Origin of the sequence: Streptomyces sp. URMC 127 (assembly GCF_051386535.1) — a bacterium.
Classification (GTDB): domain Bacteria; phylum Actinomycetota; class Actinomycetes; order Streptomycetales; family Streptomycetaceae; genus Streptomyces.
In genome coordinates, this window is record NZ_JBPQTW010000027.1 from 1 (window position 1) to 54159 (window position 54159).

Below are 54159 nucleotides of genomic sequence, written 5' to 3' on the forward strand. Positions count from 1 at the left end.
CTCCGGAACCGCCCCCGGCCCCGGCCCCCCACACGTAGGCGCGAACACGGGTGACGCCCTTCGGCACCGTCCACTTGCCCGTGTGCGGTACGGCAAACCTGCGCCAGCCCGAAGGCGCCGCCGAGGCCGCCGGGCCGGCCAGCAACGGCGCCACCACCAGACCGGCGGCAGCAGCAGAAACCACCACTCTCGCCGTCCATCGGTACGTGTCCGTCGCCTTTGACTTGTCTCTGAGCACTCGGTGTCTCCTCCACCGTTGAGTGGTGATCGGGAGGTGGGCGGGGAACCTTACGAGCCGTTGTCGTTGTCGGCCCCGTTGAGGCCCTGGTTGCCCTGCACGGTCGTGCACGTGGCGGTGTCGATGACGCTGCCGAGGAGCTTGTTGCCCTGCTGGGGCACGTCGTTGGCGGGGTTGCCGTTGGTGTGCGCGGGCAGGGTGTCGGAGCACTCGATCGTTTCGGCCGACGCCACCCCCGTACCGATGCATCCGACCGCGCCCATCAGGGCAACCGTGCAAGTGGCCAGAGCGGCAGCACGCGAGATCTTCTTCATGCCGTGAACCTCCGTGAGGTCACCACACCTGGTACGTCCAGGCAGAGGTAAACGGCACAACCACATCCCTCCTCGATCAGATGCGGTCGCTTACCTGAAGAGGTGATCAGCAGCTTTTCCGTGACGCTCCGCAGAGGCGGGCGTGCTCATGCACGGCTCCTTCGGGCGTTGCGGGCCGCCACGCGGCAGATGTCCACCCAGCGCGTGACCTCTTCGGGCGGCACCGCTTCCCACTTCGACGGCTCGTCCTCGAACGCCGTCGCGGCGAGGAAGGTGTCCGGGACGTCGGGGATCTCCGCGCACGCCTTGCAGAGTCCCTCCCCCAACGTGGTGCTCACGTCCACATCACCGCAGCTGACGCACGCCTCGACGCCCCACTTCACGATGTCTCGCCGTACCGAGTGGTCGTTGTACGCGGCCAGAAACCTCAAGGGAACCGGAGGCATCTTCTTCTCCAATCGATTGCGTACGAACCCGGCCGGGCTGTGGATCTGCGGCGGCAGCCCGGCCGTCACCGCGGCCGTCAGCTGTTCGGGGGTCGCGTCGTAGGTCAGCCACTGGGCGGCGAGCGGTTCGAGCGCCTCGCACTCTGCGGCGGAGAGAGTCAAACGGGGGTCGGCGTAGCGCAGCCGCGCCAGGGCCTGGTACGCGCGGGACGGCAACGGCCGTGGTTCAGTCCGTACGGGTGTGGACGTGGGTTCAGGTGCGGGTGCGGGTGCGGGCGCAGCCTCTGCGGGTGCGGCCTCTGCGGGTGCGGGTGCAGGTGCAGGTGCGGGTTCGAGGGCGGGTGCAGGTGCGGGTTCGGGTGCAGGTTCGGGTGCGAAATCCGGTTCGGTGATCGGTTCCGGCGTCGCTTCCCGTTCCGGCTCGGCGTCCGGTTCCGGTGCCGCTTCCTGTTCCGGCGCCGCTTCCGGTTCCGGCTCCGGGCTGGCCTCAGGGCGGGTCTCGGTGCGGGACTTGGACCCCTTGCCCACCTGCTCCTCCCACCACGCCTGCGAACGCGCCGTCCGCGAGAAGAACGTCAGCGTCACCCAGCGCTGGCCCGCCTTGGTCATCGCGGTGGCCTGGCGCAGGAAAACGTGCCCTGCCTCGCGCAGGTGCCGGATCGCCGTCCTGCACGCCTGCTGCCCGTAGTCCGGCAGCACCTTGGCCAGCGTCTTCACGTCCATCGCCGCGCCCTCGGGCAGCCGGTCGATGAACGCGGCGATCGACGCCTCACGCTTGGGCAGATGTACGAAGTCGTGCGCTCCCGGCGGGGCCTGGTCCGGCGCGCTGTGCTTTCCGAAGCCGGGGTTCGCCATGGGGTGTGACGGGGCGGGGAGGAGAGCACTAGAGTTGGCAGCAGCCACGGATCGAGTCTCTTTCGATCTTGTAGGTCAGACCCCGGTCCGGTGTTGGTAGCACCGGCCGGGGTTGTTTCTTGCTGCGCACGCTAAGCGGTCCCCACCGTCCGTCGCAAGCGGATCACGCATGGTGAGCTTGCTTGTGGTAATGGGGACTTGGGAGAGCACTTGGGTGGGTGGGTGGGAGAAAACCTCCCCACCGCCCATTCCTTGAAAACAGCGCTCGGGTCTCGGAGCTCGGGTCCTCCCGGCGCTCGGAGCTTGAGCTCCGAGCGCCGACGCACAGGGTGCGGCGTCGCGTCAGCTGTCGCCCTTGCGTTCGCCCAGCGTGATCTCCGCCGTGGACTGCTTGCCGTCGCGGGTGTAGGTCACCTTCACCTTGTCGCCCGGCTTGTGGGTCCAGATCTCGCTGATGAGGGTGGGGCCGCTGTCGATGGCGGTGTCGTCGAGCTTGGTGATGACGTCACCCGGCTTGAGGCCGGCCTTGTCCGCCGGACCGCCCGGGGTCACGGCCGGGCTGTTGTTGTCGCCGGTGGGAGCGATCCGGGCGCCGCTGCCCGCGTCCTTCATGTTCACCGACGCGGAGATGACCGGGTAGACCGGCTGGCCGGTCCGGATGAGCTGGTCGGCGACGTTCCGCGCCTGGTTGATCGGGATGGCGAAGCCGAGTCCGATGCTGCCGGCCTGCTGCTGGGCGCCGCCGAAGCCGCCGCCGTTGTTCGCGGACTGGATGGCCGAGTTGATGCCGATGACCGCGCCCTGGGAGTTGAGCAGCGGCCCGCCGGAGTTGCCCGGGTTGATCGACGCGTCCGTCTGCAGGGCGCTCATGTACGAGGCCTTGCCCATGCCACCGCCGTCGCTGGAGGCCACCGGCCGCTTCTTGGCGCTGACGATGCCCGTCGTGACCGTGCCCGACAGGCCGAACGGCGCACCGATGGCGATCGTCGCATCGCCGACGGCCGTCTTGTCCGAATTCCCGAGCGGGAGCGGGTTGAGCTTCGCGCCCGACGGGTTCTTCAGCTTTATGACCGCGACGTCGTAGCCCTGCGCCCGGCCCACGACCTCGGCGTCGTACTGCTTGCCGTCCGAGAACGTGGCCATCAGCTTGCCGCCGCCCTGGGCGGCGGACGCCACGACGTGGTTGTTGGTGAGGATGTGGCCCTGCTTGTCGTAGACGAAGCCGGTGCCCGTACCGCCCTCGCCGCCGCCGCTCTGCGCCTCGATCGTGACGACGCTCGGCAGCGCCTTGCCCGCGATGTCGGCCACGGAGCCGGGCGTACGGCTCTCCGTCTTGGGGTCGCTGGACGAGGAGACCGTCGTCGAGCTGTTGCCGTCGTCCCGGTTGGCCGCCCAGTAGCCGATGCCGCCGCCGATGCCGCCCGCGAGGAGCGTCGCCGCCAGGGCCATCGCCACGATGCCGCCGGCGCGCTTGCGCGCCGGCGGGTACGCGTCCGGGCCGCCGGCCCACACGCCGGTCGGACCCACCGGGGCGCCGCCGGCCGGTGCGCCGTACGGGTACGGCTGGGGCTGCGGCTGGCCCTGCGGGGGCGCGGGGGGCATCGGGTGCTGGTGCTGCTGGGTCTGCCCGTCGTACCAGCCGCCGGGGTGACCCTGCGGAGCCTGCGCGCCGGTCTGGCCCTGCGCGCCCTGTACGCCGGGCTGACCCTGCATGCCATGCGTGCCTGCCTGGTCCTGGACGCCCTGCTCGCCATGCACCCCCTGCACGCCGGTCTGCACAGCACCTGCCTGGGCGTGATCCGGCTGAGGCGGGGCCGCGGGCTGCTGCACCGGAGCGTGCGCCGGGGCGGCGGGCGCAGCCGGGGCAGCGGGCGCACCGGCGGGAGCGGCTGCACCGGCGGGAGCGGCTTCACCGGCAGGAGCAGCAGACGGCTCCGCGGCGAGCGGCTCCGCAGCCGGCGGTGCGGGCGGTGCCGCCGGAGCGGGCGGTGCTGCCGGTGCGGGCGTCACCGCCTGTACGTCCTGGCCCCGCTCCCGCTCACCGGCGACCGGCTGCTCGGCCTCCGCCGGGGCCGCCCCGCCGCCCTTCTCCATCGAGATGCCCGACGAAGCGTCCGACGAGCCGCCCGGAACATCCGGAACGCCCTCCGCAGGCGCGACGGCAGCGCCCTCGTTCTCGGTGCTCACAGCTTTCTCCTCATCAGGTGCATCAGGTTCATCAGGTCCATCACGTGCAGGTGCACATCAGTTCGGTGTGGTGGAGTCCACCCAGCCCCACGACCAGCTTTTCCCACCACGCGTCAGACCACCGTAAGCGGACCCTGTGACCCGCGGCAGCAGACCTTTACTCCGGGCAGCCCCGGCAAAAGGGACCGCATGCGTGAGGGCACCGGGCGATGGCACGATAACGCGGTGACCTATGCGCACCAGGCCCGGGACCTCGGCCCCGGGCGCCGCCCGCCCGCCGTCGTCGCCCACCGCGGGGCGTCCGAGGACGCGCCGGAGCACACCCTGGCCGCGTACCGCAAGGCGATCGAGGACGGCGCCGACGCCCTGGAGTGCGACGTGCGGCTCACCGCCGACGGTCACCTCGTCTGCGTGCACGACCGGCGCGTCAACCGCACCTCCAACGGCCGCGGCGCCGTCTCCGCGCTGGAGCTCGCCGACCTCGCCACTCTCGACTTCGGCTCCTGGAAGGCGGACGTCTCGGCCACGGAGGCCCCGGACACGGAAGCCCCGGACCTCGACGCGACGTCCGTGCTCACCCTGGAGCGCCTGCTGGAGCTCGTCGCCGACGCGGGGCGCCGCGTGGAACTCGCCATCGAGACCAAGCACCCAACCCGCTGGGCCGGTCAGGTGGAGCAGAAGCTGCTGGAACTGCTGGGCCGCTTCGGCCTCGCCGATCCCCCGGCCGACGCCCCTTCGCCCGTGCGGGTCATGAGCTTCTCCGCCCGCTCCCTGCACCGCGTCCAGCTCGGCGCACCCACGCTGCCGACCGTCTATCTGATGCAGTTCGTGTCGCCGCGCCACCGCGACGGGCGTCTGCCCGCGGGCGTCCGCATCGCCGGCCCGAGCATTCGCATCATCCGCAAGGACCCCGGCTACGTGTCCCGGCTGCACCGTGCGGGCAACGAGGTGCACGTCTGGACGGTGAACGAGCCCGAGGACGTCGAGCTCTGCGTCCGCCTCGGCGTCGACGCCCTGATCACGAACCGGCCCAAGCGCGTGCTCACACAGCTCGGCCGCCGCGCGTAGGCCGGGACCCTGCACCCGGGTTCCAGTTCCCTATGCGGATTCCGTATCCGCATTACGGGGCCGGCTTCGTCCCCTGACAGGGAGTGCACCGGCGCGTTCGGTACGTGTTCGAGTCGCCCGAGTGCTCCCGGCGGGTGCGGGATGGCCGGTTTCCGGTCCAGTCCACTGGGGCATCCATCCCCTGACGTGGGGCAAAGGAGGTCTCGGGGGTGGCGTTGGTGGTGGCACAGGAGGTGCCCACGTCGTCGATCATGGCCGTACCCCATGGTCCAACCGGTGTGGGCCAGGCAAGACACCGGATGCGCAAGGACCTGCGCATCATCGGGGTACCGGATTCGGTCATCGACGATGCCGTACTGATCCTCTCGGAGCTGCTCAGCAATGCGTACCGGCACGGACGCCCGCTGAGCGCCGCGGGAGGCATCCGCAGAGACGAGGACGAGGGGGAGACCGACGGGGGGATACGTGCCGCATGGAGGGTGGACGCCCACGGCCGGCTCACGGTCGAGGTGACGGACGGCGGGGGCCCGACCCGGCCCGTTCCGGCCACGCCTTCGGTGACCGCCCGCGGAGGCCGCGGGCTCAACATCATCAGTGCGCTCTCCCAGGACTGGGGGGTCCGCGACGCGTCGGGTGAGGTGACGGTATGGGCCGCACTCTCGGCCCGTGACAGCTTCGCTACGCGCGTTGCGGCGGAACCGGCCCCAGGCCCGGGCACAGTGCCGGGCGCAATGCCGGGCGCAGGCGCCGAACTGGCATTCGCAGACATCGACGAGCTGACATAACGGCGGCGTGACGCGCGTAGATCCCGCGCAAGACGGAAGACGCAAGACGGCAAGGGACTGCGCCCGCGTACCGCACCGCCCCGACCTCTGCAGAGCCACGAGCACGGATCACGTACGTACGAATCCGCACGGCCGGTGGGCCCCGTTCCCCGGAGCCTCTTCTCTCCGCGGGCAAGCGGCACCCCACCACCGGCCTTCCGGCCCGCTTCCCTTCCCGGTTCCGTTCCGCCTTCCGCTCCACCCTCTCCCGACGCCCCGCGCGCGTGCCCGTTCCGGCCGCCGCGGCGAGCGCTAGGCTCGCGCCCGTACGAGCTGTACAAGCTGCACAAGCTGTACGAGCCGTACGCAACGAAGCCGTACGCATCTGCTGCACCGATCGGGAGACACGCACGCCATGGCCAAGAAGCGCCGCCCCCAGACCAAGGCCGCAACGCCGCAGGCCGTCGACGGTCCGATCCCCGTCGTCGGCGCCCGTGAGTCCTGCCCGTGCGGTTCGGGCCGGCGCTACAAGGCCTGTCACGGCCGCGCGGCCGCGCACGCGTCCACCGAGCTCGTCCAGCGGCCCTTCGAGGGGCTGCCCGGCGAGGCCGACTGGGTCGCGCTGCGCGAGCTGGTGCCCGCCGCGACGGTCGAGCTCACCCTCAAGGACGGCCTGCCGGAGGGCGTCCCGTCGGTGACGCTGGCCACCGTGCTGCCGATGGCCTGGCCCGCGCTGCGCCGCGACAACGGCGCCGTGCTGCTGGGCCTGCAGAACGACACCGCCTCCGGCGACCTCAGCCGCGACCTCGCCGACACCCTCCGGCGCGCCCTGGCCGCCGAGCCGGGCACCCCGGTGACCGCCGGCCGCGCTGCCCCCGACGGGCCGCGCCTGCAGGACCTGCTGGACCCGGCGGGCCCGTTCGAGCCGAACGTCCACACGGGCTTCGAGTTCTGGGTCGAGAACGCCGAGAACGCCACCGGCGAGGTCGCCGCCTCCCTGGACCGGGCCAACGCCGCGGCCATCCCGACCGTCCGCCTCTCGGGCGTCGAGGCCGCGTACTGGTGCGAGACCCCGGAGAAGAATCACCTCCGCTGGGTGATGACCCACCCCGAGGAGCAGCTTCTGGACGCTCTGGCCCGGCTGCACGCCGCGGACACGTCCTCGCTCGGGGAAGGCACCCGTCTGGTCGGGTCGTTCCGGGCCCACGGGCTGACCGTGCCCGTGTGGGACCTGCCGAGCTCGATGCGCGCGGAGGACACCGAGAAGCCGGCCGCCGCCTTCGCGGAGCGGCTGGCCACGGCCCTCGCCGACACCTCTCCCCTCACGGCCGACGAGCGCCGGGCGCGGAGCGGTCTCACCAGCCGTCAGATCACCCTGAACTGACGCCGGTCCGTCGGCGCGGACGGTCGGCGGTGCCGTGACGTGGTGCGGAGCGTTGCCTTCCAGGCAGCGGAGTGGTTGATTCCGGGGCCTACTTAGGCGCCATTTACGTGACTCCTGTCACAACTCCCGCTGTCAGCCCGGAAATACGCGTCCGGAAATCCACGATCGAATTTGCGAACGGCCAATCTCTTGTTACCGTTCTAGGAGCCCGGTCGCTGGTGCATCCCCCGTCGCCAGCGACCGGGCGTTTCCATGCCCGGAAACGCCCGGACAGCCCGGCCCCGCGCCCAGCGCCACGCCCGGCCCCCGTGTCCCCGCGCCTGCGCCGCCATCAGCCCCGCTCCTCCGCCGAGTTGCTGCTGCCCGAGCGCAGCAGCAGCCTCCCACCGTCGCCGCCGTCCCCCGCGCCCTCCGAGGCGATCTCCGCAACGGCCGTGTACGGGTCCTCCCCGCGCGCCGCCGCACGCGCCGCCTCCGCGCCCCGGACCGTCCGCGCGCGGGGCGTCTCGCACTCGTCAGGGTCGTCCGAGGCGGTCGTACGGCAGTGCACCTGCACGGTGCGGCCGTCGGGGGCCATGAGGGTCAGAACGGCCCTCAGAGGGGCGCCCGTCGCGTTGCGGTAGTACGTACGGGCCCAGGTCTCGTTCCCCTGTTCCAGGACGCACGTCTGGGCCTCCACGCCTTCCGGCGAGGTGAGTTCGGGGCCGCAGCGCGCGGACGCCCGGCCCTGCGCGGGCCCGGCCAGCGGCGGCGAGGCCGCCGGCCAGCCGCCGGCCCCGGCCTCCGCACCCCGCCCCTGATCCTTGCCCAGACCCTTCCCGAGCCCCTTCCCGAAGTCCTTCCCCAGGTCCTTCCCGAAGTCCTTGCTCAGGTCACGGCCGAGCTCCGGTCCGCTGCCGCTTCCGGTGCCTGCAACCTCGTCCGGATGCCCGGCGGCAGCCTTGCCGGGACCCAGGCGCAGTCCGCTGTCGGCACCCGGCCGCTTCCCCGTGCCCTCCTCCCGGGCCGCCTCGGGGCCCCGAAGGCCCGCGGGGCCGGCCGTGGCGGCCGCCAGCGGCAGCACGACGGCCAGCGCCACCGCACTCGCGAGCGCGACCATACGGAGGTTGGCTCCCCGCGCATCAGCCCTCGTGTCGGCCCGCGCACCAGCCCTGGTATCGCTCCGCGCATCAGCCCTCGTGTCGGCCCGCGCATCAGCGGACTCCGCGGGCACCTTCGACCCGCCGGGCGCTCCAGGCACACTGGGCACACTGGGCACACCGGACGCAGACGCACGCTCCATGGGGACCACCTGAGACTCGCCGCGCGGACGCTGACCGCATCGCGGGGACGGCTGGGACGGCTCGGACCACCCCGCCCCGCGGAACGCCCCGGCCTGATCGACGGGACCCGGCCGGCACCATCCGGTCCAGGTCCTCACCCGAACATAGCGGTCAGAACAGGGCTGTCCCGGGGGCCGCGCGGTGGAATCCCGCAGAACTCGGACGGGCTTACACCCGTACGAGTGAGAGCGCGTGCGTCTCCCGTCCGTACGCGCTCTCCGTGTGCTCGTCGTGCTCCCGGTGCGGCGGCGGGCCGTCGTGCCCGTCGTGCCCATGTACCCGTGGCTGCTTGCCGTGCCCGTCTCCCGCGGCAGCGCGCGGATTCCCCGTGAGGGCAGCCGCCGGTGTCAACCGGTGTCAGCCGGTGTCAGCCGGTGTCAGAACGCGAGCCGGCTGCCGCCGCCCGACGTCCCCGTGCCGGCGGTCTCCTCGACGAGCACGTCGACCAGAGCGGACACGTCCGGCAGCCACGGCTGCGCGGACCCGGGCGTACGTTCCTTACGCTCGCCGCGCCCCGCTCGATCAGCGCGGAACGTACGGATTCCGCCACCGAAGGCGCCCTTGACAGATTCGGCGGCACTACCCCCGCCGCCGGCCGGTCCCACCGGCTGCGGTGCGCGCTCCCAGCGCACCCGGCCCGCCCCCGTGGGCGACGGCGGGAGGGCCACGAAACCGCCGTCCCCGTGGAAGAGCAGCGAACCGGGCACCCAGTCCTGGCGGTGGAGCAGCTCGCCGAGGACCTCCAGGGAGTAGGGGGCAACGAGCAGGGCCCAGCGGGCGGGGGTGGCGACCACGGGCCCGAGGCGGATGCCCGCGCGGTCGAACGCTGCGAGAGCGCGGGCGCCGGCCACCGCGGGCAGGCTCACGGCGCACGGCGCGCGCCCGCCCGTGGCGAGCACCACCGGTGCGTCGGGACGGTTGGTCCACCACCAGCGGACCATCCTGGCGTCCGTGGTGGCCGCCAGCAGGCCCGGGTCGAAGGGGTGGGCGCCGGGAGCCGCGCAGTCGGGCTGCGGGCAGTTGCACCGGCGTACGCGCCCGCCGTCGGCCCGCAGGCCCACGCCGGGCAGCACGGGCCAATGCCATTCGGTGGCATAGGCCAGGGCCGCGGAGAGGACCGCGGACCGGTCGCCTCGCCTGAGCGAGAGCTTGCGTCGCCTTCCGAGGATCTCGCGCATGAGCGCTCGTTCCTTTCCGTAAACGCCGAAGGTCGGTGACCCCGGCCGGTGGCAGGGGCCGTGTCGCGCTGAGGGACTGCTGACTGCTGGTGCTGGACTGCGTACGTGCATGCACTGCTGAACCGAGCTGCGTACGGAGCGGGCCGTACGGGTAGTGCGATGGAGCGGAGCCGTACCGTGGAACCGAACGGCCGTACCCAACGGCCGTACCGAACGGGCCTACCGGCCGTGCCGCGAATACCCTTCGGGCACCGCGGGACTGCCTGCTGGAACTGCACCTGAACTGCTTCCGGGCCGCGTCCGGACTCCATGGCACTACGGCCCGACATGGCGCGCCGCTCAACACGCCGTGGCTCTCACCAAGCCGGCACACCACGTGGTGGATCACAAGTCACTGCTTGTACAACGCAGCGCATCACGCCACGGGCCGAGCGTGAAACATGGCGGGGGGTGGCGCGCGTATGGCGCTTCGTGCTGAGCCTGTCGCCCCTCGCCGGCGGCATGGGTCTCCCCATCGCCCTCGGGTGCGGGCGCGGCCGTCGCCGGTTAAGACGCTCGGGCCCGCCGCCGGGTTCCGGGGCGGCCCCAACTGCCCCTGCCCTTCTCCGTGTACGTACCCACCGGGGTGGATATGACGCGCTGTCGAGCAACGTCAGTCGACCGCAAATCCATGGCCTTGGGACCATTTTCCGGCCAAGTTTGAAACCCCATAGACACCACCAATCCCACCGGTTCAATGCTGGACATCTCCTTGCCGGGGCGTGTACATGTGGAGCACCGATAGCGCGCAACGCGACAGGGGGTTTGCGATGCTATTCATGAGAAAACACAGGTCAACACGGTGGTCAAGAGGGAGCGGCGAAGTGCCGCGGGCCCTGGTGCGCACGGCCGCCCCGAGCACGGCACCACCGACCGCTCCGGGTAGCCGGCCATGACCACCCCCCACCTCCCGAAAGTGGCCGGAATCAATCCTCCGGTCCCGCCCCCCGCGCAGACTCCTGCCTCCGCATCCGCAGCTTCCTCCGCAGACCCCCTCTCCCCGGCCGCTTCCGGTGCGCCCGGCGCGGGAGCACCGGCCGCTCCTGCCGGCCCGTCCGGCGCCGACTCTTCCTCCCCTCCCTCCGGCTCGTCGGGCTCCTCGGGTTCCCCGGGCTCTTCCGGTGCCACCCTCCTGCCCGGCCCCTTCCTCCCCCCGCCCAGCGCCGTCGTCCAGGACCGCCTCGCGGGCTGGATCTCCGATCTCACCGCGCTCCAGGAGCTCACCGAGCGGCTCACTCGTACCGCCTGCCTGGACGACGCCCTGCGCGAGGCGCTGCGGGCGGGCGCGGAGCTCGTGGGCGCCCGCCGTGGCCTGGTCACCCTGCACCCGGCCACGGGCCCCGGGCGCGACCACCCCGTCACGGTCGGGTTCGGACTGGACCACGCGGACCTCGGCCACATCGAGACCATCCCGCAGACCGTCCGGGAGGCCACCCCGGAGGCCGTTCCGGAGACCACCCCCGAGGCCGGCCCGGCGACCACCCCGGATGCCGGCCGCTCCGCCGGCCCCGGCCCCGCCGACCCGGGCTCTCCCGTGACCGCGCGCCGCGGCCGCCGCGCCACCCCGCCGCCGGCCCCGGAGGCCGCTCGCCCGCAGACCGCTCGCCCGGAGGCCGCCCGCCCGCAGGCCGTGCACGGCGCCGACCGGTCGCTGACCTCTTACGGCCGCCTGTTCGACGACCTCCCTCCGACCGGTTCCCGCAGCGGCACCGCGCACCCCGACATCGCCGCGGACGAGGGCCTCGACCCCCGCCACCGCGAGGTCGCCGCCCGCCTCGGCTACGGCGCGAGCTACGCCGTACCGCTGGAAACCGAGCACGCGGGCCGCATCGGCGCCGCCGTCTGGCTCTACGACGAGCCGTCCGAGCCCACCGAACGGCAGCGCAGGCTCGTCGGCCTCTACCGCGACCACGCCACCGAGCACCTCGCCCGCCAGCTCGAACTGGCGGAGGCCCGGCGGACCGTGGCGACCCTCCGCGAGGAGCTGCTGCCGAGCCGGCTGCCGCGGACGCCGGGCGTCCGGCTGGCCGTCCGGCACCGCACCGGGCCCCTCGGCGGCGGCGACTGGTACGACGCGCTGCCGCTGCCCGAGGGCGCGCTCGGCCTGGCCGTGGGCGGAGTGAGTGGTTCCGGCCCGGGCGCCGTGGCTGCCATGGGGCGGCTGCGGGCCTCCCTCCGGGCGTACGCCGTCATGGAAGGAGAAGATCCGGTCGCGGTCCTCTCCGACCTCGAACTCCTGCTGCGGCTGACCGAGCCGTCCCGCGCCGCCACCGCGATCTTCGCCTACTGCGAGCCGCCCGACCGCAAGGTCATCCTGGCGGGGGCGGGCCACTGCCCGCCGCTGATCATCGGCGATCACCGCGTCGAGTTCGTCGAGACCTCGCTGTCCGCGCCGCTCGGGATGCTGGCCTGCTGGGAAGCGCCCAGCGTGGAGATCGAACCCGCGCCCGGAGAAACGCTCCTCTTCTACAGCGACGGCCTGCTGCACCGCACCGGCCAGCCGATGGACCGCGCCTTCGCCCGGCTGCGCACGGCCGCCGCCGGCGTGCCGAAGGCGGCGCGCAGGGACCCGGACGCGGTCGTGGAGCACGTGCTGCGCACGGTGCTGCCGCAAACGAATGGACGGGACGAAGAGGGCGAAGAGGACGAAGGAGACAGAGGCGAGGACGTCGTCCTGCTCGCGGCCCACTTCGAATGACCTGCTTCGCTCTTTCCTCAGATTTTCCCCACAGTTTCCTCGTATTTCGGCCGCACATACGCCGCACATACGATGGAAAGCGCCCCGTCCGAGGAGGAAGAGCAGTGACCGAGCAGCAGCCCGCGCCCGAGAACCCCGAAGGCGACGAGCCGATCAAGCAGCGGAAGAACGGCCTCTACCCGGCCGTCTCCGACGAGCTGGCCGCCAACATGAAGACCGGCTGGGCCGACACCGAGCTGCACGACCTGCAGCCCGTCGAGCAGGCCCCGCACACGGCCCGCCGCCGCGCCGCGCTCTCCGCGCGCTTCCCCGGTGAGCGCCTGGTGATCCCGGCCGGAAACCTGAAGACCCGCTCGAACGACACCGAGTACGCCTTCCGGGCCTCCACGGAGTACGTGTACCTCACCGGTGACCAGAGCCAGGACGGCGTCCTCGTCCTGGAGCCCACCGGCGCCGAGGGCCACCGGGCGACGATCCACCTCCTGCCCCGCTCCAACCGCGAGAACGGCGAGTTCTGGCTCGACGGCCAGGGCGAGCTGTGGGTCGGCCGCCGCCACAGCCTCACCGAGGCCGAGCGGCTGCTGGGCCTGCCCGCCGAAGACGTCCGCGAGCTCGCCGGTGTCCTGCGCGGGGCGACCGGCCCGGTGCGCGTGGTCCGCGGCCACGACGCCGGCATCGAGGAGGCCCTGGCCGACAAGGTCACCGCCGAGCGCGACGAGGAGCTGCGCGTCTTCATCAGCGAGCAGCGGCTCGTGAAGGACGCCTTCGAGATCGGCGAGCTGCAGAAGGCCGTCGACTCCACGGTGCGCGGCTTCGAGGACGTCGTGAAGGTCCTCGACAAGGCCGAGGCCACCTCCGAGCGCTACATCGAGGGCACGTTCTTCCTGCGCGCCCGGGTCGAGGGCAACGACGTCGGCTACGGCTCGATCTGCGCCGCCGGCCCGCACGCCACGACCCTGCACTGGGTGCGCAACGACGGTGCGGTCCGCTCCGGCGAGCTGCTGCTGCTCGACGCGGGCGTGGAGACGAACAGCCTCTACACGGCCGACGTCACCCGCACGCTGCCGATCAACGGCACGTACACCGAGCTCCAGCGCAAGATCTACGACGCGGTGTACGAGGCCCAGGAGGCCGGCATCGCGGCGGTGAAGCCGGGCGCCAAGTACCGCGACTTCCACGACGCCGCCCAGCGCGTCCTCGCCGAGAAGCTCGTCGAGTGGGGCCTGACCGAGGGCCCGGTGGAGCGCGTCCTGGAGCTGGGCCTGCAGCGCCGCTGGACGCTCCACGGCACCGGCCACATGCTGGGCCTGGACGTCCACGACTGCGCGGTCGCCCGCACCGAGACGTACGTGGACGGCGTCCTGGAGCCGGGCATGGTGCTCACCGTGGAGCCCGGCCTGTACTTCCAGGCGGACGACACCACCGTGCCCGAGGAGTACCGCGGCATCGGCGTCCGTATCGAGGACGACATCCTGGTGACCGAGGACGGCAACCGGAACCTGTCCGCCGCGCTGCCGCGGGCGGCGTCGGACGTCGAGGCGTGGATGGCGTCCCTGAAGAGCTGACGCCGTCACTTTGAGTGAGCGAGTGAGTGAGTGAGTGAGCCGTGGCCCTGTTTTCTGCGGGGCTGCGGCTCACTGCATTCGTACGGCCTGCATTCGTACGGCCTGCATTCGTACGGCCTGCATTCGTACGCCTGCGTTCGTACGGCGCTTCCTGCAGTGGTGGGCCGGGGCTCCCCGAGCGCATCATGGCCACTAGGAAGGTGCACCCGGGGGACGCCAGAGAGGTGTGAGGAGCCATGGGCAAGTTCATGGACGTCCATCACGGCATGCAGGGCATCACGGCTGATCAGCTCAGGGAAGCGCACCGCAGGGACCTGGCCATCGAGGCGGAGGAGGGCGTGCACTTCGAGCAGGCGTGGGCGGACCCGAAGTCGGGCACGGTCTACTGCCTGTCGGACGCACCGTCCGCGGACGCGGTCAAGCGCGTCCACGCCCAGGCCGGCCACCCGGTCACGGAGGTCCACGAAGTGTCGCTGTCGATCTGAAGGGCGATGCCCGTCCGAACCGTCGCTGCCGGTTTCCTGACGGGGCTCTCGACGGGGCTCACGAGGCGCGGAGCAGCGCCGCGTCCTCTCTCCACTTGAGGATCTTGTCGAACGTGACGACGGCGCCCTGCCGGCCCGGGCGGTTGCGGACGCGGACGTGGTCGGTGAGCGACTCGATCAGGAAGAGGCCCCTGCCGTGCTCGTCCTCGGCGGGGGCCAGGGGCCTGGGCGGCTGCGGAAGCCTGCTGCGGCGTTCGCGCGAGCGGGGCTGCTCCGGGAAGCCGGGGCCCGAGTCGGTGACCTCGATCCGGCAGGTGTCGCCGTCGATGAACGCCGTGACGAGATAGCCGGTCGAGGAATCGCCGCCGTGTTCGACGGCATTCGCACACGCCTCGCTCAGCGCGAGCGAAAGATCATACGAGATGTCCGGGTCGACCCCGGCGGTCTCCATGGCGCCTACCAGCAACCGTCGCGCGAGCGGGACGCTCGCGGCCTCGCGCCGCAGATGGAGTGACCACCAAATGCTCATGCTCAGCCTCCTGGCCGCGGCTCGACATACCGATACGTATAGCCAGCACTGACGCCCCGTAAGCCTCCCGAGTGTGTGAGACCGCTCATTCGGACGACGCGCCCGGTGGATGCATCGGTGTATGGCGGCGTACGGAAGTGCGCCGGTGCGCCCCTTCCGGGTGGAGATCGAGCGCCCCCTGCTGTAGGGGAGTCCCGGGCCCGGTGGGATGATGGCGCAGCCATGTCTCACCCCGTCGGGCGTGTCGGCGCCGATCTGCGACTGATCCGGGCCGCGGTGTTCACCGCGGTCTGCGTTCTGCTGTCCGCGGGCGGGCATGTGCTGGCCTCCTGCGCGCGGGTGCCGCTGTGGAGCCTCGCGGCCGGATTCCTGGCCGTCCTCGCCGTGGCCGTGCCGCTGGCGGGGCGGGAGCGCTCGCTGCCGTCGATCGCGGCCGGCCTGGCCGCCGGCCAGCTCGCGCTGCACACGCTCTTCGCCGCCGGTCAGCAGAGCGCCGGCATGGCACCGCGGCAAACGGCCTCCGAGGGCCGGATGATCGACTTCGCTTCGAAGCTGATCTGCAACCAGCCGCAGATGATGTCCGCCTCCGCCGCCCGCCGGGTCATCACGGACGCCGGTCTCGACCCGGCCGTCCACCCCCTGCAGCAGGGCGCCACGGCCGCCGGCCCCGTCCCGGGGACGCACGGCGGCACGGCCTCCGGGTCGCTGCTCGACGCGCTGCCCCTCTCGCTCCCGATGCTCCTCGGCCACCTGCTCGCGGCGCTGGCCGCGGGCTGGCTGCTGCGCCGCGGCGAAGTGGCGCTGTGGCGGGTGATCGCGCTCTCGGAGCAGTCGGCGCGCGAGGTCGCGGAGACCGTGCTCGTCCAGGCCCTGCGGATCGCCTTTGCGCTCGTCGGCGCCCTGCACGAGCTGTGCGCCGGCAGACCCGCGGCCGCCCTTCCGCGCACGGACGCGGCCGAGGAGCGCCCCGCGGCGGAACCGGCGCTCCAGCACTCCGTGATCAGGCGGGGCCCGCCGGCCCTCGCGCTCGCGGCCTGACGACGCACCACCGCCGTATCTCCGGCGTTCCGACGCCCCGACGCTTCCCCGTTCCGACGCTTCGACATCCCTTTCCCGAGCCGTCGCGCGCCCAGTTCCCCTGAGCGTGCTCGCGTACGGCCGTGGGCCGTGCCTGTCCGCAGTGCGACAGAGCGGGCAGGGAGGCATCCCGGGCAGGAGGGCGGTCGCACCGTCGTCGTCACCACCGCACGCGTGCCACCCCTCCCCTTCCCGTCGCCTTCCGATCACCCCTGATCGAGTGATCGAGTCCGACCACTTTCGATCCCTCCTGCCTCTGGAGCGTCCCCATGCACGCCAAGTCCGCCCGCCCGCGCCACCGCCTCCCCCTCATCGGCGCCGTCGCCGCCGGCACCGTCCTGCTGCTCGCCGGCCCCGCCGCCGCGCACGTCTCCGTGGCGCCCGGCACCGCCGAGAAGGGCGGCTACAGCACCATCGCCTTCAAGGTGCCCAACGAGAAGGACAACGCCTCGACCGTGAAGCTGGAGGTCACCCTCGACCCCAAGCACCCGCTCGCCTCGGTGATGCCCCAGCCGGTCCCCGGCTGGGAGGTGAAGGTCGAGAAGGCCAAGCTGGAAAAGCCGCTGCAGATGCACGGCAAGACCATCGACGAGGCCGTCAGCAAGATCACCTGGTCCGGCGGCAAGATCGAGCCCGGCCAGTTCCAGCAGTTCCCGCTGTCCGTCGGGAAGCTGCCCGACGACGCCGACGAGCTGGTCTTCAAGGCGCTCCAGACCTACTCCGACGACGACGTCGTCCGCTGGATCGACCCGTCCAAGCCGGGCGGCGCCGAGGCCGAGCACCCGGCTCCCACGCTGAAGCTCGTCGCCAAGGGCGCCGCCGCCGGCAAGGGCGACGACCACGACGCGAAGACCAGCGGCAAGACCGGCGGCAAGGGCGCCGACGACAAGGCCGCGAACGCGTCCGCCGCGTCGGACAAGAGCGACGGCGGCAGTGACACCACCGCCCGCGTCCTCGGCGTCGCCGGCATCGTCATCGGCGCGGCGGGCGTCGCCTTCGGCCTGCTCGCCGGACGCCGCCGCACGGCCGCCTGACACTCGCCGGTTCACGACGAGCGGTTCATGCCGACCGGCCGGGGCGCCGGCCCGCCACGGGTGTCGCCCGCGCCCCGCCCCGCACCACCGACCCACCCCCTGGAGAAGAGCTCCATGCGCACCAGAATCCTGGGCGCGGCCCTGGCCACGGCCGCCGCGCTCACGCTGACCGCCTGCGGCGGCGGCTCGGACGACGGCGGCGACAAGCCCCTCGCCGACGTCTCCGCCGCGCCCAAGAAGTCCGCGATCACCCTGGACAGTCCGAAGACCAAGCCGGACCTGGTCCTGACCGACACGAACGACAAGAAGTACGAGCTGGTCAACGAGACCAAGGGCCGGCCGCTCCTGCTCTACTTCGGCTACACCTACTGCCCCGACGTCTGCTCCACCGTCGTCGCCGACATCGCCGCGGCCGAGAAGACCCTGCCGAAGGAGGAGCAGGAGAAGCTTCAGGTCGTCTTCGTCACCACCGACCCCGAGCGCGACACGCCCAAGCGGATGCGCGAGTGGCTGGACGCCCAGGGCGGCCAGGACATAGTCGGCCTCACCGGCGACTTCGCCACCATCCAGGCGGCGGCGAAGGGGATCGGCATCTTCGTGGAGAAGCCGAAGAAGGAGAAGGACGGCTCCATCACCGTCAGCCACGGGGCCGAGGTCGTCGCCTTCTCGCCGAAGGACGACAGCGGTCACTGGATCTACACGACCGAAACCACCAAGGACCAGTACTCCAAGGATCTCCCGAAGATCATCAAGGGGGAGAACCCGTAATGCGCAAGACCACCGCCGCCACCGCCGCCACCCTGCCGCTCGTCCTCGCCGGAGGGCTCCTGCTGCTCACCGGCTGCCAGTCCGAGAAGGACGCCCTGAGCTCCGGCAAGCCCGAGCTGTCCGTCAGCGGCGCCTACCTGCCGCAGCCCGCGATGACCGACATGGCCGCGGCCTACCTCACCGTCACCAACGACGGCGCCAAGGCCGACCGGCTCACCAAGGTCACCAGCCCTCTCTCCGGTGACATCACCATGCACACCACCGAGGGCTCGCAGATGAAGCACGCGACCTCGCTCGACGTGCCGGCCAAGGGCGAGCTGAAGCTCACCCGCGGCGGTACGCACCTGATGCTCGGCAAGCTCGACCACAAGCCGGATGTCGGCGAGAAGGTCGAGTTCACGCTGCACTTCGCCACCGCCGGGCCGGTCAAGGTCCGGGTGCCCGTGGAGTCCACGACGTTCCGTCCCAAGGACTGACGAGCCGGCGAAGGACTGACGTGCGATGAAGACCCTGACCGCCGGGCGGCTGCTGCCGGTCCTCGGCACGCTGCTCGCCGCGCTGGTGTGCGCGCTGGGGCCCGGCGCGGCCGGCGCCTCGGCGCACGCCGCGCTGACCTCGACGGACCCGGCCTCCGGCTCCGTGGTGCCGGCCGCGCCCCGGCAGGTGAAGCTCGCCTTCTCCGAGGGCGTCCTGCTGAGCGCGGACTCGGTGCGGGTCCTCGACCCGCAGGGCAAGCGCGTGGACGAGGGCAAGCCCGCCCACGTCGACGGCAAGTCGAACACGGCCGCCGTCGGTCTCGCCGGCGGGATCGCCGACGGCACCTACACCATCGCCTGGCAGGCCGTCTCCGCGGACAGCCACCCGGTGGCCGGGGCCTTCACCTTCTCCATCGGCGCGCCGTCGAAGACGGCGGCCAAAGTGACGGCGGCCGAGCCCGACCCGGTCGTCGACGCGCTCTACACGACCGGGCGGTACGCGGCCTACGCGGGCTACCTCCTGCTCGTCGGCGGCTGCGTGTTCGCCGGCGTGTGCCGGTCCTCCCGGTCCGTGCAGCGGATCGCGGTCGGCGGCTGGATCACCCTCTTCGGCGCGACGTCGGCGCTCCTGCTGCTGCGCGGCCCCTATACCGGCGGCAAGGGTCTCGGCTCCTCCTTCGACCTCACTCTCCTCGGTGACGTGCTGGCCACGAAACCGGGTGCGGCGCTGCTTTCGCGTCTGCTGCTGCTGAGCGCCGCGGCGGTGTTCCTGGCCGTGCTGTTCGGTTCGTACGCCCGCGAGGACGGCGACCGCACGAGCATCGAGCGCCGCGACGTCGCCTACGGGCTCGCGATCGGCGGCACCGTCGTCGCCGTCGGGCTCGCGGCGACCTGGGCGATGGCCGAGCACGCCTCGGCGGGCCTCCAGCCGTGGCTGGCCATGCCGGTCGACGTCCTGCACCTGCTGGGCGTCGCCGTGTGGCTCGGCGGCCTCGCCGCGCTGCTCGCCGCGCTGTGGTCGGGCGAGCCCGTACGCCGTGCGGAGGTGCAGCGCTTCTCCCGGCTCGCCTTCACCGCGGTGTGCGTGCTGGTGGCGACGGGGCTCTACCAGTCCTGGCGGCAGGTCGGCTCGTGGGGCGCGCTCACCGGTACGGAGTACGGCCGGTGGCTCCTCCTCAAGATCGCTCTCGTGGCGGGCATGGTCCTCCTCGCCTCCTTCTCACGGCGCTGGACGGGCCGCCTGACCGACGGGCGCCCGGCGGCGAAGAAGCCGCTCCCGGTGGCCAAGGCGGTCCGGGCCGCGGCCACCCCCGAGCGGGCCGCCCAGCTCGCACGCCAGCGGGAGGCCCTGGAGAAGGCCGCCGGGCGCCGGCAGCGCGACGCCGACGAGCCGCGCAGCGGCCTGCGCCGCGCCGTCCTGGCCGAGGCCGGGGTCGCCGTCGTCCTGCTGGCCGTCACCACCCTGCTCACCGGCACCCAGCCGGGCCGGGCCGAGACCGAACAGCGCCGGACGGCCGCATCCGGCGGAGCCCGCACCACCGCTCCGGCCGCCTCCGGCCCGGCCGAGGTCCGCGTCCCGTACGACACGGGTGGCGCGAACGGGCGAGGCACGGCCCTCATACGTATCGATCCGGCCCGCTCGGGCAACAACTCCCTCGACGTCTCCGTGACCGACCCGGCCGGGAAGGCCGTGGACGTACCGGAGCTGGAGGTGTCCTTCACCGAGAAGCAGAAGAACATCGGCCCGCTGCGCACGGCCCTCGCACGCGAGTCCGCCGGCCGCTGGCGGGCCACCGGCTTCCAGTTGCCCATGGCCGGCACGTGGCAGCTCACCCTGACCGTACGGACCTCCGACATCGACCAGATCACGGAGATCAGGAACGTGAAGATCAACTGATGGCTGAACGATCCCAGGATTCCCAGGAGACACACCAGGACGCTGAGCAGCCCGCGAAGGCGGCCGGCGTCAGCCGCCGCCGGCTGCTCGGCACGGCCGGCGCCGCGGGCGCGGCCGGGCTCGTCGCGGGCGGCGCGGCCGGGGCCTTCGCGGCCGGGACCGTCCGCAAGGAGCCGGCCCCGCTGGACGGCGTCGGCTCCGCGAGCAGACCCTTTTACGGGCCGCACCAGGCCGGGATCGCCGATCCCGCGCAGGCGTGCGGCCACCTCGTGGCCTTCGACCTCGCGCCGGGGGCCGACCGCAAGGCGGCCGCCGCCCTGCTGCGCCGCTGGTCGGCCACCGCGGCCGACATGACGGCCGGCAGGACGCCCAAGGGCGACGACTCCGGGGTGGCGCTCGACGCGGGCCCCTCCTCGCTGACCGTCACCTTCGGCTTCGGACGGACGTTCTTCGACCGGACGGACCTCACCTCCAAGCGGCCCGCCGCGCTGGAGCCGCTGCCCGACTTCACCGCCGACGCGCTCGACCCCAAGCGCAGCAACGGCGACCTGTGGGTGCAGATCGGCGCCGACGACCCGCTCGTCGCCTTCCACGCGCTGCGGCTGCTCCAGCAGCAGGCCGGGAAGACGGCACGGCTGCGCTGGCAGATGAACGGCTTCAACCGGACTCCGGGCGCGACCTCCCGGCCGATGACCGGCCGGAACCTGATGGGCCAGATCGACGGCACGAACAACCCCAAGCCCTCGGACCCGAGCTTCGCGACGAAGATCTACGTGCCGCAGGACCGCAGCGGCGCGGACGAGTGGATGGCGGGCGGCTCGTACGCCGTGGTGCGGCGCATCCGCATGCTGCTCGACACCTGGGACCACCTCTCCCTGGAGCGCCAGGAGAAGGTGATCGGGCGCCGCAAGTCGGACGGGGCTCCGCTGTCCGGCGGCACGGAGACGACCCGGCCGGACCTCAACAAGGTCCGTGAGGACGGGTCGCTGGCGATCGCCGGTGACGCGCACATCCGCGTGGCGTCGCCGGCGTCGAACCGCGGGGCGTCGATGCTGCGGCGGGCGTTCTCCTACCATGACGGCTTCCTCGACGACGGGGCTCCGGACGCGGGTCTGCTGTTCGTCGCCTGGCAGGCGGACCCGATGAAGGGGTTCGTGCCGGTGCAGCGGAAGCTGGACCGCGGGGACGGTCTCTCCCGCTTCCTGCGGCACGAGGCGAGCGGCCTCTTCGCGGTGCCGGGCGGCTGCGAGCCGGGCGAGTACGTGGGGCAGCGGCTGCTGGAGGGCTGACGGCCCGCCCTCGGGCGCTCGGTATCGTGGCGAGCCACCGGACGATCGAGGAGCCAGCGTGATGTCGGCCAGCCGCTACACCTATCTGGGCCCCGAGGGCACCTTCACCGAGGCCGCCCTGCGGACGCTGCCGGAGGCGGCGACGCGGGAGCTGGTGCCCATGGTGTCCGTGCCCGCCGCGCTGGACGCCGTGCGCAGCGGTGAGGCGGCGGCCGCCCTCGTGCCGATCGAGAACTCGGTGGAGGGCGGTGTCACCGCCACCCTCGACCAGCTCACCACGGGCTCCCCGCTGATGATCTATCGCGAGGTGCTGCTGCAGATCACGTTCGCGCTGCTCGTGCGGCCGGGGACGCGGCTGTCGGACATCAAGACCGTGACCGGTCACCCCGTGGCTCAGCCGCAGGTGCGCAAGTGGCTCGCCGCCCACCTGCCGGACGCGCTGTGGGAGTCGGCGGCCTCCAACGCCGACGGCGCGCGCTTGGTGCAGGAGGGGCGCTTCGACGCCGCCTTCGCCGGGGAGTTCGCGGCGGCGACGTACGGTCTGGAGCCGCTGGTCACCGACATCCACGACGCGCAGAACGCGCAGACCCGCTTCGTGCTGGTGGGCCGCCCGGCCCGGCCGGCGGCGCGGACGGGCGCGGACAAGACGTCGGTCGTGGTGTGGCTGCGCGAGGACCACCCGGGCGCCCTGCTGGAGCTGCTGCAGGAGTTCGCGACGCGGGGGGTGAACCTGATGCTCATCCAGTCGCGGCCGACGGGCGAGGGCATCGGCAACTACTGCTTCGCGATCGATGCGGAGGGGCACATCGCCGACCGGCGCGTCGGCGAGGCGCTGATGGGCCTGAACCGGATCTGCCCGCAGGTGCGGTTCCTCGGCTCCTATCCGCGGGCGGGCGTGACGCCGGCGGAGGTGGGGCCCGCGCGCTACGGCACCTCGGACGAGGAGTTCGTCACGGCGGCGGACTGGCTGGCGCGCTGCCTGGACGGCCGCGCCTAAGACGATCATGGTTTCGCTGTCCATCGGGGCTTCGTTGTCCACGCTCCGACGGTAGCCCTCGGAGCCGACATCCCCAGAGTTATCCACAGGGGGGTCCCGCCCTGGGGATAAGTCGACAGAGCGAGGCGGGTGTACGGACCTGCGAATCGGTCAAGGTCGACAAATCGCTCTAGCCACAGGGTCGTCATCCACAGCACCTAGGTCCACCCGATCGGGCTGCATCGCCGCCATTCGTCAGCGGAATGTCTGCGAATAACCCTTTGGAGCGAGGCAATACCACCCGAATGAGTGGCCGCGCGAGGTTTGACAACGAATACACGGCGGAGGGCAGAAGCGGACGGAACGTTCGATTCCGGTGTCCACAGATTTCGCGCACAGCCTGTGGACAAAGAAAGCGGAGGGATCACCTCCTGTGGACAAGGCGCGCCCCAACTCCCGCCGCCCGCAAGCCGGTCAGCAGCGATCGCTGCCGCTATGCCCGTTTTTCAGCAAAAGCGCACCCATTCCCACCGCCACCCCTCCCGGGGGTTTTCCGGCGCTTCGCGATCAGCCGGGCCACTGATTATGCACAGCCTTTTCCGATCGCCCAAAATAGGGCAAATCGCCACCAAGAGGAATATGCCGTCGAGTGATCGCGTGCGCAACGGTAGCCTGGAGGGGTGATTGACCTTCGCCTGCTTCGTGAGGACCCCGACCGTGTGCGCGCCTCCCAGCGCGCCCGTGGAGAGGATGTCGACGTCGTCGACGCGCTTCTCTCCGCCGACGAACGGCGCAGGTCGTCCAGCGTCCGCTTCGACGAACTCCGCTCCGAGCAGAAGGCGCTCGGCAAGCTCATCCCCAAGGCCGCCGGCGACGAGAAGGCCGCGCTGCTGAAGAAGGCCGGCGAGCTGTCCGCCGCCGTCAAGGCCGCCGACGCCGAGCAGGACGAGGCCGCCGCCGAGGCGCAGCGCCTGCTGCTGCAGATCGGCAATCTGGTCCACCCCGACGTGCCGCTCGGCGGCGAGGACGACTTCGTCGTCCTGGACACCGTGGGCACCCCTCGCGACTTCGCCGCCGAGGGCTTCGAGCCCAAGGACCACCTGGAGCTCGGCCAGCTGCTCGGCGCCATCGACGTCGAGCGCGGCGCCAAGGTCTCCGGCTCGCGCTTCTACTACCTGACGGGTGTCGGCGCGCTGCTGGAGCTCGCGCTCGTCAACGCCGCCATCGCCCAGGCCACGGCCGCGGGCTTCACCCCGATGCTCACGCCCGCGCTGGTCAAGCCGCGCGCCATGGAGGGCACGGGCTTCCTCGGCCAGGCCGCCCAGGACGTCTACCACCTGGAGAAGGACGACTTCTACCTGGTGGGCACGTCCGAGGTGCCGCTCGCGGCGTACCACATGGACGAGATCCTCGACGCCGACCAGCTGCCGCTGCGCTACGCCGGCTTCTCGCCGTGCTTCCGCCGCGAGGCCGGCACGTACGGCAAGGACACCCGCGGCATCTTCCGCGTCCACCAGTTCGACAAGGTCGAGATGTTCTCGTACGTCGCGCCGGAGGAGGCCGAGGCCGAGCACGCGCGCCTGCTGGAGTGGGAGAAGCAGTGGCTGACCAGCCTTGAGCTGCCCTTCCAGGTGATCGACACGGCCACCGGTGACCTCGGCGCCTCGGCCTCCCGCAAGTTCGACTGCGAGGCCTGGATCCCGACCCAGGGCAAGTACCGCGAGCTGACGTCCACCTCCAACTGCGACGAGTTCCAGGCCCGCCGCCTGTCCGTCCGGATGCGCGACGGCAAGACCGTCAAGCCGCTGGCGACGCTCAACGGCACCCTGTGCGCGGTGCCGCGCACGATCGTGGCGCTGCTGGAGAACCACCAGCAGGCCGACGGCTCGGTGCGCGTCCCCGAGGTGCTCCGCCCCTACCTGGGCGGGCGCGAGGTGCTCGAGCCGGTCGCCAAGTGAGCCCCGCCGCGGCCGAGCTGCCGTACCGCCTCGTCGCGACCGACCTCGACGGCACCCTGCTGCGCTCCGACGAGAGCGTCTCGGAGCGCACGCGTGCAGCCCTGAAGCTGGCCACGGAGGCGGGCGCCGCGCACATCGTCGTCACGGGGCGGGCCGTCCCGTGGACGCGGCACATCCTGCAGGACCTGGACTACCAGGGCCTGGCGGTGTGCGCCCAGGGCGCGCAGGTCTACCACGCGGGCGAGCGCCGGCTGCTGACGTCGGTGACGCTGGACCGCCGGATCGCCGGACTGGCCGTCGCCAAGATCGAGGCCGAGACCGGCCCGCTGCACCTCGCCGCGGGCCGTGACGGCCTCGACGGCGAGGTGCTGGTCACCCCGGGCTACCGCGTCCAGGAGGGCCCGCTCCCGGTCGTCGTGAGCCACGACCGGGACGAGCTCCTGGCCGAGCCCCTCAACAAGCTCTACCTGCAGCATTCCGAGCTCGGGGACGACGCCCTGGCCGCCGCAGCCCGCGCGGCCGCGGGCGACCTGGTCGGGGTGACGATGGCGGGGGAGGGCATCGTGGAGCTGCTGCCGCTGGGCCTGAGCAAGGCGACGGGGCTGTCCCTGGCCGCGCGCCGGCTCGGGATGAAGGCCGCCGACACGATCGCCTTCGGCGACATGCCCAACGACATACCGATGTTCGGCTGGGCGGCCCGCGGCGTGGCCATGGCCAACGCCCACACGGAGCTGCGGGCCGTCGCCGACGAGGTCACCGCCTCGAACGAGGACGACGGAATCGCCGTGGTCCTGGAGCGTCTGTACGGCTGAGGCCGCTCCGGCCCGCCCGGCCGGATGCGCCTCCCACGGCACTCACCGCCCGCCGCAGGGCTTCGGGAACGCTCCTGAAGTCCCACGGCGGGCGGCCGTGCGTGAGCTGCCGGAAGCCCAGGCCGATCGCCGCCGCCACCGCGTGCCCCACGTCGGTGAAGGTGCCGCCGGTGACCAGCGGGACGGCGAAGAAGAGCACCACACCGGCGAGGTAGACCCACCGCCAGGGCCGCGGCATCCGGTACGTGAGGAGCCCGGCGGCCGCCGCGAGCCCGTACGAGACGCCTATGTCGACCACTCTCCTCATCGACCGCGGCAATGAGTGCTCCTCTATCGACAGCAGCACGACCTCCTGGCTGATGAGCGTCGCCGCGACGTGCGCGAAGCCCACGGTGAACAGCCAGCGGGCGGTGCCGGTCCAGCGCTCGACGTTCGCGTGCAGGAGCTCGAAGAGCGCCGCGTAGAGCAGGAACGACGAGGGGTTCTCGATCCAGAAGCCGCTGATCAGGAGCGACTGCAGCGGATGCTTGGTGAGCTGGTGGATGTTGCTGCTGTTGCGGTGCAGCAGGAACGTCTGCAGGTCCTGGCTCGCCGCCGCGATCACGAGGCTGGTGATGCCGATGACGAGCAGCCAGATGTGCGTCCCGGGCGAGGACGCGACCCACGAGCGCACCCCGTCCCGCACCAGGGAAGCGGCGCGGGCGGCGACGGCCGGCCTGTGGCCGGGCGTGCCGGAGCCGGGGCGCTCGTCCCGTCCACGCACCCTTCGACGGTAGCCGCCCGGTCCCGGGGACGCGGAGTTGTAGGATGACTGGGCAATCGGGTGAATCATCGCGGCCGAGGCCGGGACCGGAGGACGAATGGCACTGCGGGCAGCGGGACGGCAGTCCCTCGTGGACACCGTCGTGGAACAGTTGCGCGCCCAGGTCACGGCCGGCGAGTGGGAGATCGGCAGCCGGATCCCGACCGAGCACGCGCTCGCCGAACAGCTCCAGGTCGGCCGGAACACGGTCCGCGAGGCCGTCCGCGTCCTCGTGCACGCCGGAATGCTGCGCTCCAGGCAGGGCGAGGGCACCTTCGTGGTCTCCATGGCCGACCCGGCCGAGATCATGCGCGGCGTGCAGCGCGCGGGAGTGCGCGACGTGCTGGAGCTGCGCATCGCGCTGGAAGCCGAGGCCGCCCGGCTCGCGGCCCTGCGCCACGAGCCCGCCGACCTGGAGCGGATGCGGGCCGCCCTGGACGCCCAGACGGCCTTCGAGGACTCCGAGGGCCAGCCGGACTCCGGCAGCCTGGAGCTCTACGCCGATCACGACGTCGAGTTCCACCGCGCGGTCGTGGAGGCCGCGCACAACAGCGCGCTGACCGCGACCTACGCCTGGTTCAGCAGCTCCGTCCGCGAGGCGCTGGTCACCGCGCTCGGCGACCGCGACATGCCGCGCATCATCCACGGCGACCACCACGCCCTCATGGAGGCCATCGCCTCCGGCGACCCCGAGGCCGCCGCACGGGCCGCCAGGGCGCTCCTGGAGCGCCCCAAGCAGGCCGTGGAGAACCTCCTCGGCGAGGGCTGACCTCCGTTCACCCTCACCCCCTTACGCACGTCCCTGGAAAGGCACCCCATGTCGGAAACGAGGCCGGACACACTCGACCCCCTGATAGACGCGGAAACGGACCTCGCCCCCGCGCCGCCCGTGGCCGCCGCCCGCCGCACCCTGCGCGCCCACCCGGCGCTCCTCATGACGGGCATCGTCCTCGCCTCGCTCAACATGCGGGCCGCCCTCGCGGGCGTCTCCCCCCTGATGGGCGAGATCAGCGACCACTTCCACCTGGCGGCGGCGGCAGGCAGCCTCGTCACCACGATTCCGCTGATCTTCATGGGCCTGGGCTCGATCGTCGCGCCGAAGCTCGCCCGCCGCTGGGGCACGGAGGCCGTCCTGTGCGGCGCTCTCCTGCTGCTGTGCGGCGGCATCCTGCTGCGCGTCGCTCCCCCGGTCGTGGCCCTGTTCGCCGGCTGCGCGCTCGTCGGCACGGCCATCGCCCTGCTGAACGTCCTGATGCCCGGGCTCGTCAAGCGGGACTTCCCGGACCGTGCCGCGAGCATGACCGCGCTGTACTCGACGACGCTGATCCTCGGCGCCACCGGCTCCGCCGCCCTGTCCGTGCCGCTGGAGGACGCCCTGGGCGGCTGGCGGGGCTCCCTGGCCTCCTGGGCGCTGCTCGCCGCCGTGGCGGCCGTCGTCTGGATCCCGCAGGCCGTCATCGCGCGCCGCGGCACCCGGCACGGCCAGGCGGCCGCCGCCCCCGTGCGGACGGGGCAGGACGGCGCGAAGCTGACCCGCTCGCCGCTCGCCTGGCAGGTCACGCTGATGATGGGCACCCAGTCGCTGGTCGCGTACGTGTGCATCGCCTGGATGCCGACCGTCTTCACCGACCACGGGATGAGCAAGAGCGAGGCCGGCATGGTCTACGCGTTCTACACCCTGGTGCAGATGGCCGGTTCGTTCGTGGTGCCCATGGTGGCCGGGCGGATGCGCGACCAGCGGGCGATCGGCGCCGGTGTTGTCGTCCTCATGGCCGCCGGTGTGACCGGCCTGCTCACCGCCCCCGTGGAGGGCGCATGGGTCTGGGCGACGCTGATGGGCGTGGCGCAGGGCGGTCTGCTGGGCCTCGCCCTGACACTGATGGTGCTGCGCACGCGGGACGCCCACACGGCGTCCCGGCTGTCGGGCATGGCGCAGACGTGGGGCTATCTGCTCGCCTCCGTCGGCCCGTTCGCGATCGGCGCGGTCCATCAGGCGACGGACAGCTGGACGCTTCCGATCGCCCTGCTGCTCGTCGCGTGCGCGGCGCTGCTGCTCCTCGCGATGGGCGCCGGGCGCGATCGGAAGATCTGAGACGTTGGGCGGGCAGGAGGCCTCCCGGGGCCCCTGCCCACCCGTCGTGAGGAGACCGCTGCCCATGCACGCCGCTCACCGCATCACCGTCCCTGCCGAACTCGCCGGATTCCACGAGGATTTCGACGGGGAGGAGGGCCGCTCCTGGGTCGCCGCCCTGCCGGAGCTGGCCGGCCGGTTCCTCGACCGCTGGGGCCTGCGTCTCGACGGTCCGGCCTCGCACGGCATGGTCGCCCTCGTCCTGCCCGTGCGGCGCGAGGACGGCTCCCCGGCAGCGCTCAAGCTCCAGCCCGTCACGGACGAGAGCGTCGGTGAGCCGGCCGCTCTGCGGGCCTGGGGCGGCGATGGTGCGGTCGCGCTCCTGGACCACGACGAGGCGACCGGCACGATGCTGCTGGAGCGGCTGGACGCAAACCGTTCACTCTTGTCCGTACGCGACGCCGAAGCATCCCTGCAGACGCTCTCCGAGCTGCTGGCCCGGCTGCTGACGGCTCCCGTGCCCGCCGGGCTGCGGTCCCTCGCGGATGTCGCCGGGGCCATGCTGGCGGACGTGCCGGCGGCCCTGCCGGAACTGCGGGACGCCGCGGAGCGCCGGCTGGTGGAGACGTGCGCGGAAGCCGTACGGGAGGTCATCGGCGAGCCCGGCCGTCAGCTGCTGCACTGGGACCTCCACTACGACAACGTCCTCGCTCCCGAGCCGGGCTCCGCACGCGAGCCGTGGCTCGCCATCGACCCCAAGCCGCTGATGGGTGACGCCGGTTTCGAACTGCTGCCCGCGCTGCGCGACCGCTGGGACGACATCACCGCGACCGGGGATGTGGAACGGGCCGTGCTGCGGCGATTCGACCTGATGACCGAGGTGCTGGGGCTGGACCGGCAGCGAGCCGCCCGCTGGACGCTGGGCCGGGTGCTGCAGAACGCCCTGTGGGACGTCGAGGACGGCGAGGACGGGCTTGCGCCCGAGCAGGTGGAGATCGCCCGGGCGCTGCAGCGGCACGTCATACGAGGCTGAGGCCCGCCGAACGGGCCCTGCGGAACGGGCCCGGCGGAATGAGGTTCACTCCTCCCCGGCGAGCGTCAGCGAGCGCAGCTTCCGGCCCGCGAACCACGTCGCTGCCGCCGTCACGCCGGCGAGCAGGACGAGGGCCAGCGGCAGCCCCACGTCCGACGTGACGGCGCCGTCCGCGCCGATGCGCTGGGCGAGGGCGAGCGACCACTGCTGGACGCTCAGGGTGCGCGCGCCGGGGACGAGGCTGCCGAAGAGCGACTCCCACACCAGGGCGTAGACCAGGCCGGCCACGACGGCGTGCCGGGTGACGGTGCCCAGCAGCAGGAAGACCGCGCTGTAGGCGATGGAGGCGACGGCCGCCGCGGCGGCATAGGCGACCGCGATCTGCTGGCTGTTGCCGTTGAGGATGAAGCCCGCGAGAAGCGTGGGAACGGCCGAGAAGACGACGGTGACGGCGATGGCGACGATCAGTTTGGTGATGATGATCGTGGGCCGCTTGACCGGCTTGGACAGGAGGTAGACGACCGAGCCGTCGTCGATCTCCGGGCCGATCGCGCCGGTGCCCGCGACGACGCCGATGAGCGGCACCATCGTGGCGAGCGCGAAGCCGCCCAGGACACTGCCCGCCGTGCCGTCGTCCGCGCCGACGAGCACGCGGACGACGACCGAGACGCCGAGCAGCAGGGCGGGCAGCCCGAAGAGGATGAAGGCGCGGCGGCGGCCCAGGAGGCCCCGGTAGGTGAGCCGCGCGACGGTGGCGTTGAACATGGCGCTGGGCTCCTTTCAGGCCGCGACGAGGTAGGAGAAGACCGATTCCAGGGACTCGTCCGAGGGCGAGACCGTGAGGAGCCGGATGCCGTGCTCCCGGGCGACCCGGGGCAGCAGGGCGGTGAAGCGGCCGAAGTCGACGGCCTGGATGCGCAGGGCGCCTTCCTGGACGTCCACTTCGATGCCCGCAGTCGACGGGTCCGCGATCAGGGCGGCGGCCAGGGCGCGGTCGTCGCTGGAGCGGACGAGGTAGCGGTGCGGGCGGTCCGTCATCAGCCGGCGGATCTTGCGGAAGTCGCCGGAGGCGGCGTGCCGGCCGGCGACGACGACCTCGATGTGGGTGGCGAGCTGCTCGACCTCCTCCAGGATGTGCGAGGAGAAGAGCACGGTGCGGCCCTCGGCGCCCATCCTGCGGAGCAGGTCCATCAGCTGCATGCGCTGGCGCGGGTCCATGCCGTTGAAGGGCTCGTCCAGGAGGAGCACGGAGGGCTCGTGGACGAGCGCGGAGGCCATCTTCACGCGCTGGCGCATGCCCTTGCTGTACGTGCTGATCGCGCGGTCCTGGGCGTACTCCATCTCGACGGTGGCGAGCGCTCGCCGGGCCTCGGCCTCGCCCAGCCCGTGCAGTTCGGCGTTGGCGCGGACGAACTCGGCTCCGGTGAGGAAGTCGTACATCGCCTCCCGCTCGGGGACGATGCCGACGTGCCGGTAGATCTGCTCGTTGCGCCAGATGGGGGCGCCGTCGAGGGTGACGGTGCCGGTCGAGGGGGCGAGGAAGCCGCCCATCATGTTGATGAGGGTGGACTTCCCCGCGCCGTTGGGGCCGAGGAGGCCGGTGACGCCCGGGCCGACGGTCATGGAGACGTCGTTCACGGCGACGACGTTGCCGAACCAGCGGGAGACGTTGTCGATGCGGATCGAGGTCACAGCCCGGCCTTTCGGTAGCGGCGCATCAGCAGCCCGTACGAGCCGGCGATCACGGTGAGGAGCACGAGCAGGTAGACGAAGCCCGCGGCGGTGCTGGGACCGTGCCCGTCGGGGAAGGCGGAGCTCGCGGAGAGGAACGCCGTCTGCACGCCGTCGATGAGGGTGATGGGCGAGAAGAGGCCCATCCAGCCGATCGCGTCGACGCTGTCGCGCTGCAGGGCGATGCCCTGGACGGTGCTCACCACGCCGTAGGAGATGGTCAGCACGGCGATGACCGCGGCGACGCCGAAGCCGCGGCGCGGGGTGAGCGCGGCGACCACCAGGCCGATGCCGGCGAAGAGCAGGGAGAGCAGGGCCACGGAGACCAGTCCTTGTGCGAACCCCTTCGTCTGGTCGGCGAAGTCGAGCTTGGCCAGCAGGGCGCCGACGTACAGGATCAGCAGGGGCGTTGCGGTGAGGATGAACAGGGCGGAGACCATCGCGGCGAACTTCGCCGTCACGTAGTCGACGCGCTCGATGGGCCGTGAGAAGTACAGGGGCACGGTCCTGAAGCGCAGGTCGCGCGAGACGGACTGGGGTGCCTGCGCGGCGAGGAAGAGGCCGATGACGACCTGCATGATGATCGCGTAGCGCGTGTACTCCACCGGCAGCTTGCTGAGCTTGGCGGACACCGCGACGGCCACCATGATGGCGGCGGGCAGGCACATCACGCCGAACAGGATCATCGGCAGCACCTTGGACTTCGCCGAGCGGCCGAGGCCGTACGCGCCGCGCAGGCTCTGCGAGAAGAGCGAACGGCGGGCGTAGGAGCGGCCGAGGCGGGCGCCGGAGTAGTTGCGGTAGCCGATGTTGTGGATGACGTCCTGCGCGGGTGCGGAGGCGGTCTCAGGCGGCATGGGTGCTGCCCCTTTCGTGTGCGCTCTGGAAGACCTCCGCGATGCGGTGGCGGCGCTGTTCCATGCGGACGAGGCCGAGCCCGAGGCCGGCGACCGCGTCGCGCACGAGGTCGTAGACGTCGTCGCCGGTGACGTCCACGAGGAGAACGTGGCCGGAGCCGGCCGCCGCGTACTCGGCGGAGCGGCCGGCGGACTGGACGGTGAGGCCCGCCGTGGTGAGCGCGGCGGCGAGGGCCGCCGTGCCGTCCGGGTGGGCGTCGGAGTCGGTGACCTCGATCGCGAGGGAAGCCGTGGCCTGGGTGAAGTCGCTGGTGGAGGAGGAGCGCAGCAGCTTGCCGCCGTCGATGACGACGACGTGGTCGCAGGTGCGCTCCAGCTCGCCGAGCAGGTGTGACGTGACCAGCACCGAGATGCCGAAGTCGGTGTGGATGCGGCGGATCAGGCCGAGCATCTCGTCGCGGCCGACGGGGTCGAGGCCGTTGGTGGGCTCGTCCAGCAGCACCAGCCGGGGGTCGTGGACGAGGGCCTGGGCCAGCTTGACCCGCTGCTTCATGCCCGTCGAATAGCCGCCCATGGGGCGGTACCGCTCCTCGTAGAGGCCGACGTGCCGCAGGGTGTCGGCGGTGCGCTCGCGGGCGGCGGTGACGGGCAGGCCGGACATCCGCGCCATGTGGACGACGAACTCGGTGGCCGACACGTCGGGCGGCAGGCAGTCGTGCTCGGGCATGTAGCCGACGCGCTCGCGGATGGCGGCGCCCTCGGTCGCGACGTCGAGGCCGAGCACGGTGGCGCGGCCCTCGGTCGCGGGGGACAGCCCGAGAAGAATCTTGATCAGCGTGGACTTGCCGGCTCCGTTGGCGCCCACCAGGCCGGTCACGCCCGGCGTGATGTCGACGGACAGCCGGTCAAGAGCGGTCACCCGGGGGAACCGCTTGCTGAGGCTTTCGGTAGCGATCACAGTCACACCTTCGACGGTAGTGGCGCGCGCCACAGCAGACGTCAGACCGGATGACTGCTTCCGTGTACTCCTCAGGTCTGATGCACCCGTAGGGGAATCGGCCCGGAGGGCGGGGCGGGAAGGGCGGCCGGGAGCGACCGGGTAACGAGCGGACCGTTTTCCACAGGCGGTGCACGGCTCTTGACGCAGCCGCCGGTCATTGTCACATTCATCACTGTCAAGTTACGGACGCGTACCGGAACCGGCATACGGGACGGACGGACGAATGGCCATGACCTCAGCGGTGCCCCGGGGATCCGCGCCCCGGGAACGGAACGGCGAGTTGCAGGGCTTCAGGGAGGTCCAGCGCCTGGCGTACGACTGTGCGGAGGCCGTCGCCGCCCAGCTCAGACCCGGTGTCACCGAGCGCGAGGCGGCGCGGATGCAGCGGGAGTGGCTGCACGGGCGCGGCGTGCGGGACTGGTTCCACCTGCCGTTCGCCTGGTTCGGCGACCGCACGGCCTTCGCGGGCTTCCGGGTGCCCCTGCAGTTCTTCCCCACCGGCCGGCAGCTGGAGCCGGGAATGCCCTTCATCCTCGACATGGCACCGGTCCACCGCGGCTTCACGGCCGACATCGGCTACTCCGGCTGCCTCGGCCCCGACCCGCTGCACGACCGCATGCTCGACGACCTGGGCGAGCACCGGGAGCTGGTCCTGCGCGGGGTCCGCGAGCGCCGCTCCCTGCGCGAGATCTACGAGGACGTGGACCGGCTCATGGCCCGCCAGGGTTACGCGAACCGGCACCGCGCCTATCCGTTCGGCGTGATTGCGCACAAGGTGGGCCGCGTTCCGGAGCGCCGCTGGTCACCGCACGTCTTCGGGTTCGGCACCCGGGCCCTCAGGGGGCTCGCCTCGGACGCCCTGCACGGGCACCGCGAGGGCTGGTCCCCCCTGTGGAGTCCCTACCGGTTCTCCGACCACCCGCCCAGGCCCGGTCTGTGGGCGGTCGAGCCGCACCTCGGCTTCCGGGGGACGGGCGTGAAGTTCGAGGAGCTCCTCGTGGTCACCGACTCCCGGGATCCCGAGGAGAGCGCGTTCTGGCTGGACGACGATCTGCCGCATGTGCGGCGCAGGCAGGAGGAGAGGGCCGCATGAGCGAGCACGCCGGGAAGGGCGCCGGGCCGGAGGGCGCGCGCGAGCGCCGGATCCGTACGGGCGGGATCGAGTTGTGCGTGGCCGAGCTGGGCGACGCCTCCCTGCCGACCGTAGTTCTGGTGCACGGCTACCCGGACAGCAAGGAGGTCTGGTCGGAGGTCGCGGAGCGGCTGAGCGACCGCTTCCACGTCGTGCTGTACGACGTGCGCGGCTGCGGCCGGTCCACGGCGCCCAAGCCGCTGCGGGGAGGCTTCACCCTGGAGAAGCTCACCGACGACTTCCTGGCCGTCGCCGACGCGGTGAGCCCGGACGCTCCGGTGCACCTCGTCGGGCACGACTGGGGGTCGGTGCAGGGGTGGGAGTTCGCCACCGTCGCGCGCACCGAGGGGCGCATCGCCTCCTTCACGTCGATCTCCGGCCCCTCCCTCGACCACCTTGCGATGTGGTTCCGCAAGCGGGCCGCCCGTCCCACGCCACGGCGGCTGGCCCAGCTGCTGGGTCAGGGAGCCCGGTCCTGGTACGTGTACCTGCTGCACACCCCCGGGCTGCCGGAGGCGGCCTGGCGCGGCCCGCTGGGCAAACAGTGGCCCAGGATGCTCGCGCGGGCGGAGAAGCTGCCGGTCTCCGGATATCCGACGGAGTCACTGCCGGCGGACGCCGCGCACGGCGCCTGGCTCTATCGCGACAACGTCCTCGCCCGGCTGCGCCGCCCGCGCACCGATGCCTACGCCCACGTGCCCGTCCAGCTCATCACCCCGACCGGGGACGCCTATCTCTCCGAGCGGCTGTACGACGACCTGGAGCAGTGGGCACCCGGCCTGGTGCGCCGCAACCTCGCCGCCAAGCACTGGGTGCCGCGCACCCGGCCCGATCAGGTCGCGGCGTGGATCGCCGAGTTCGCCACGGCCCGGCAGGAAGGGGCGCGGCCGCGCGAGGCGGCGTCCGCCCACCCCTACGCCCGCTGGTTCGCCGGCCGGCTGGTGCTCGTGACGGGCGCGGCCAGCGGCATCGGCAGGGCCACGGCGTTCGCCTTCGCGGAGGCGGGCGCGCGGGTCGTGGCCGTGGACCGCGACCCGGAGGGTGCGGCACGCACGGCCGACATGGCCCGGCTGATCGGCGCCCCCGAGGCCTGGGGCGAGTGCACGGACGTCTCGGACGAGCAGGCGATGGAGAAGCTGGCCGCCAAGGTCGCCGCCGAGTACGGCGTGGTCGACGTGCTGGTCAACAACGCCGGCATCGGCGTCGCCGGGTCCTTCATGGACACCACCGCGGAGGACTGGCGCAGGACCCTCGACGTCAACCTGTGGGGCGTGATCCACGGGTGCCGTCTTTTCGGCAGGCAGATGGCCGAGCGCGGCCAGGGCGGCCACATCGTCAACACCGCCTCCGCGGCCGCCTTCCAGCCCTCCCGGGTCCTCCCCGCCTACAGCACCTCCAAGGCGGCGGTCCTGATGCTCAGCGAGTGCCTGCGCGCGGAGCTGGCCGGGCAGGGGATCGGCGTCTCCGCGATCTGCCCCGGCATCGTCAGCACCCCGATCACCAGTGCCACGCGCTTCGCCGGCGTCTCCGAGGAGGAGCAGCGGCGGCGGCGTGCCGAGGCGAGCCGGGCCTACGGCCGGCGGAACTACCCGCCGGAGAAGGTCGCCGAGGCGGTCCTGCGGGCCGTGGTGCACAACCAGGCGGTCGTGCCCGTCACGCCCGAGGCCCACGGCCTCCGCTTCATGTCCCGCTTCGCACCGTGGGCGCAGCGCGCCCTCGCCCGGATCGAGCCGCCGCTGCCGCGGCCGGCGGAGAAGAAGACGGCGGAGAAGAAGACGGCGGAGGAGAAGACGGCGGAGGAGAAGCAGAAATGACCGACGGCCACCGCGGCGGGTACGTGATAGCTCCGCGCCGCGTCTCCTTCGACTGGGACGCCACGCCGCTGCACTGGATACCGGACGAGCCCACCGCCACGCACGTCATCAACGTCCTGCACCTGCTGCTGCCCGCCGGGGAGCGGTGGTTCGTCAAGGTGTTCAAGGAGGCCCTGCCGCTGGTGCAGGATCCCGTGTTGCTGAGGGACGTCAAGGGGTTCATGGGCCAGGAGGCCACGCACAGCGTGCAGCACGCCTATGTGCTCGGCCACCTGGCCGCCCAGAACCTGGACACCACCCCGTACACCCGCCACGTCGACTACCTCTTCGACGTCCTGCTGGGCGAGAAGCCGCCGTTCGGTCTTCCGGTGACACCGCGAGAGTGGCTGCGCTTCCGCCTCTCGCTGATCGCCGCCATCGAGCAGTTCACAGCCGTCCTGGGCAACTGGGTGCTGGAGGCGGAGGGCCTGGACCGGGCCGGGCCGGACCCGGTGATGCTGGACCTGCTGCGCTGGCACGGCGCCGAGGAGGTCGAACACCGCTCCGTCGCCTTCGACATGTACGAGCACTGCGGCGGCGAGGACCCCGGGCGCTATGCGCGCCGCGTCCTCGGCATGGCCGTCACGGCACCCGTGCTGTTCTACCTCTGGGGCCGGGGCGCCCGCTTCCTGATCCGCAACGACCCCCGGCTCGCGGGACGGATGCGCTACTCGATGCGCGAGCACAACCGGGCCGTGGCCAAAGGTCTGCTGCCGAGCTGGCGCGAGCTGGGCTCGGCCGTCCCGCGCTATCTGCGGCGGTCGTACCATCCCTCGAAGGAGGGGTCGCTGCGCAGGGCCGTGGACTATCTGGCGACCTCACCCGCGGCACGGACCGCGGCGGGCGCGATAGGCCGCGCGGCCCTCTCGTAAGGAGCGACACACTTGACCGAGCAGCCCGGTCCCCCCGGCCGGCGCGGCGACGCCCGCCGTCCCGGCCACGACCGCGAATACCGCATCGAGGACCTCGCCCACCGCAGCGGCGCCACGGTCCGCACGATCCGCGCCTACCAGGACCGGGGGCTGCTCCCCAAGCCGGAGCGGCGCGGGCGCGCCAACGTCTACCGGGACACCCACCTGGCGCGCCTGCACCGGATCGCCGGGCTCCTCGACCGCGGCTACACCCTAGCCAGCATCAAGGAGCTGCTGGACGCGTGGGACACCGGCCGCGGCCTGGGCGGCGTCCTCGGGCTGGTCGCCGAGGTGACCGGGCCGTGGTCGGACGAGGAGGCGGGGCGGATCACCCGCGCGGAGCTCGGCGAGCGCTTCGGCGGCGTCCAGGACGACGACGCCGTCGAGGAGGCGGTGCAGCTCGGCGTCCTCGTGCCCGTGCCGGACTCGCCCGGGGAGTTCCTCGTGCCGAGCCCGCAGGAGCTGGCCGTCGCCGCGGAGCTGCACGCCGCCGGGGTCCCCCTGCCGGCCATCACCGGCCACCTGCGCGAGCTGCGCGCGCAGGTCGAGCACATAGCGGGCCGGTTCCTGGACTTCACCACCGAATACGTCTTCCGGCAGTACCTCGGCCACCCGCCCAGCGACGAGGAGGCCACCGAGGCCGCGGCGCTGGTGCGCCGGCTGCGGCCGCTGGCCCAGCAGACCGTCGACGCCGAACTCGCCCGTGCGATGCGTGCGATGGCCACCCGCCACCTCCGCCGGCACCTGGACGCGGAGGCCGCCGGCGCCGAGGCCGCGGAGGAGGCCGGCCCGGCGGCCGCGCCCGCAGCGCCCCTCCCCCGTTCCGGGACCGTCCGGCTCCCCGAGAGCACCCTCCGGGCCGTGGAGGAGCTCGTCGGGCGGGGGAACGTCGCCGCCTTCGTGGCCGCCGCGGCGGAGCGCGAGGTGCAGGCCCGCACCATGGATGCCCTGGTCACCGAGCCCGGGGCCGGCTGAGCCGGAGTTCGCTCAGCGGTCGGCGAGCCAGTTTCCGTGGAAGCCGTAGGGGACGCGCTGCGGCAGATGGACGGTGGCGACCGGCTCCGCGGCGAGGTCACCGGCGTCGAGTATGACGAGATCGCTGCGGTCGGTGGCGGCGTCGTGGACGTAGGTCAGCAGCCATCCGGGGCCGCCGGGCCGGTCGTCCGCAGGGGCGAACGCCGCCTCGGCCGGGGTCCTGCCGGGCCCGAAGTCATGGCGGGTGACGGACCCCGTCCACAGGTCGTAGCGGAGCAGGGCGCCGTGGTCGAGGGGCCGGCCGGGGAGCGAGGTGCTGGTGACGTGGCCGTACCGGGCGTCGAGGCCGGCGAGCCGGTCGTCCACCCGGGGGAACTCGCAGGGCTCGTCGTCCAGTTGCTCCTCGGTCACCGTCCCCGTCGTCAGGTCGAGCGTCCAGCGCCAGAGGGTGGCGTGGGCGCGGCCGCGGCCCTCGCCGGTGCCGTAGTGCGGATAGCGGGCCACGTACAGCACGATGCTCTCGCCGTCGGCGCGCTGCTCGTCGTGGGCGTTGAGCGAGTGGAAGACGTAGCAGGGGTCGATGGAGAACCAGCGCACTTCACCGTGCGGATCGTCGCGGCGCAGCACGCCCAGGCGGGCCCCGTAGCCGGGGTCCCACGTGTAGGGCATGCCACCGCCGGGCCGCCGCGCGCTGCCGAGGTCGAAGACGACGGGCAGGTCCATGAAGACGACGTGGGACCGGGTGAGGTGGAAGTCGTGCATCATCGTGTGCGCTGCCACGTCGACGGGCCTGCTGACCGTCAGCTCGCCGTGTGCATCGGCCCGGTGGTAGGTGAGGAAGGGCGCGGAGAGGCCTCCGTAGCCGAAGAAGTGCAGCTCTCCGGTCTCCGGGCAGGTCTTGGGGTGGGCGGTCATCGGCGTGGTGAGCCGGCCGCCGAAGTCGTGGGGGCCGACGGTCTCGAGCTCGCGCCCGGGACGCAGGTCCAGCTCGTACGGGTAGGAGGACTCGACCAGGGCGAGGGTGCGGCCGGCGTGCCGCACCACGTGGGTGTTGGCGGCTCCGGCGGTCAGGTCGCGCCTGCCCTGCTCGTCGTAGACACGGGCGCCGTCGGTGAAGGTGGCGGTGCGCACCCAGCGGTTGCGGTAGGCGGTGGCCCGGCCGCCTTCGAGACGCACTCCGTGGACCATGCCGTCGCCGAAGAACCAGTGGGGGGAGGCGGCGTCCTGCGGGTTGGGGCCGTTGCGCAGATACCAGCCGGTGAGCTCCGGCGGGATCGCTCCCGTGACCGGGAGGTCGTGTGCAGTGAGCTCCTCCGTCACGGGGGCGAAGTTGCCGGCGAGGTGGGCGGGCGGGGCCGTCGTCATGGCGCGGGGTCTCCTCTGCGGTGGCTGGGGTGCTGCGGATAACGCGGGGCCTGACGGCCCTGGAGGTGGTGGGGTTCTGAGGCTGCGAGGGTGTGGAGGCGGTCGGCGAGGCCGGCCGGGCTTACCGGGCCGCCTGCATGTGGCGGGCGCGGACGCGTTCGGGATAGCGGGCGGTGAAGACGGCGGGCAGGACGAAGCCCGCGACCTGGACCGGTATGGACGCCCCGCTGCCCAGGTCCTGGGCGCTCACCGCCGCCAGCAGGGCTGCGGTCAGGGTGAAGGAGGCGGCCCAGACGGACGTGATCACGACGTTGATGCGGCGGAAGACCGGGGTGTGCCACACCTCGGGGGGCGCCTGCCGCTTGGCGATGCCGGTCGTGAACGGGCGGCCGGCGGCCACCGTGGCCCAGGCGGTGAGCGCGAGCCAGCCGAGGGACATGGCCCCGCCGTAGTGCTGCAGCTCGCTGTGCGGCAGGGCGAAGGCGAGGGCCGTGAGCGCGACGAAGTAGCAGACCGTGCTGGACTCCAGGATCAGCGACTCCCCCGCGACCCCGGACTTGTAGTCCTTGATCAGCAGGCCGATGCCGGTGACGAGCCCGGCGACCGCGCTCCACTGCCAGCCGGCGGGGGAGAGGACAGCGAAAGCGATCCACGGGATGAAGCCGCGCACGTAATTCATCGAAGGTCTCCTCGGGCGGGTGCCGGCCGACCCGCCGACATTCCAACTCTGACATGTCAAAGCTAGAAGGTCGGCCCGCGACATGTCAACTGTGGAAGGTAGGCTGGGTCGCATGAGCCTGAGACACGCGATGCTGGGCCTGCTCGCCGACCGGCCGGCCAGTGGGTACGACCTGATGAAGCGCTTCGAGACCTCGCTCAGCAACGTCTGGCCGGCAACGCAGAGCCAGGTCTACGGCGAGCTGGGCAAGCTCACAAAGGCCGGCCTGCTGGAGGTCGCGGCGGAAGGTCCCCGCGGCCGCAAGGAGTACGCGATCACGGACGAGGGCCGCGCCGAGCTGCGCCGCTGGCTCACCGAAACGAAGCCCGACCCGGTGCGGCGCAGCGACGTCCTGCTGCGCGTCTTCTTCCTCAACCACCTCACGCCCGTAGAGGCCACCGCCTACCTCATGGGCGAGGCGGAGCGCGCCGCGGGCCAGCACAGGGTCCTGGAGGAGGTGGAGCGGAACGTCGACTGGGGCGACGACCCGCTGTCCGTGAACGGCCGGCTGGCCCTCGAGTACGGCCTGCGCTTCATGACCATGCGCGAGGAGTGGGCCCGCTGGGCGGTCGAGGAACTACGCAAGAGCCGGGAGCGGTGATGGACGCCCGGCGCGCGACGCGCATCTCCAAGCACCTGGCCCGGCACCTGCGGCACGAGCCGGACCGGATCGGCATCACCCTGGACGCCCAGGGCTGGACGTCCGTCGGTGCCCTGCTGGAGGCGAGCGCCGCCCACGGCCTGCCCTTCAGCCGGGCAGAGCTGGAAGAGGTCGTCGCTTCGAACGACAAGCAGCGCTACACCCTCGACGGCGAGCGCATCCGGGCCAACCAGGGTCATTCCGTGCCGGTCGATCTCGGGCTGCCGGCCGCCGAACCGCCCGCGGTGCTCTTCCACGGCACGGTGGCCCGCTCCGTCGCGGCCATCCGGGCCGAGGGCCTGCGCCCCATGGCCCGGCACGCCGTGCACCTGTCCGCCGACCGGGAGACGGCGATGCGGGTGGGTGCCCGCCGCGGCAAGCCGGTGGTGCTGACCGTGGACGCGTACGGGATGCACCGGGCGGGCCACGTCTTCCGCGTGAGCGAGAACGGGGTGTGGCTCGTCGAGAGTGTGCCGGCCGCATTCCTGCAGTTCCCCGGCTGAGCCCCCGCCGCGGCCCACTGCCGGGCGGCGGGCGTCGCGAGCCGCCCGGCACCGCCGGCGCGGGGTGTGCCGACGCCGCTCACAGGCCGGGCGCGCCCCACACGGGGAACCAGCGGGCCAGGTCGTCCTCGATCCGCAGGTCGTCCGTGAGCAGCGCCCGCACCTGCAGTTCCAGGCCGTTGTCCCGCTTCTCCCCCGTGCCCGCCACGGGCGCGAAGGGGTAGAAGGTGCCGCGCTTGTAGAGGTAGACGAGCGCCAGCGAGCGCCCGTCCGCACCGCGGAAGCCCATCAGGGAGCAGAGCAGCTGCGGTCCGAAACCGCCGTCCTGCAGGAGGGTGTTGACCGCGTGCAGGTCGTTGACCAGTGCGGCCGTGTCCTCGGGCGGCTGCCGTGCGAGCAGCCATGTGTAGCCGTACGCATCCTGGCTGAACTCGACGGGCACTCCCCCGCGCTCGGTGTCCGCGTCCAGCAGGGCGCGTACGTCCTGCTGGAGCTGCGCGAAGGCCCCGCCCTCCACGCTGGCGAAGCAGACGGAGCCCAGCCCGGTCGGGGCGAAGCCGGCACCCGCCTGAAGGGTGACCGCGGCGGACGGCAGGGCGAAGAGCTGGTCGAGGTCAGGGCGGACCGGCTTGCTGCGGCCGAGGATGACGTCCAGGAATCCCACGGGCACGCGCTCCTTCCGGGCGTGACGGGCACTGACGGGCACTGACGGGCGAACGACGGCCGGGTGCGCAGCCGCGGCTGTGGCGAGTGACAGCAGCGGCTGCGATCGAGGGCCGCAGCGGCCGTCACGGGCGCCCCAGCCGGGCAGAGATCCGGCCGAGCTGCTCCAGCCGCTGCTCCAGCGTCGGGTGGGAGGACAGCAGGCGGCTGAAGCTCTCCTTGGAGAAGGCGGGCGCGAAGTAGAAGGCGTTGAACGGCTCGGCCTGCCGGAGGTCGCGGGTGGGGATCCGGGCCATCTCGCCGGTGACCTTGGTCAGGGCGGCCGCCAGCGCGGACGGCCGTCCGGTCAGCAGGGCGCCCGCGCGGTCGGCGGACAGCTCCCGGTAGCGCGACAGCAGCCGGGTGAGCAGGAAGCTGATGGCGTAGACGACAGCGCTGATCAGCGGGATCAGCACGACCAGGACGGCCGTGTTGCTGTCGCGCCCGCCCATGCGGCGGAAGCCGCCCCACAGGCCGATGCGTGTGATGACCCCGGCCAGCACGCCCAGGAAGGAGGCGATGGTCATGACGGCCACGTCGCGGTGGGCCACGTGGGAGAGCTCGTGGGCGAGCACGCCCTCCAGTTCCTCGGGCTCCAGCCTGCGCAGCAGTCCCGTGGTCGCGCAGACCAGGGCGTTCTTGCGGTTCCGCCCGGTGGCGAAGGCGTTCGGCACGTCGCTGTCGGCGATCGCCACGCGCGGCTTGGGCATGTCCGCCAGGGCGCACAGGCGGTCGACCGCGCCGTGCAGCTCGGGCGCCTGCTCGGGGGTGACCTCGCGTGCCCCCATGCTGAAGGCGGCGATCCGGTCGCTGAACCAGAACTGCGCGACGAACATGCCGCCCGCGACGAGCAGGACGAGCGGCCAGGCGCCGCGCAGCAGCGCGAGGAGCACCCCCACGAAGACCACGTAGAGCAGCCCGATGAAGAACATCGTGCTCACCATGCGGGTGGTCAGCCCGCGGTCCGGGGCGAATCGGGTGCTCTTCGAGGCGTGCATGGCATGACCTCCCGGGGCCGGCTCTCCGGGAAAACGCGTCCCCGGCGATGCCTATGCCCCGATTCTCCCTCTTCACCGATCGCGCGGGGAGCCCGCGGGACGGGTCAGCGGGAGAGCTGCGCGAGCCCGTCCGTGGCGATCTTCTCGAAGACCGAGACATCGGCGGCGAAGACGGAGCCGGCGATGGGCCAGTGCACGACGATCTCGTCGATGCCGAGCTCGGCGTGCGAACCGGCGAAGTCGACGAAGGCGTCCAGGGAGTCCAGCGGGCGGTCCGGGCTGAAGCCCGTCAGCATCGTCTTCCCCAGCTCCGAGACGTCCCTGCCCAGCTCCGCACAGGCCGCGCCCAGCCGCTCGATCTGGCCCGCCACGGCCGCGCGGGACTGCTCCGGCGTGCCGGTCTCGAACAGCTTCGGGTCGCCCGTGGTCACCCACGCCTGCCCGTACCGGGCGGCCAGCCTCATGCCGCGCGGGCCGGTGGCCGCCACCGCGAAGGGCAGCCGGGGGCGCTGCACGCAGCCGGGGATGTTGCGCACCTCGAAGGCGGAGTAGTGCTCGCCCTCGTGCGTGACGGCGTCCTGGGTGAGCAGGCGGTCCAGCAGCGGCACGAACTCGCCGAAGCGGTCGGCCCGCTCCCGCGGCGTCCACGGATCCTGGCCGCTCTTGAGCAGCGCGGTGGCGTCGAAACCGGAACCGCCGGCCCCGATGCCGAGCGTGATGCGCCCGCCCGAGATGTCGTCCAGGGAGATGAGCTCCTTGGCGAGCGTGACCGGGTGCCGGAAGTTGGGCGAGGTGACGAGCGTGCCCAGGCGCATACGGGTCGTGGCCGTCGCGGCCGCCGTCAGCGTGGGGATCGCGCCGAACCAGGGCCCGTCCCGGAAGGTCCGCCAGGACAGGTGGTCGTAGGTGTAGGCGGTGTGGAAGCCCAGTTCCTCCGCACGCTGCCAGGCGGCCCGGCCGCCCTCGGACCAGCGGCGGTCGGGAAGGATCACGGTGCTCAGTCGCATGGCTCCGAGCCTAGGCCGTGGGACCGGCGGACCTTCCGTGACAACGGACACACCCGGCTTGAACGCGTGGGTGAACACCTACGCGGTCCGGCGCACACCTGTGCGCCGCATATGCCCGTGGCCCACAATGGAATCCGTGACTTCAGCTATCGAGCAGCCCGGCACCTCCGCCGCGGAGCGGACCGTCCCCGTGCCCCGCCTGATCGCCACCGACCTGGACGGCACGCTGCTGCGGGACGACAAGACGGTCTCCGAGCGCACGGTGGCGGCCCTCGCCGCGGCCGAGGCGGCGGGCATCGAGGTCTTCTTCGTCACCGGCCGCCCGGCCCGCTGGATGGACGTCGTCCATGACCACGTGCACGGTCACGGTCTGGCGATATGCGCCAACGGCGCCGCGGTCGTCGACCTGCGCGACGGCGCCCGCTTCGTCGACGTCCGCCCCCTGGAGCGCGCCGACGCCCTCGCTATCGTGCACGCCGTCCGCGACGCCGCCCCGGGCACCTCGTTCGCCGTGGAACGCACCGCCGGCTTCCACTACGAGCCCGCCTACCCGCCGTTCTTCCTCGACCCGGACGCCGTCGTCGCCCCCGCGGAGAAGCTCCTCGCCGAGGACAGCGGCTACACCGAGCCGATCCTCAAGCTGCTGGCCAACCACCCGGAGCTCGGCCCGGACGAGTTCCTTACGATCGCCCGCGCCGCGGCCGGCGATCACGGTTCCTTCACCCGGTCCAGCCCGACGGCCCTCCTGGAGATCAGCGGCCCGGGCGTCAGCAAGGCCAGCACCCTGGCGCGCTGCTGCGCGGAGCGCGGGATCTCCCCCGAGGAGGTCGTGGCCTTCGGGGACATGCCCAACGACCTGGACATGCTCGGCTGGGCGGGCACCGCGTACGCCATGGCGAACGCCCACCCCGACGTGCTGGCGGCCACCGCGCACCGCACAGCGGCCAATACCGAGGACGGCGTCGCCGTCGTCATCGAGCAGATCCTGGCAGCCCGGTCCGCGCAGGAACTCCCCTAGCGCGCCGGCGCCGGCCGGGACGGCCTACAGCCGTACCCCGCGCTCGTTCAGCCACGGCACCGGATCGACCGCCGACCCGAACTCGGGCGACGTGCGGATCTCGAAGTGCAGGTGCGGCCCCGTGGAGTTGCCGGTCGTCCCCGACAGCCCGATCCACTGGCCGGCACGCACCTGCTGCCCGGGGGAGACGAACCTGGCCGCCAGGTGCGCGTACTGCGAGTACCAGCCGTCGTCGTGCTGCACGACCAGGCTGATACCGAAAGCGCCTCCGCAGCCGGTCGCGACCACCGTGCCCGCACCGATCGACCGGACAGGCGTGCCGGACGGCACGGCGAAGTCCTGACCGCTGTGCGTGCTCGCCCAGTTGGCGCCCACGCCGCCGAAGCCGGCGGTCAGCTGGTACGAGGTCACCGGGCGCGTCCAGCGCCCGTTCGCCTGCGCCACGGCCTGGTCCTTGCCCGTACCGCCGGCGGCCGCACGGCCGAGCGGGAAGGGGGCGCAGTGGCCGCTGTCGATCGCCGCCTGCGCCATCGTGTTGAGCTCCGACCGGGCGGCCGTCAGGCGGGCCTCCGCGGTCCGCACGTGCGCCTGCAGCCGCTCGCCGGCCTCTTCGTCGCCGGCCCTGAGGGCGGCCAGCTCCTCCTTCTCCGCGACCAGGCTCCGGCTCTTGCGGTTCTCCTCGTCCAGCATCCGCGCCAGCCGGGCGCGGCGGCGCACGTCGGGCAGTTGCAGCGCCATCAGCTCGAAGGGGTCCTCGGCCTCCGACTCGTCCGCGGGGACGGTGGTGAACCCGCTCGTGCGGTACTGCGCCCGGGCGGCCGACCCCAGATCCTCGCGCAACGTGTCCGAGACGGCCCGCCGGCCCTGCAGCCGGCGGCCTATTTCCCGGGCACGCGCCTGGTGCGCCCTGGCCGTGTGCTGCGCCTCCTCGTACCGGTGCCGCGCCTCCTCGGCCTCCTCGGTCAGCCGGAGCACCTCGGAGGTGACCCGGCTCGCGCGCTCCGCCGGGCGCGCGGCTTCCGGCTGTCCGGAGCGGAGTGACGGAAATCCGAGCGCGCACACGCTGCACAGCACGCACAGGACGGCGAGGACCACGGCGCCGGCCTTCGGCAGCAGGCGCGGCCCGCGTATCGGAAGGCACAGGCGTCGCATGGACGCGATCTTGTCGCGTGTCCCGGGCGGGCGCGCCCGCTGAGGTCCGTTCGGTGGACCCGCTGCGGCCGGACGGGCGACCGGGCCCCTGCCGGGGCGCTCTACAGAGGCGCTTCCCACACCACGCGGGTGCCGCCCCCGTCCTCTCCGAGGCCCGGCCCGTACGAACTGGAGCCGCCCAGCGACTCGGCGCGCTTGGCGAGGTTGCGCAGCCCGCTGCGCCGCCCGCCCTCCGGGATGCCGACCCCGTCGTCCGCGACGGTCAGCCGCACCGCCGGTCTGCCGTCCGGAAGGGAGACCGTGGCGTCGACGACCACCTCCATCCGGGACGCGTGAGCGTGCCGGAAGGCGTTGGAGAGGGCTTCGCGCAGCGCCGCGATGAGGTTCTTCCCGGTGAGCTCCCCGACCTTGGCGTCGACGGGCCCGACGAAGCTCGCGGAGGGCTGGAAGCCCAGCGGAACGGCCGCCGTCCCCAGCTCGCGCAGGACGCGCGTACGGAGCCCCGCGGGCGCCTCGGCGGGCCCCTGCTGCAGGGCGAAGATGGCCGTACGGATCTCCTGGATGGTCACGTCCAGCTCGTCGACGGCCTGCCCGACCTTCAGCTTCACGTCGGGCACTACGGCGTTGCGCTGGGCGCTCTCCAGCATCAGCCCGGTGGCGAACAGCCGCTGGATGACGAGGTCGTGGAGGTCGCGGGCGATCCGGTCGCGGTCCTCGTAGACGGCCAGCCGCTCGCGGTCGCGCTGCGCCTCGGCCATGACGAGCGCGAGGGCGGCCTGGGCGGCGAACTGGGCGGCGAGCGTGCGCTCGGCGGGGGTGAACCCGCGGGCGCCGCGCGCCCGCGGCGTCGCGAGCGTCCCCAGCACCCGGTCGCCGCTCTTGAGCGGCAGCAGCATGCTCGGCCCGAAGCGGGGCGCCACCTCGGTGATCATGCGCGGGTCGGTGGCGGAGTCGTCGATGAAGACCGGTTCGCCGGCGAGCAGGTGCGAGACGACGGGGCTGTGGGGCGGTATCACGGTGCCCAGCAGCCCGGAGGGGTCGTCGGCGGAGACGGCCACCATCTCCAGCCCGCCGTCGCCGTCCGGCAGCAGCACGATGCCCGCGGCCGAGTCCGCGAGGCGGCGCGCCTGCTCGGCGACGACCGACAGGGCGTCCTCGGCGTCACCGCGCGACAGCAGGGCCGTCGTGACGGCCACCGACCCGTCGATCCAGCGCATGCGCTGGCGCTCCTCGTCGTGCACGCGCGCGTTGCCGATCGCGATGCCGGCCTCCGTCGCCAGGATCTTCACCATGTTCAGGTCGGCGAGGCTGAACTCGCCGCCGCCCCGTTTCTCGGTGAGGTAGAGGTTGCCGAAGATCTCGGCCCCCACGCGGATGGGCACGCCCAGGAAGGTCCGCATCGGCGGGTGCCCGGGCGGGAAGCCGGCCGAGCGCGGGTCCGACGAGAGGTCGGTGAGCATCACGGGGGCGGGCTGGTGGATGAGCGCCCCGAGCAGCCCGTGGTGCCCGTCGGGGAGCGCCCCGATGCGCTCGTGCTGCTCCCGCGTCACGCCGTACGTGATGAAGTCGGCCAGGCCCTCGCCCGTGGAGTCGATGACGCCGATGGCGGCGTAGCGGGCGTCGGCGAGCTCCGCGGCGGTCCTCGTGATGCGGTCGAGGGTGGTGTGCAGCTCCAGGCCGGTGCCGACCGAGCGCATGGCCTCCAGCAGCTGCGGGATGCGCGCGGTGAGCTCCGTGGACATGCCCTGGAGGCTGCGGGTGGCCTCCGTGGCGATGGCCAGGGGGTCCATCGGGCCCGGCCCGCTCCTGGAGCCGCCGGCCCGTCCGGGGCCGGTGTCCCGCGGGCGGGGGGCGTCTGCCGTCGCTGCCATACCAGAGAGCCTAGTAAGCCCCATTTGTCAGGGAAAGCGCTTCCGGGCGGGTGTCCGCGCCGGCGTCCGCCGCGGCCTCGCGCTCCAGCATCCGCCGGAACGGCCCCTCCACGCCCGCCAGCGCCCCGTACGGGCCCCGCTGGACCGTTCGCCCCCCGTCCAGCACGATCACCTCGTCGACCGCCTCCAGGCCTGTCAGCCGGTGCGTGATGAGCACGGTCGTACGGCCCTCGGTGGCGGCCAGCAGGTCGGCGGTCAGCGCGTCCGCGGTCGGCAGGTCGAGGTGCTCGGCCGGCTCGTCGAGCACCAGCACGGGGAAGTCCGCGAGCAGCGCCCGGGCGAGCGCCAGCCGCTGCCGCTGCCCGCCGGAAAGCCGCGCCCCGTGCTCGCCGACCAGCGTGTCCAGCCCCCGCGGGAGGCCGTCGACCCACTCCAGGAGCCGCGCCGACCGCAGGGCCTCGCGCAGATCCGCCTCACTCGCGTCCGGGCGGGCAAGGCGCAGGTTCTCGCGCAGGGAGCTGTCGAAGATGTGTGCGTCCTGCGCGCACAGCCCCACCGTCCGGCGCACCGCTTCGCCCGCCATGGCCGCCGCGTCCTTCCCGGCAAGGGTGTACGCACCGGACTGCGCGTCCAGGAAGCGCAGCAGCACCTGTGCGAGCGTCGTCTTGCCCGCCCCGGAACGGCCCACGACGGCCACTCTGCGGCCCGCTCCGAGCTCCAGGCCGAAGTCCTCCAAGGCGGGGGCGGACTGCCCCGGGTAGCGCGCTGTCAGGCCGTCCAGCCGCAAAGGCAAGGGCGCCGCGGGCGCCTCCGCCGTCCCTTCCCGTACGGGCACAGGGGCGTCCAGCACCTCGTACACACGCTCCGCGGAGCGCCGTACGCGCTGCCGGTACTGCACCGCGAGCGGGAGCCCCGCCACCGCCTCGAAGGCGGTCAGCGGAGTGAGCACCACGACGGCCAGCCAGAGGCCCTCCAGCCGGCCCTCGTGCACGGCCGTCACTCCCGTCCAGGCGGCAGCGGCCACCGTCAGCCCGCACGCGAGGGCGGAGAGTCCCGAACCGAGCGCCGTGGCCGCCGCGGCCCGCCGGGCGATTGCGGTCAGCCGGCCGTCGGCCGCCCGCAGCCCGGCCAGCCGCTCCGGCAGCGCACCGGCGACGGTCAACTCGTCCGTACCGCCGAGGACATCGACCACCTTGACGGACAACTCGCCCCGTGCAGGGGCGGACTGCCGCTCCGCACGCCGGGCGACCGCTCCGGAAAGCAGCGGTACGGCCACCCCGGCGACCAGCAGCCCGAGGGCGAGCACGAGACCGGCCTCCGGGAGCAGCCAGGCCGTGAAGCCGACGGTCGCGCCGCCCACGAGGACAGCCGAGCCGAGCGGCAGCAGCCAGCGCAGGAAGTAGTCCTGCAGGGCGTCCACGTCCGCCACGAGCCGGGACAGCAGGTCGCCCCGGTGGCTGTCGCGCAGCCCCGCGGGCGCCAGCCGCTCCAGCCGCCGGTACACGCCCACGCGCAGGCCCGCCAGGGCCCGCAGGACGGCGTCGTGGGAGACCAGGCGCTCGGCGTAGCGGAAGACGGCACGGCCGATGCCGAACGCGCGGGTCGCGGTGACGGCGACCATCAGGTAGAGCACGGGCGGCTGCTGCGAGGCGCGCGAGATGAGCCAGCCGGACACGGCCATCAGCCCCACGGCACTGCCAAGGGCCAGGGCGCCCAGCAGCAGCGCCAGCGCGAACCGCGCCCGCAGGGGGCGCCCGGCGGCACGCACGCGCCCCAGAACGCGGGGAGCCCGCGGGGCCCGGGCGATGCCCGTGGACTCTGCGTCGCACGCAGCGTGCGAGCTGCGCGGGTCTTCCGGCGCCCCCGGGGCGCGGAGCCCCGGGTCACCGGCCCGCTGCCCGGCCGGCAGACAAACCAGCTTCCGGACCGGGAGCCGGAGCGGACGCCGGACCGGCCAGCCGCACCGTCCGGTCGGCCACGGCGAGCAGCGCCGGCCGGTGCACGACCATGATCACGGTGCGCCCGGCGGCCAGTCGCCGGACCGCCTCGACGACCGAGGCCTCGGTCTCGCCGTCCAGGTTCGCCGTCGGCTCGTCCAGCAGCAGGACCGGCCGGTCGGCGAGGAACGCCCGTGCCAGAGCCAGGCGTTGGCGCTGCCCGGCGGAGAGCCCCGCTCCGTTCTCGCCGAGCCGGGTGTCAGTGCCGTGGTGCAGCATGGACACGAAGTCGAGCGCACCAGCGGCGCGCAGTGCTTCCCGCACCTGTGCGTCCGTGGCGCCGGGCCGTGCCAGCCGTACGTTCTCGGCGACCGTCCCGGCGAAGAGACGGGGCCGTTGCGGGACCCAGGCGACCTGGTCCCGCCAGCTTTCGGGGGAGAGCGATGCCAGATCCGTACCGCCCACGAGCACCCGGCCTGCGGCCGGGCGGGCGAAGCCGAGCAGCACGTTCAGCAGGGTGGTCTTGCCGGAGCCGCTCGGGCCCACGAGCGCGACCGTCTCCCCGGCCCGGACCTCGAACGACGTCTCGGGCAAGGAGGGTTCGTCCCTGCCCTCGTGGCGCACCACCAGCCGGTCGACGGTCAGCGCCGCCTGCCGGGCGTCGGGGGCCGGGGCCGTCCCCGCCGGCGCCGGCTCGGTCTCCAGGACGGCGAAGACCTCGTCGGCGGCCGCCAGGCCCTCGGCCGCCGCGTGGTACTGCGCGCCCACCTGCCGCAGCGGCAGATAGGCCTCCGGCGCGAGCACCAGCACCATCAGCCCGGTGTACAGGTCGAGTTCACCGTGCACCAGCCGCATCCCGATGCCCACGGCGACGAGCGCCACCGACACGGTCGCGAGCAGTTCGAGCGCGAAGGAGGAGAGGAAGGCGATGCGCAGGGTCCGCAGTGTGGCCCGCCGGTAGTCGGCGGTGATCGCCCGGATCGACTCGGCCTGCGCCTTGGCCCGGCCGAAGACCTTGAGCGTCGGCAGCCCGGCGACGACGTCGAGGAAGTGCCCGGACAGCCGTGACAGCAGCCGCCACTGGCGGTCCATCCGCGACCGGGTGGCCCAGCCGATGAGGACCATGAAGAGGGGGATGAGCGGCAGTGTGAGGACGATGATCAGCGCGGAGAGCCAGTCCGCGGAGACGATGCGGGCGAGCACGGCGACGGGGACGACGACCGCGAGGCCCAGCTGGGGCAGGTAGCGGGCGAAGTAGTCGTCGAGCGCGTCGACGCCCCGGGTGGCGAGCGTCGTGAGTTCGCCGGTCCTGCGCGCGTCCAGCCAGCCGGGGCCGAGCCGGGTGGCCCGGGTCAGCAGGCGGTCCCGCAGCTCGGACTTGACCGCCGCGCTCGCGCGGTGCGCGGCGAGTTCGGTCAGCCAGGACACGGCGGCGCGCCCGGCGGCCACGGCGGCCAGCAGCACCAGCGGCGTGCCGAGGTCGCTCGCGGTCCGTCCGTGCTGGAAGGCGCCGGTGACGATCTCCGCGACGAGCATCGCCTGGGCGATGACGAGGCCGGCCCCCGCCAGCCCCAGCGCGACGGAGGCGGCCAGGAAAAAGCGGGTCGCCGTGGCGTACTTGAGCAGTCGGGGGTCGACGGGCTTCATCGCGGACTTCCTCCGTCCGTCGTCGCGGGTGGTCCCGGCGCCCTAGTGGGCGGCGGGCGCCGGGATGTGCTGCGTGCCGATCCGCTTGCGGAAGACCCAGTACGTCCACGCCTGGTAGCCGATGATCAGGGGCGTCATCGGCACCGCGACCCAGGTCATGATCTTCAGCGTGTACGGGCTGGAGGCGGCGCCGGCGACGGTCAGGCTCCAGGCCGGGTTCGACGAGGAGGGCATGACGTCCGGGAAGAGCGCGAGGAAGACCAGCGCGAAGGCCGCGACGACCGCCGCGCCGGAGCAGGCGAAGGCCCAGCCCTCGCGCCCGTAGTGGTTCATGACCAGCGCGGCGGCCAGCGCCGCCACGGAGACGATCAGCGCGGGCAGGCTGCGCCCGTTGCCGGACTGCACCTGCGTCCAGCCGAGGAAGGCCACGGCGAGCACGCCCGAGGTCATCCCCAGCACGGTGGCCCGGGAGCGGGCCCGCTCGCGGATGTCGCCCACCGTCTTCAGCGCCGCGAAGACCGCGCCGTGAAAGGTGAACAGCACGAGGGTCAGGAGGCCGCCCAGGAGCGCGTACGGACCGAAGAGGCCGGAAAGGCTGCCGGTGAAGTTCTTGTCCGGCCCGATCGGCACGCCGCGGACGATGTTCGCGAAGACGACGCCCCACAGGAAGGCCGGCAGCAGCGAGCACCAGAAGATCGCGTGCTCCCAGTTGCGCTGCCAGCGCTCACCGGGGCGCTTGTGGCGGTACTCGAAGGCGACGCCGCGCACGATCAGGCAGACCAGGATGGCCAGGAGCAGGAGGTAGAAGCCGCTGAACAGGGTCGCGTACCAGTCGGGGAACGCCGCGAAGGTCGCACCGGCCGCGGTGATCAGCCAGACCTCGTTGCCGTCCCAGACCGGGCCGATCGTGTTGATCAGCACCCGGCGCTCGGTGCGGTCCCGGGCCAGCAGCTTGGTCAGCACTCCGATGCCGAAATCGAATCCCTCGAGGAAGAAGTAGCCGGTCCACAGGACGGCGATCAGCAGGAACCAGAAGTCGTGGAGGTGCATGGTCGGTTCTCCGTTCCGTTCCGCCGCGTCAGTAGGCGAAGGTCATCGGCTGGTCGGCGTCCTCGGCGCGCTCACCCGCGCCGCCGGACGGCAGCCGCAGCCGGGGGTCCTTCGCGGGCGGCTTCTCGTCGGTGTCCGGTCCGGCCTTGCCGTACTTCACGAGCAGCCTGACCTCGACCACGGCCAGCACCCCGTACAGCAGGGTGAAGACGCCCATGGAGGTGAGCACCTCGGCCTGGCTGACGCCGGGCGACACCGCGTCGGCGGTCTTCATCAGGCCGTAGACGCCCCAGGGCTGGCGGCCCATCTCGGTGAAGATCCAGCCGAAGGAGTTGGCGATCAGCGGGAAGCCCATGGTGAGGATGCCGATCCGCCACGACCAGGTGGTGAAGAACGGGCTCATCTCGCGGTTCTTCGTCAGCATCAGGCGCGGGACCTCGTTCTCGCCCGTGCGGTACTCGGGCGCGAGCCAGAACTTCTTGCGGGTGGTCCACAGCCCGATCAGCGCGGCGACGAAGGAGGTCATCCCGAAGCCGATCATGAGCCGGAAGCCCCAGAAGGTCATGAAGATGCTGGGGATGTAGTCCTCCGGCTTGCCGCCGTACTGGGCGGCCTCGCGGGCGGCGATGTCGTTGATGCCGGGGACGGCCTCGGAGAAGTTGTTGTGGGCGAGGAAGGAGAGCAGGCCCGGGATCTCTATCTCGACGCTGTTGTGGCCCTTGGAGACGTCGCCGACCGCGAAGACCGAGAACGGTGCCGGCGCCTTGGTCTCCCACAGCGCCTCGGCCGCGGCCATCTTCATCGGCTGCTGCTCGAACATCACCTTGCCGAGCTCGTCGCCGCTGATCGCGGTGCCCAATCCGGCGATCACCGCGACGACCAGGCCGGTGCGCAGCGAGGCCCGCATGGCGCCGATCTGGTTGCGCTGCTTCTCGCCGGGCTCCTCGCCGCGCAGCTGCTTGCGCTTGGCGCGCCAGAGGTGGAAGGAGGCGATGCCGACGATGAAGGCGCCGCCGGTGAGGAAGGCCGCGGTGAGGGTGTGGAAGACGACGACGAGCGTGGTGTTCTGGGTGAGCACGGCCCAGATGTCGGTCAGGTGCGCCTTGCCGGTCGCCTTGTCGACGGCGTAGCCGACGGGGTGCTGCATCCAGGAGTTCGCGGCCAGGATGAAGTACGAGGACAGCAGCGTGCCGACGGCGACGATCCAGATGCACGCGCAGTGGATCTTCTTCGGCAGCTTGTCCCAGCCGAAGATCCACAGGCCGATGAAGGTCGACTCGAAGAAGAAGGCGAGCAGGGCCTCCATCGCGAGCGGGGCGCCGAAGACGTCACCGACGAAGCGCGAGTAGTCCGACCAGTTCATGCCGAACTGGAACTCCTGCACGATGCCCGTGACCACGCCCATCGCGATGTTGATCAGGAAGAGCTTTCCCCAGAACTTCGTCGCGTGGAAGTACTTGTCCTTGCCCGTGCGGACCCAGGCGGTCTCCAGCCCGGCAGTGATCGCGGCGAGGCTGATCGTGAGCGGGACGAAGAGAAAGTGGTAGACGGTCGTGATGCCGAACTGCCAGCGGGCCAGCGTCTCAGGAGCCAAAGCCAGATTCACTCGGTCTCTCCTTGCCTCTCGCATCGCCGGCACCACAGGTCACCGGCGTTATGCACCTGTATGCCCCAGGTAAACCCGGGCAATAGGGTGCGCTTGTGAACGCGTTCACATTCACAAGCATTATGACGCACCACCTTTTCGGACAACTCAGGGGGGTACCCCCTTCGGCCCTAGCCCGGCGGGCCCGGGCGGCCTCCCCATCCCCGGGCTCCGCCCCGGCC

45 protein-coding genes and 3 pseudogenes are annotated in these 54159 nt (G+C 72.4%); 25 read left to right on the forward strand and 23 right to left on the reverse strand.

Annotated features, from left to right (window positions below; translation table 11 throughout):
- From ACSNOH_RS09330 to ACSNOH_RS09345, 4 genes and pseudogenes are all read right to left on the reverse strand, one after another.
- Positions 1-184 (reverse strand): annotated as a pseudogene (locus ACSNOH_RS09330) (hypothetical protein); the annotation flags it as partial.
- A gap of 104 nt (positions 185-288) precedes the next feature.
- Positions 289-501: a hypothetical protein gene (locus ACSNOH_RS09335; RefSeq protein WP_436720769.1), complete on the reverse strand. Its 213-nt coding sequence runs from the start codon at positions 499-501 to the stop codon at positions 289-291.
- A 197-nt stretch (positions 502-698) separates the two neighbouring features.
- Positions 699-1901: a MarR family transcriptional regulator gene (locus ACSNOH_RS09340; protein ID WP_436720770.1), complete on the reverse strand. Its 1203-nt coding sequence runs from the start codon at positions 1899-1901 to the stop codon at positions 699-701.
- Between the two features lie 294 nt (positions 1902-2195).
- Positions 2196-4040, reverse strand: a complete 1845-nt coding sequence (locus ACSNOH_RS09345; protein ID WP_436720772.1) for a S1C family serine protease — start codon at positions 4038-4040, stop codon at positions 2196-2198.
- Positions 4041-4265: 225 nt separating this feature from the next.
- Here ACSNOH_RS09345 and ACSNOH_RS09350 point away from each other — a divergent pair, with 225 nt between their 5' ends.
- From ACSNOH_RS09350 to ACSNOH_RS09360, 3 genes and pseudogenes are all read left to right on the forward strand, one after another.
- Positions 4266-5108, forward strand: coding sequence for a glycerophosphodiester phosphodiesterase (locus ACSNOH_RS09350; RefSeq protein ID WP_436720773.1), 843 nt, complete (start codon positions 4266-4268; stop codon positions 5106-5108).
- Between the two features lie 134 nt (positions 5109-5242).
- Positions 5243-5893 (forward strand): annotated as a pseudogene (locus ACSNOH_RS09355) (ATP-binding protein).
- 394 nt (positions 5894-6287) lie between these two features.
- Positions 6288-7256: a DUF5926 family protein gene (locus ACSNOH_RS09360; protein WP_436720775.1), complete on the forward strand. Its 969-nt coding sequence runs from the start codon at positions 6288-6290 to the stop codon at positions 7254-7256.
- Between the two features lie 331 nt (positions 7257-7587).
- Here the strand turns inward: ACSNOH_RS09360 and ACSNOH_RS09365 are convergent, their stop codons facing one another.
- Together ACSNOH_RS09365 and ACSNOH_RS09370 are read right to left on the reverse strand one after the other, a co-directional pair.
- Entirely contained in the window at positions 7588-8355 is a 768-nt protein-coding gene (locus tag ACSNOH_RS09365) for a hypothetical protein (RefSeq protein WP_436720776.1), read from the reverse strand.
- A gap of 600 nt (positions 8356-8955) precedes the next feature.
- Complete coding sequence (locus tag ACSNOH_RS09370; RefSeq protein ID WP_436720778.1) at positions 8956-9756, reverse strand: bifunctional DNA primase/polymerase; 801 nt, start codon at positions 9754-9756, stop codon at positions 8956-8958.
- 931 nt (positions 9757-10687) lie between these two features.
- Here ACSNOH_RS09370 and ACSNOH_RS09375 point away from each other — a divergent pair.
- The 3 genes from ACSNOH_RS09375 (at position 10688) to ACSNOH_RS09385 (ending at position 14543) form a co-directional block, all read left to right on the forward strand.
- Complete coding sequence (locus tag ACSNOH_RS09375) at positions 10688-12493, forward strand: PP2C family protein-serine/threonine phosphatase (RefSeq protein ID WP_436720779.1); 1806 nt, start codon at positions 10688-10690, stop codon at positions 12491-12493.
- Between the two features lie 104 nt (positions 12494-12597).
- A complete protein-coding gene (locus tag ACSNOH_RS09380) occupies positions 12598-14058 on the forward strand; it encodes an aminopeptidase P family protein (RefSeq protein ID WP_436720780.1) in 1461 nt (486 codons plus the stop codon).
- A gap of 236 nt (positions 14059-14294) precedes the next feature.
- The gene (locus ACSNOH_RS09385; protein ID WP_436720781.1) at positions 14295-14543 is read left to right on the forward strand and encodes an SCO4226 family nickel-binding protein; all 249 of its coding nucleotides are present in this window, start codon (positions 14295-14297) and stop codon (positions 14541-14543) included.
- Positions 14544-14601: 58 nt separating this feature from the next.
- On the opposite strand, the gene ACSNOH_RS09390 is transcribed toward ACSNOH_RS09385, so the two are convergent.
- The gene (locus tag ACSNOH_RS09390) at positions 14602-15072 is read right to left on the reverse strand and encodes an ATP-binding protein (RefSeq protein WP_359104275.1); all 471 of its coding nucleotides are present in this window, start codon (positions 15070-15072) and stop codon (positions 14602-14604) included.
- Between the two features lie 222 nt (positions 15073-15294).
- Between ACSNOH_RS09390 and ACSNOH_RS09395 the strand changes: the two genes are divergently transcribed.
- The 9 genes from ACSNOH_RS09395 to ACSNOH_RS09435 all read left to right on the forward strand — a co-directional run bounded on the left by ACSNOH_RS09395 (position 15295) and on the right by ACSNOH_RS09435 (position 25359).
- The gene (locus ACSNOH_RS09395) at positions 15295-16110 is read left to right on the forward strand and encodes a hypothetical protein (protein ID WP_436720782.1); all 816 of its coding nucleotides are present in this window, start codon (positions 15295-15297) and stop codon (positions 16108-16110) included.
- A gap of 308 nt (positions 16111-16418) precedes the next feature.
- Positions 16419-17183, forward strand: a complete 765-nt coding sequence (locus ACSNOH_RS09400) for a YcnI family copper-binding membrane protein (protein ID WP_436720783.1) — start codon at positions 16419-16421, stop codon at positions 17181-17183.
- Between the two features lie 114 nt (positions 17184-17297).
- On the forward strand, positions 17298-17951 hold the full coding sequence (locus ACSNOH_RS09405; RefSeq protein ID WP_436720784.1) for an SCO family protein: 654 nt from the start codon (positions 17298-17300) through the stop codon (positions 17949-17951).
- Positions 17951-18427 (forward strand): copper chaperone PCu(A)C, encoded by a 477-nt coding sequence (locus tag ACSNOH_RS09410; protein ID WP_436720785.1) that lies wholly within the window; start codon positions 17951-17953, stop codon positions 18425-18427. The genes ACSNOH_RS09405 and ACSNOH_RS09410 overlap by 1 nt, the downstream gene beginning before the upstream one ends.
- A 25-nt stretch (positions 18428-18452) precedes the next feature.
- Positions 18453-20324, forward strand: coding sequence for a copper resistance protein CopC (locus ACSNOH_RS09415; protein ID WP_436720786.1), 1872 nt, complete (start codon positions 18453-18455; stop codon positions 20322-20324).
- Positions 20324-21613, forward strand: a complete 1290-nt coding sequence (efeB, locus tag ACSNOH_RS09420; protein WP_436720787.1) for an iron uptake transporter deferrochelatase/peroxidase subunit — start codon at positions 20324-20326, stop codon at positions 21611-21613. Before ACSNOH_RS09415 ends, efeB begins: the two co-directional genes overlap by 1 nt.
- A 61-nt stretch (positions 21614-21674) precedes the next feature.
- Positions 21675-22610, forward strand: a complete 936-nt coding sequence (gene pheA / locus ACSNOH_RS09425) for a prephenate dehydratase (RefSeq protein WP_436720788.1) — start codon at positions 21675-21677, stop codon at positions 22608-22610.
- 659 nt (positions 22611-23269) lie between these two features.
- Positions 23270-24547: a serine--tRNA ligase gene (serS, locus tag ACSNOH_RS09430; RefSeq protein ID WP_436720789.1), complete on the forward strand. Its 1278-nt coding sequence runs from the start codon at positions 23270-23272 to the stop codon at positions 24545-24547.
- A complete protein-coding gene (locus ACSNOH_RS09435; protein WP_436720790.1) occupies positions 24544-25359 on the forward strand; it encodes an HAD family hydrolase in 816 nt (271 codons plus the stop codon). The genes serS and ACSNOH_RS09435 overlap by 4 nt, the downstream gene beginning before the upstream one ends.
- Here ACSNOH_RS09435 and ACSNOH_RS09440 read toward each other — a convergent pair.
- On the reverse strand, positions 25301-26047 hold the full coding sequence (locus tag ACSNOH_RS09440; protein WP_436720812.1) for a rhomboid-like protein: 747 nt from the start codon (positions 26045-26047) through the stop codon (positions 25301-25303). The genes ACSNOH_RS09435 and ACSNOH_RS09440 overlap by 59 nt on opposite strands.
- A gap of 172 nt (positions 26048-26219) precedes the next feature.
- Between ACSNOH_RS09440 and ACSNOH_RS09445 the strand changes: the two genes are divergently transcribed.
- The 3 genes from ACSNOH_RS09445 to ACSNOH_RS09455 all read left to right on the forward strand — a co-directional run bounded on the left by ACSNOH_RS09445 (position 26220) and on the right by ACSNOH_RS09455 (position 29265).
- Positions 26220-26930: a FadR/GntR family transcriptional regulator gene (locus ACSNOH_RS09445; protein ID WP_436720791.1), complete on the forward strand. Its 711-nt coding sequence runs from the start codon at positions 26220-26222 to the stop codon at positions 26928-26930.
- 48 nt (positions 26931-26978) lie between these two features.
- Positions 26979-28253 carry a CynX/NimT family MFS transporter gene (locus ACSNOH_RS09450; RefSeq protein ID WP_436720792.1) on the forward strand — a complete coding sequence of 425 codons (1275 nt, stop codon included), beginning with the start codon at positions 26979-26981 and terminating at the stop codon, positions 28251-28253.
- Positions 28254-28317: 64 nt separating this feature from the next.
- Complete coding sequence (locus ACSNOH_RS09455) at positions 28318-29265, forward strand: aminoglycoside phosphotransferase family protein (RefSeq protein ID WP_436720793.1); 948 nt, start codon at positions 28318-28320, stop codon at positions 29263-29265.
- 45 nt (positions 29266-29310) lie between these two features.
- On the opposite strand, the gene ACSNOH_RS09460 is transcribed toward ACSNOH_RS09455, so the two are convergent.
- The 4 genes from ACSNOH_RS09460 to ACSNOH_RS09475 are packed head-to-tail and all read right to left on the reverse strand — an operon-like array spanning position 29311 to position 32844.
- Positions 29311-30030 carry an ABC transporter permease subunit gene (locus tag ACSNOH_RS09460; RefSeq protein ID WP_436720794.1) on the reverse strand — a complete coding sequence of 240 codons (720 nt, stop codon included), beginning with the start codon at positions 30028-30030 and terminating at the stop codon, positions 29311-29313.
- Positions 30031-30045: 15 nt separating this feature from the next.
- Positions 30046-30957 carry an ABC transporter ATP-binding protein gene (locus ACSNOH_RS09465; RefSeq protein WP_436720795.1) on the reverse strand — a complete coding sequence of 304 codons (912 nt, stop codon included), beginning with the start codon at positions 30955-30957 and terminating at the stop codon, positions 30046-30048.
- Complete coding sequence (locus ACSNOH_RS09470) at positions 30954-31853, reverse strand: ABC transporter permease subunit (RefSeq protein WP_436720796.1); 900 nt, start codon at positions 31851-31853, stop codon at positions 30954-30956. The genes ACSNOH_RS09465 and ACSNOH_RS09470 overlap by 4 nt, the downstream gene beginning before the upstream one ends.
- On the reverse strand, positions 31843-32844 hold the full coding sequence (locus ACSNOH_RS09475) for an ABC transporter ATP-binding protein (RefSeq protein WP_436720797.1): 1002 nt from the start codon (positions 32842-32844) through the stop codon (positions 31843-31845). The genes ACSNOH_RS09470 and ACSNOH_RS09475 overlap by 11 nt, the downstream gene beginning before the upstream one ends.
- A gap of 238 nt (positions 32845-33082) precedes the next feature.
- Between ACSNOH_RS09475 and ACSNOH_RS09480 the strand changes: the two genes are divergently transcribed.
- The 4 genes from ACSNOH_RS09480 (at position 33083) to ACSNOH_RS09495 (ending at position 37724) form a co-directional block, all read left to right on the forward strand.
- Positions 33083-33946, forward strand: coding sequence for a M24 family metallopeptidase (locus ACSNOH_RS09480; RefSeq protein ID WP_436720813.1), 864 nt, complete (start codon positions 33083-33085; stop codon positions 33944-33946).
- Positions 33943-35799, forward strand: coding sequence for an SDR family oxidoreductase (locus ACSNOH_RS09485; protein WP_436720798.1), 1857 nt, complete (start codon positions 33943-33945; stop codon positions 35797-35799). Before ACSNOH_RS09480 ends, ACSNOH_RS09485 begins: the two co-directional genes overlap by 4 nt.
- On the forward strand, positions 35796-36710 hold the full coding sequence (locus ACSNOH_RS09490) for a metal-dependent hydrolase (protein WP_436720799.1): 915 nt from the start codon (positions 35796-35798) through the stop codon (positions 36708-36710). The genes ACSNOH_RS09485 and ACSNOH_RS09490 overlap by 4 nt, the downstream gene beginning before the upstream one ends.
- An 84-nt stretch (positions 36711-36794) precedes the next feature.
- Positions 36795-37724, forward strand: a complete 930-nt coding sequence (locus tag ACSNOH_RS09495; RefSeq protein WP_436720814.1) for a MerR family transcriptional regulator — start codon at positions 36795-36797, stop codon at positions 37722-37724.
- Between the two features lie 12 nt (positions 37725-37736).
- On the opposite strand, the gene ACSNOH_RS09500 is transcribed toward ACSNOH_RS09495, so the two are convergent.
- Both ACSNOH_RS09500 and ACSNOH_RS09505 read right to left on the reverse strand, forming a co-directional pair.
- On the reverse strand, positions 37737-39089 hold the full coding sequence (locus ACSNOH_RS09500; protein WP_436720800.1) for a carotenoid oxygenase family protein: 1353 nt from the start codon (positions 39087-39089) through the stop codon (positions 37737-37739).
- Positions 39090-39210: 121 nt separating this feature from the next.
- Entirely contained in the window at positions 39211-39768 is a 558-nt protein-coding gene (locus tag ACSNOH_RS09505; protein WP_436720801.1) for a hypothetical protein, read from the reverse strand.
- A 112-nt stretch (positions 39769-39880) separates the two neighbouring features.
- On the opposite strand from ACSNOH_RS09505, the gene ACSNOH_RS09510 reads away from it, so the two are divergent.
- Both ACSNOH_RS09510 and ACSNOH_RS09515 read left to right on the forward strand, forming a co-directional pair.
- Positions 39881-40408: a PadR family transcriptional regulator gene (locus ACSNOH_RS09510; RefSeq protein ID WP_436720802.1), complete on the forward strand. Its 528-nt coding sequence runs from the start codon at positions 39881-39883 to the stop codon at positions 40406-40408.
- Complete coding sequence (locus ACSNOH_RS09515) at positions 40408-40950, forward strand: RNA 2'-phosphotransferase (protein ID WP_436720803.1); 543 nt, start codon at positions 40408-40410, stop codon at positions 40948-40950. The genes ACSNOH_RS09510 and ACSNOH_RS09515 overlap by 1 nt, the downstream gene beginning before the upstream one ends.
- Positions 40951-41029: 79 nt before the next feature.
- Here the strand turns inward: ACSNOH_RS09515 and pspAB are convergent, their stop codons facing one another.
- The 3 genes from pspAB to ACSNOH_RS09530 all read right to left on the reverse strand — a co-directional run bounded on the left by pspAB (position 41030) and on the right by ACSNOH_RS09530 (position 43657).
- Complete coding sequence (gene pspAB, locus ACSNOH_RS09520; protein ID WP_436720804.1) at positions 41030-41614, reverse strand: PspA-associated protein PspAB; 585 nt, start codon at positions 41612-41614, stop codon at positions 41030-41032.
- 124 nt (positions 41615-41738) lie between these two features.
- Positions 41739-42650 (reverse strand): zinc metalloprotease HtpX, encoded by a 912-nt coding sequence (gene htpX / locus ACSNOH_RS09525; protein ID WP_436720805.1) that lies wholly within the window; start codon positions 42648-42650, stop codon positions 41739-41741.
- Positions 42651-42754: 104 nt separating this feature from the next.
- Entirely contained in the window at positions 42755-43657 is a 903-nt protein-coding gene (locus tag ACSNOH_RS09530; protein WP_436720806.1) for an LLM class flavin-dependent oxidoreductase, read from the reverse strand.
- A gap of 127 nt (positions 43658-43784) precedes the next feature.
- Between ACSNOH_RS09530 and ACSNOH_RS09535 the strand changes: the two genes are divergently transcribed.
- Positions 43785-44675, forward strand: coding sequence for a Cof-type HAD-IIB family hydrolase (locus ACSNOH_RS09535; RefSeq protein ID WP_436720807.1), 891 nt, complete (start codon positions 43785-43787; stop codon positions 44673-44675).
- A gap of 24 nt (positions 44676-44699) precedes the next feature.
- Here the strand turns inward: ACSNOH_RS09535 and ACSNOH_RS09540 are convergent, their stop codons facing one another.
- From ACSNOH_RS09540 to ACSNOH_RS09565, 6 genes and pseudogenes are all read right to left on the reverse strand, one after another.
- A complete protein-coding gene (locus ACSNOH_RS09540) occupies positions 44700-45827 on the reverse strand; it encodes a peptidoglycan DD-metalloendopeptidase family protein (protein WP_436720808.1) in 1128 nt (375 codons plus the stop codon).
- Positions 45828-45928: 101 nt separating this feature from the next.
- The gene (locus ACSNOH_RS09545; RefSeq protein WP_436720815.1) at positions 45929-47617 is read right to left on the reverse strand and encodes a sensor histidine kinase; all 1689 of its coding nucleotides are present in this window, start codon (positions 47615-47617) and stop codon (positions 45929-45931) included.
- 91 nt (positions 47618-47708) lie between these two features.
- Positions 47709-49478, reverse strand: a pseudogene (cydC, locus tag ACSNOH_RS09550) (thiol reductant ABC exporter subunit CydC); the annotation flags it as partial.
- A 103-nt stretch (positions 49479-49581) separates the two neighbouring features.
- On the reverse strand, positions 49582-51282 hold the full coding sequence (cydD, locus tag ACSNOH_RS09555) for a thiol reductant ABC exporter subunit CydD (RefSeq protein WP_436720809.1): 1701 nt from the start codon (positions 51280-51282) through the stop codon (positions 49582-49584).
- 42 nt (positions 51283-51324) lie between these two features.
- Complete coding sequence (gene cydB / locus ACSNOH_RS09560) at positions 51325-52332, reverse strand: cytochrome d ubiquinol oxidase subunit II (RefSeq protein ID WP_436720810.1); 1008 nt, start codon at positions 52330-52332, stop codon at positions 51325-51327.
- A gap of 28 nt (positions 52333-52360) precedes the next feature.
- The gene (locus tag ACSNOH_RS09565) at positions 52361-53938 is read right to left on the reverse strand and encodes a cytochrome ubiquinol oxidase subunit I (protein ID WP_436720811.1); all 1578 of its coding nucleotides are present in this window, start codon (positions 53936-53938) and stop codon (positions 52361-52363) included.
- Between the last annotated feature and the right edge of the window lie 221 nt (positions 53939-54159).

Bases quoted from the DNA above. Each gene is read 5' to 3' on its own strand.
- ACSNOH_RS09335 (WP_436720769.1), bottom strand. From the start codon at position 501: ATGGGCGCGGTCGGATGCATCGGTACGGGGGTGGCGTCGGCCGAAACG.
- ACSNOH_RS09360 (WP_436720775.1), top strand. From the start codon at position 6,288: ATGGCCAAGAAGCGCCGCCCCCAGACCAAGGCCGCAACGCCGCAGGCC.
- ACSNOH_RS09365 (WP_436720776.1), bottom strand. From the start codon at position 8,355: ATGGTCGCGCTCGCGAGTGCGGTGGCGCTGGCCGTCGTGCTGCCGCTG.
- ACSNOH_RS09370 (WP_436720778.1), bottom strand. From the start codon at position 9,756: ATGCGCGAGATCCTCGGAAGGCGACGCAAGCTCTCGCTCAGGCGAGGC.
- ACSNOH_RS09375 (WP_436720779.1), top strand. From the start codon at position 10,688: ATGACCACCCCCCACCTCCCGAAAGTGGCCGGAATCAATCCTCCGGTC.
- ACSNOH_RS09385 (WP_436720781.1), top strand. From the start codon at position 14,295: ATGGGCAAGTTCATGGACGTCCATCACGGCATGCAGGGCATCACGGCT.
- ACSNOH_RS09390 (WP_359104275.1), bottom strand. From the start codon at position 15,072: ATGAGCATTTGGTGGTCACTCCATCTGCGGCGCGAGGCCGCGAGCGTC.
- ACSNOH_RS09395 (WP_436720782.1), top strand. From the start codon at position 15,295: ATGTCTCACCCCGTCGGGCGTGTCGGCGCCGATCTGCGACTGATCCGG.
- ACSNOH_RS09400 (WP_436720783.1), top strand. From the start codon at position 16,419: ATGCACGCCAAGTCCGCCCGCCCGCGCCACCGCCTCCCCCTCATCGGC.
- ACSNOH_RS09405 (WP_436720784.1), top strand. From the start codon at position 17,298: ATGCGCACCAGAATCCTGGGCGCGGCCCTGGCCACGGCCGCCGCGCTC.
- ACSNOH_RS09410 (WP_436720785.1), top strand. From the start codon at position 17,951: ATGCGCAAGACCACCGCCGCCACCGCCGCCACCCTGCCGCTCGTCCTC.
- ACSNOH_RS09415 (WP_436720786.1), top strand. From the start codon at position 18,453: ATGAAGACCCTGACCGCCGGGCGGCTGCTGCCGGTCCTCGGCACGCTG.
- efeB (WP_436720787.1), top strand. From the start codon at position 20,324: ATGGCTGAACGATCCCAGGATTCCCAGGAGACACACCAGGACGCTGAG.
- pheA (WP_436720788.1), top strand. From the start codon at position 21,675: ATGTCGGCCAGCCGCTACACCTATCTGGGCCCCGAGGGCACCTTCACC.
- ACSNOH_RS09445 (WP_436720791.1), top strand. From the start codon at position 26,220: ATGGCACTGCGGGCAGCGGGACGGCAGTCCCTCGTGGACACCGTCGTG.
- ACSNOH_RS09450 (WP_436720792.1), top strand. From the start codon at position 26,979: ATGTCGGAAACGAGGCCGGACACACTCGACCCCCTGATAGACGCGGAA.
- ACSNOH_RS09455 (WP_436720793.1), top strand. From the start codon at position 28,318: ATGCACGCCGCTCACCGCATCACCGTCCCTGCCGAACTCGCCGGATTC.
- ACSNOH_RS09460 (WP_436720794.1), bottom strand. From the start codon at position 30,030: ATGTTCAACGCCACCGTCGCGCGGCTCACCTACCGGGGCCTCCTGGGC.
- ACSNOH_RS09470 (WP_436720796.1), bottom strand. From the start codon at position 31,853: ATGCCGCCTGAGACCGCCTCCGCACCCGCGCAGGACGTCATCCACAAC.
- ACSNOH_RS09480 (WP_436720813.1), top strand. From the start codon at position 33,083: ATGACCTCAGCGGTGCCCCGGGGATCCGCGCCCCGGGAACGGAACGGC.
- ACSNOH_RS09485 (WP_436720798.1), top strand. From the start codon at position 33,943: ATGAGCGAGCACGCCGGGAAGGGCGCCGGGCCGGAGGGCGCGCGCGAG.
- ACSNOH_RS09490 (WP_436720799.1), top strand. From the start codon at position 35,796: ATGACCGACGGCCACCGCGGCGGGTACGTGATAGCTCCGCGCCGCGTC.
- ACSNOH_RS09500 (WP_436720800.1), bottom strand. From the start codon at position 39,089: ATGACGACGGCCCCGCCCGCCCACCTCGCCGGCAACTTCGCCCCCGTG.
- ACSNOH_RS09505 (WP_436720801.1), bottom strand. From the start codon at position 39,768: ATGAATTACGTGCGCGGCTTCATCCCGTGGATCGCTTTCGCTGTCCTC.
- ACSNOH_RS09510 (WP_436720802.1), top strand. From the start codon at position 39,881: ATGAGCCTGAGACACGCGATGCTGGGCCTGCTCGCCGACCGGCCGGCC.
- ACSNOH_RS09515 (WP_436720803.1), top strand. From the start codon at position 40,408: ATGGACGCCCGGCGCGCGACGCGCATCTCCAAGCACCTGGCCCGGCAC.
- htpX (WP_436720805.1), bottom strand. From the start codon at position 42,650: ATGCACGCCTCGAAGAGCACCCGATTCGCCCCGGACCGCGGGCTGACC.
- ACSNOH_RS09530 (WP_436720806.1), bottom strand. From the start codon at position 43,657: ATGCGACTGAGCACCGTGATCCTTCCCGACCGCCGCTGGTCCGAGGGC.
- ACSNOH_RS09535 (WP_436720807.1), top strand. From the start codon at position 43,785: ATGGAATCCGTGACTTCAGCTATCGAGCAGCCCGGCACCTCCGCCGCG.
- ACSNOH_RS09540 (WP_436720808.1), bottom strand. From the start codon at position 45,827: ATGCGACGCCTGTGCCTTCCGATACGCGGGCCGCGCCTGCTGCCGAAG.
- ACSNOH_RS09545 (WP_436720815.1), bottom strand. From the start codon at position 47,617: ATGGACCCCCTGGCCATCGCCACGGAGGCCACCCGCAGCCTCCAGGGC.
- cydD (WP_436720809.1), bottom strand. From the start codon at position 51,282: ATGAAGCCCGTCGACCCCCGACTGCTCAAGTACGCCACGGCGACCCGC.
- cydB (WP_436720810.1), bottom strand. From the start codon at position 52,332: ATGCACCTCCACGACTTCTGGTTCCTGCTGATCGCCGTCCTGTGGACC.